Genomic DNA, 55390 nt, shown 5'->3' on the forward strand with positions numbered 1-55390 from the left:
TCTTCTTGTATGATCATCTCAGTCAACGTGAGCTTTTACCCGGTTCTCGTGGCCTGAATTTAAGGGCCAGCCCCTTCGGCGAACCACTACATGATCGTTTACAACAGGGCTTTGTGTACTCGGATGCATGGGTAGATGATGCTCGGCTTGTTGTTCTGAACGCGATGGATGCGCAAGAACGAGGTGCACGAATTTTAACGCGCACCAAACTTCATTCGGCACACCGAGAGGCAGGTGTCTGGCAAGCGACACTGATCAAAGATCAACAGACAGAGATTCAGGTCTCCGCGCGCGCTATCGTCAATGCCGCTGGTCCATGGGCGACCGACTTACTCCATCAGCAATTACATCAGACCGCAAGAAACGATGTGCGGCTGGTTAAGGGAAGTCACATTATTGTGAAGAAAATGTTTGCGCACGATCACGCCTACATTTTCCAGAACCCCGATAAGCGAATCATCTTCGCGATTCCTTACGAACAGGAATTCACCTTAATCGGCACGACGGATCTGGAGTATCGGGGTGATCCAGGCGCAGTGACGATTTCGTCGGACGAAGTTACTTATTTGTGTGAATCAGCTAATCGCTATTTCAAACAGCATATTGGAGCGGAGGACGTCGTTTGGACGTATTCTGGTGTGCGTCCTTTGCTGGAGCAAGAAGAGGCAGATAACCCGTCTGCCGTCACGCGGGACTATCACCTTGAGCTTGATACCCATGGCGATCAGGCAGCATTGCTATCTGTCTTTGGAGGGAAAATCACGACTTTCCGTTGTCTCGCGCAAGAAGCCGTCGACATGCTGGCACAGCCTTTAGGTATCATGAAAGGACCTTGGACAGCGACTGCGTCCTTACCAGGCGGAGACATTCCTCAAGCTGATTTCAATGGCTTTTTGCAACGCTTTCAAGCACAGTTTTCTTGGCTTCCTGCCCCACTGGCACGTCGATATGCGCGTAGTTACGGAACGCGCGTCACAACCTTGCTGGCAAATTGTCACAATATGGCAGATCTAGGGGAAGAACTGACGCCGGGTTTACATGAGGCGGAGGCGCGATATTTGGTCAAGCACGAATGGGCAATGACAACGGAAGATATCCTGTGGCGCAGAACGAAGTTAGGATTACATGCCACCCATGAGCAGAAAGCAGCACTGCAGTCAGCCATTGACCGTTTGCTCGCTCTGCATTCATGATTACCGTCTGTGTTTAAAAAGAGCGCTTCCATGCGTTGAACCGTGAACGCCGCCATATCGGCAATATGAACGACAACAACGACAACAACGACAACAACGACAACAACAACAACGACAACAATACAACCAATAAAAATAATAACGACGCACTTTGATGGAGAAGACAACGATGAGTGGGCAATATATTTTGGCGTTAGATCAAGGCACCACCAGTTCACGCGCGGTGCTGTTCGATCATGACGGTAACGTCGTATCGGTTGCGCAAAAAGAGTTTCAGCAAATCTATCCGCAACCTGGGTGGGTGGAACACGACCCGCAGGAAATCTGGTCAACACAGGCAGGTGTCGCTGCGGAGGCAGTGGCACATGCAGGCCTCACCGGTGGATCCATCGCCGCTATTGGTATCACTAATCAGCGAGAAACGACGATTGTGTGGGATCGCCATACTGGACGCCCACTCTACAATGCGATTGTCTGGCAAGACCGTCGTACCGCAGAATTTTGCGATGAATTGAAACAGCAGGGGAAAGAGGCGTCTGTCCGTGCGAAGACTGGCTTACCGATTGATGCTTATTTTTCAGCGACCAAAATCCGGTGGATTCTCGATCACGTTGAAGGTGCGCGCGAACTTGCATTGCAAGGACAACTCGCGTTCGGTACGGTTGATGCTTGGCTTGTCTGGAATTTTTCTCAGCGACAACTGCATGTCACTGATGTGACCAACGCATCCCGCACGATGCTATTCAATATTCATACCTTGCAATGGGATGAAGAGTTGCTGGCGCTGTTTGATATTCCGCGCAGTATGTTACCCGAGGTGCGTTCGTGTTCTGAAATCTATGGAAAAACAAACACCTCCTTATTCGCCTCTGAAATCCCGATTGCGGGAATCGCTGGCGATCAACATGCTGCGTTATTCGGACAAATGTGTACGCACCCTGGGATGGTCAAAAATACCTACGGCACGGGTTGTTTTCTGGTTATGCAAACGGGGAATACACCGATCGAATCAAAAAATAATCTTGTGACGACCATTGCTTGGAAAATCAGTCAAGAAGTGCACTATGCGCTTGAAGGCAGTATTTTTATTGGCGGTGCCGTTGTGCAATGGTTGCGTGATGGCCTCGGTATCATTCGTCAGGCATCCGATATTGAAGCACTAGCGCAGAGTGTTCCGCATAGCGATGGCGTCTACTTGGTTCCCGCTTTTGCTGGCTTGGGAGCGCCGCATTGGAATCCCCGAGCGCGTGGAAGCTTATTCGGTGTGACGAGAGGGACGACCTCAGCGCATATCGCCCGAGCCGCACTCGATAGTATTGCCTATCAGTCAGTGGACGTATTAAGGGCGATGGAGGCAGATCTGTCCGGGCCGATTACTGAACTGCGCGTTGATGGCGGAGCGGTTGCAAACAACCTCCTCATGCAATTTCAATCTGATCTTCTTGGCGTGGATGTCGTTCGTCCGCAAGTGACTGAGACCACGGCACTAGGGGCTGCGTATCTCGCCGGCCTCGCAGTGGGGTATTGGAAAGATCTTGAAGAATTGCAGCAACAATGGAAATTAAATCACCGTTTCACACCGCAGATGCCTCAAGAGGATGTGCACCATCGTATGCGCGGCTGGCAGCGTGCGATCAGAGCGAGTAAGGCTTGGGCTGATGATGTTTGATCGAAAGGCTGTCGTGGGTTCCGAGAGCAAAATGCGAGGAAACCCACAGCAGGCTTTGTTGAGTTTGTGACGTGGTTTTGTTACTGGGTGTTCGTTGCTTTAGGTTTGTTACCTGAGCTTGATCCCTGAACTTGATCCTTGAGTTTGATCTCTCAGTCTATGGCTTATAAAACAACTTTCACCATCGGATGTGCAGATAACTCACGATACAAGTTGTCGAGTTGTTCACGACTTGTTGCCCACACCGTGACAGTCAAGGCGAGATAAGTCCCTTTACTTGAAGGGCGCATTTCCAGCTTGCCTGCGTGAAATGTTGGATCATAAGTGGTTACCACTTCCACGATCGTTTGTGCAAACGCATCGTGCATCGCGCCCATGATTTTGATGGGAAATTCGCTGGGATAAACAATCAGACTTTCTTCTGGGGGAATGGGTTTCATTTCCATCGTGGTTCCTTTTCTATATGTCGTTGCACAGACTCGCTGTTGCTCACTGCTTGACGGACAGAGGCGCCTTGTTAGCGCCGCGTCCGTCATTGTGTCTGCGTTGGTTTGCGTCATTCCGCAGCACCAGTTCAAGAAATGAAACCGGATGGCAGGATGGCTTATGTCGCTTTGGCTTGCTGATAAGCTTGAAACAATTGTTGGTAAATGGGGCCAGGTTTGCCTTTTCCAATAGTCTGCTCGTCAATACGAACAACAGCAAGAATTTCTTTTGTTGCCGAAGAGAGCATGACTTCGTCTGCAGCAAACACTTCTTCTTTCGTGATGCGACGTGCCTCAAGGGGTATGTTCTGGGCGGCACATAATTCTTGAATGAGCCCGTAACGGATTCCCTCGAGAATCAGATTATCTTTTGGCGGACCGGCCATCACGCCATTTTTGACAATCCAAACATTCGACGACGAGGCCTCTGTCAGGTAGCCATCGCGAAACTGGATACTTTCAGTCACGCCATGCTCCGCAGCGTTTTCCGCCGCCAGCACGTTACCTAGCAGCGAGATCGATTTGATTTCACAACGCAACCAACGCTTGTCTTCCATTGACACACAAGCAACACCCTGTTCGCGTGCCGTCGCGGACGGTAAGACGATGGGGTTGGTCATGATGAACACAGTCGGTGTTGCCTCTTTCGGAAACGCGTGCGCCCGCTTCGCTACGCCGCGGGTTACTTGGATATAGACCATCTGATCATCCGCTTCATGGGCTGTCATCACTTGATCAATCAGCGAGAGCCATTCTTCTTTGCTATGCGGATTTGTTATACCTATCGCCGTCAGGCTGCGAAAAAGACGCGCGAGATGTTGGTCCGAGCGGAACATTTTTCGCTGATAGACAGGGATGACTTCATAAATACCGTCGCCAAAGATAAACCCACGATCAAGTACGGGGATTTTTGCTTCAGAGAGTGGCGTCAGGGAACCGTTAAGATAGACCAGAGGATCAGACATGATGATTTTTCCGTCAGTTGAAAGATGAAATCATTTTTGCACAGAATGCGCTGACGTATTATGCAAATAAAGCATGCAGATCGCACAGAAAGCTGCCATCAATATGCTTCAATATAGAACAACGCCCCGGCAGGACGATGCTTACCGGGGCGTAATGTGTTGTGTGCAGTCGCAATGCTGCACACGGTTCTGCTTGTTATTTAAGCATTAAACGGATCGAATCCCAAGCACGTCCAAAAATACTCGCTTGGTCGACTTGTTCCATTGCCGTTACTGGGAACTCGGCAACAGGCTTGCCGTCAAGCATCATTTTGACGGTACCCACTTTGCTGTTTAAAGCGATAGGGGCGATCAGAGGATCTTTGCGTTCCAAGGCTGGTTTGAGTCGCGCAGCAGAGCCTTTTGGTAATGTGACATACAGATCATGATCAAAACCAATTTTGACTTGTGCTTGCGAGCCTTTCCAGACTGGCGGGGTGTCGAGTGTCTGACCTTTGGCATACAGTTTGACCGTGTCAAAATTGAGGTAGCCCCAGTTCAATAATTTCAGGCTCTCTTGTGCGCGGATTTGGTCGCTGTCAGCACCGGTAATCACGGAGATCAGACGACGCTGTCCGCTGCCGTTTGGACGGTTAGCAGAAGAAATTAAGCAGTATTTTGCGGATTCGGTATGACCAGTTTTCATACCATCGACGGTTGGGTCCAGCCACAGCAGACGGTTGCGGTTAGGCTGTGTGATCTTGTTGTACGTATAGCTTTTGGTGCTGTAGTACGTTTTGTAAAAAGCCGGGAAATCGTTAATCAGGCGTGCTGCTAACACGGATAAATCACGGGCGGTGGAATAGTTCTCAGGGCTAGGCAAACCATGTGGGTTGGCATAGTGCGTTGACTTCATGCCAATTCGTTCCGCTTGACGGTTCATTTGGACGACAAAGGCTTCCTCGCTTCCTGCGACAGCCTCAGCCAGTGCGACGGCGGCATCGTTTCCGGAATCGACGATCAATCCATACAATAATTCATTGATTGTCACTGGTTTATTGGGCTCAATGAACATTTTTGAACTGCTGGAATCGACCTTCCAGGCGTGGGGTGAGACATTCACACTTTGGTTCAAGTCGAGTTTTTTCTCATTGAGCGCAGTAAATACCAAATACGCAGTCATGATTTTTGTCAGCGATGCTGGCTCGATGCGCATGTCAGGCTCTTGCGCAGCAATGACTTGGCTGCTGGTGACATCCAAAAGTAACCATGAACGTGCGGCAATCGTTGGTGTAGGGAGAGATTGGGCCATCGCAGCTGACATCGTCAGCAAGGAGGCGGCAACGGTAGCGAGAAATTTTTTCATTGATGCAACTTATAAAAATAAAAACGGAAATCGGTAGCGCCAGAGCGGATCTGATGGCGCAGGCGGTGACAGCGCCTTATGTTTTATCCCACAAACTAGTCACTAATTGCTTGATGTGATGGAGACGCCGATGGAAAAAATGATCCGCGCCAGGGATGACGGTGACGGGAATATCCTGTGGTCGTAGCCAGTCAAGCACAGCCGATAACGGAATCGTGTCATCGAGCTCACCATGGATCAAAATCGTATTAGCGGGAATATCAGGCATCGCCCATTTACCGGCTGCAGCACCGACCAGTACCAGACGGTCAGCCGCTTCATTATTGGCGATCAGACGCTGTTGCAGACAGGATTGCACAAACGTGCCGAAGGAAAAGCCTGCCAGAGCGACAGGCAGACCAGGAAACCGCTGACGCATGTGCGCTAAGAGCAACGCCATGTCATCCGTCTCACCGACGCCGGCATCGTGGACGCCAGCCGATTGACCCACACCGCGAAAATTCATCCTCACGGTGGCATAGCCGAGCCCAGTAAAAGTCCGCGCCAGTGTTTGGGCGACTTTGTTGTCCATCGTGCCACCATAGAGTGGGTGAGGGTGGGCAACGAGTGCCAAGCCAATCGGTGTTGCGAGGGTGTCAGGATCAGGCAAGTCAAGCGCGCATTGCAGAGGACCGACTGCACCGTCGATCAGGAAATGTTCAGTATGGGCATTCATGAATTGGGTAATTTCAAACGTTCAACGATACCGCCGCCAATCAGGTCAACATCAATAATTTCATCGATATCGGATTGATCCACGAAGGTGTACCACGTCCCTTGTGGATAGACGACTAATACCGGACCCTCTTCGCAACGGTCAAGGCAACCCGCTTTATTGATGCGAATTTTGCCATGTCCATTCATATCTAGTTGCTTCACCCGACGCTTGGCATGCTCTTGGGCTGCTTGCGCTCCCCGATCAGAGCAGCAAGGACGACCGTCCTCGCGTTGATTCATGCAAAAAAACACATGTTTTTGAAAATAGAGTGGTTCAGACATGATGATGTTTTCAGTAGTTGGGGCGATGGGGTATGCCAGCTCACGCTGACATACCGATTCAACCGCTATGATACTGCAAACTAGCGCCCTTCCGGACGTGGCTTGCGTAACAAAGCCCATATCGCAAGAAATGGCCAGAATAAGGCTAAGAACTGTGCGGCCCCATTAAAGTTCAAAAATTTTCCCTGCACCCAAGCCTGCATCGTCACTTCAAAATACGGGTTGTCTGGTAATAAATTAACGACAACAAGAGAAATCAACAGCAACATGATCGCGAGACGTTTCTGAACATGGACGGGGGCAAAAGAAAACCCGTACAACATAATCATGCTAATCATCAGACCACCACGTGCACCTGGCGTGAACCAAGCAAATGCATATTCTGGATTGAACAACAGGGCACTTGCCAGTGATTTACAAACGACCGCCAAAAGCAGTAATAAAAGCGACAACATCATTTTCGGTGCGTGGCGATTGAGAAGGCTTAGGCAAATTAAAATCGCTCCCGTACAGCCACATGCAGTGATGAATGCCTCTGCCAGCAGGTAGATATCCGCATTGGGCTCAATACCCTGTAAAAAAAAGGCGCTGAGATCAATGTCCATATCAAAAAAAAGGCTTAATTTTTGAGAAATCAGCGGAAGAATTTCGCCCATCCCAAACAGATACGCTTGCGGGTAAAGCTGCGCCATGGGCCACAACCCTAAGATCACAATCTCACGGCTTGATTCCTGATAGGTCCATTGCTTGCGTAATAATTGCAGACGTCCTTTTTGCATAATCAAAGGTGTCAGCAGCGCACCAGCAATAGCGCCGAGGGTGGCACCGCCAGCGTTGGTCAGAAAGTCTAATAAGGAGGTCACACGGCTGGGAATAAAATATTGCACCAGCTCCGCCGTCGCCGAGACCGTTGCGCCGAATACTACCGCAACGACCACCGCCCACCAGCGGTGAATGCGAGGATACAAGGCAAAAACAATGAGTGCGCCGAATGGGATGTAGCCAAGAATATTGGTCGTGACATCAAACATAGTCCAATATCGAGGCCATGCACGTATGACATCCGGTAGTGCTGACAGGTTGTTGGCGCGCCAGCCGGTGAAGGGATACCAACTGGCATACAAAATTAAAAATAGATACGCCGCCAGACTCACCCGCGCAAACGGGGAACTACGCATATGTCGCTCTGTTTCTATTGTCTGAGGGGGTGTCGTCATCAATGACAGCTCGTTATGTTCTATCGTTTCGTCGTTGAATTACTTTGTCGTGACTTGTGTCAGCCATTGTTGGATGTCGTTAATGACGAGATCACACGCTTCTTGCATCGCGTGTGCCCCGCCCGCGGCATCGGCTGTTTTTCCAGCCACCTGCCGTGTGAACTGACGTTGTCCAAGAAGGACATTCCCTTTTGTGAGCATCGCACGCAGACTGACGTGGGCATGGTTGTCAGACAGGGTGTTAAAGACATGAGAAAACTCATCGATCTCGATGCGTAAGACGGGTACGCCGTTGATACTATCGTTGGTCGTCATGAGTTGGAGACCACTCGAAACACTTTGTATTTTCAAACGCTGTGCAAACAACTGCGCTGGGGGCGTGCTCCATCGCGCATTGGCATAGGCTTTCAACTGTTGACTATTGTCGTAATTGAGTCGATACCACATCGCAGTGCTATCCAGTGGCGGTGCGACGGCAATCTCAGCGAGTGCGATAGTGAAAGGTTTTTTTCCACTCATGACACCTGCTTCGGCTTGGTGTCCTTGTACGTCTTTGGTATCAACGAGCCCAAAGTCGTATTGTTGCCGTTGTACGGCATTCGTGCTCGCACAGCCGCCGATGATGCTCGCGATGACCATCAGCATGGCCCCCTTGATATAAACGCGACGTAGCAGGGGCATAGAGTGACTTATCGAACTAAGACGAAACATAGATTCTCCTTTATTGTGGAGCAGACGCTGGCGCAACAAAACCGGCCTCGCCGGGTCCTGGTGCGGCAGGTGGATTGCCAAATAAGATACTTTGTGGACGCTCATTCAAATTCTCAGTCGTACGATTGAGAAGGCGCAACGATGTGCGTGCTTCGCCGGTCAGTGTCTGAATACGCGGTAAGGTTTCTGTCGTCACGCTATGCGTTAATTGGTCTAATGTATTGTTGAAATGCGCAATCGGACCATCGGATGCCTGTAACTGTCGACTCAATTGATTGATATTTTGTGTGAATTGACTCGCATCGGCAGAGAGGTTATTGATTGACTTGAGCGTTGATTGTGTCTGATCAATCAAACCGGGAAGCTTACTCAGACTCGGTGCAATTTGGGCAGGCACCGCACCCCATTGGTCGGCGGCTTTGCTAAAGTGATCAATTGTTGCCAGAAGCGATGCAGGGTTATCAGGATCGAGCAAGTGATTGATGCGTTGTGTGAGCTCTTGTGTTTGATTCAAGATCGCGATGCCACGTTGTTCTAAAGTTTGTAAAACGCTGGAACGTAAAGGAATCTGCGGCAAGGCGTCTTTATTCTGGCTGTTAGCGAGCAAGGTCGCACCCGGCTGCTTATCGTCATCTAGCTGAACGAAAGCGATGCCGGTTACCCCTTGGTATGCAAGCGTAGCAAAGGTGGCCGTCGTGACGGGCGTTGTTGGAATGACTTCAATGCGCAGCAAAATCTGCCCAGGTACTTGGGTACTAAAATTAATGTCTGTCACATTACCGACTTTGATACCTTTGTAGCGCACAGCAGCTTGCAGATTTAATCCTGAGACCGACGAGGAGGTCACGATTTCGTAAGGGACGCGTTGAATCTTATCGTGTCCTAACCAAAAAGCAAAAAAGCAAGTAATCGTGATCAGCGCGATGGTAAAAAAACCAGCAATAAGGGCGTGAGATCGGTTTTCCATACATTTCCTATTGCCCCGCTGGGGCCATGACTTCCATCGCGCGGACACCACGTCCGCCGAGGAAAAAACTGTCGATAAATGGGTGAGGGAAGGCGACCACCTCTTGCGGTGTGCCGACAACGATCACGCGCTTTTCTGCTAAAACAGCAATCCTGCTGGACAGCGCAAATAAGCTATCGAGATCATGGGTGACCATGACAACGGTCAACCCCAGCTGCCGGTGCAGCGACAGAATTAATTGTACAAAGCTATCTGAACGGTCGGGATCCAAACCGGCCGTAGGCTCATCAAGGAATAACAACTGCGGATCAAGTGCGAGTGCGCGTGCCAAGGCAATCCGTTTAACCATCCCACCCGATAAATCAGAGGGCATTTTTCGGGCGTGTTCAAACGCGATATCGACCATTTGTAGTTTCAGGTAGACAATATCGGTGATCAATTCTTCAGGCAAGGTGGTAAATTCACGCAGTGGTTGAGCGACGTTATCAAACACACTGAGTGCCGAATAGAGCGCACCATGTTGAAACAACATACCCGATCGCTTTCGCAGGTAATTCAAATGCCCTGCCTTGGGGGCATGAATATTCTCATGAAAAACGTTGATTTGACCGCGTTTGGGAAGTTCTAGCCCCAGCATCTGGCGCATCAATACGGTTTTCCCTGTGCCAGAGCCACCAACGATCGACAAGATCTCCCCGCGCCGCACTTGTAATGCCAGATTATCGTGCACGACAGTACGTCCGAATTGTGTTCGCAATCCTTGAATGTCGATAATGTTGTCTGGTTCCATGCGTCAGTACCCCGCTTTACTAAACATAATCGCAAAAAGCGCATCGGCAATAATCACGACAGTAATGGCGGTAACAACGGCGCTATTGGTGCCGCGCCCAAGACTTTCCGTATTAGGCTCAATGCGCAAGCCAAAGTGGCAGGCAATGAGGGCGATCAGCAAACCGAAGCTTGCCCCTTTTCCGAGACCGATCCAGAAGTTCAGTAACGGAACGGCTTCGGGCAATTTATAGATAAAAAATGCAGGCGACATGCCGAGTAAAGCCTCTGCAGAAATCATGCCACCGATGAGTGCCATGATGTCCGTCCAGATGATCAATAGCGGCATAGCAATAATGAGCGCGAGTACTTTAGGCATGATCAGGCGAAATCCGTGGGGTATGCCCATGACACGCATCGCATCGAGTTCTTCGGTGACCCGCATAACACCTAGTTGCGCTGTAATCGCCGAACCAGATCGTCCTGCCACCAGAATCGCAGCGAGCATTGGACCTAGTTCCCGGATAATGCTCATGCCCAGCAAATTGACAATGTACAAGTCTCCCCCAAACGCGCGTAGCTGTTGCGCTGAAAGGTAGGAGAGCACGATACCAATCAAAATACCAACAAGCGCCGTAATCCCTAATGCTTGTGCACCCATGCGGTAGATGTTGGCGGAGATCTCTTTCCAAGGTCCCTTCATGGGATGCCTGATAAAACGCCACACATCCAGCATCAATTGCCCAAGCAAAGCAATGAAACTGAATAAATGATGAAAAAATCCCAGAACGCGATTGCCAAGCAACATCGTCCGTGTCAGACGCGGCTTGGGTGTAATAGGAAGTGGCATGGCACTCACGATGGCGAGACGTTCAAAAATGCCCTCGTGACTGGGTTGCATTATGAGAGATGGCGGACGTCGCTTCCCCCAAGCGCGCCACAGCGTTTGCGCGCCGATATGATCAAGGTTACTTAACTGACGTAAATCCCATTGGGCATCAGACCCAGCGGAGAGTGTTGCCAATTGGGCCTGAAGGGTGGCGAGCCGATCACCATGGGCGAGGGCATTGACCACCCACGCACCAGTGAGCGTAATGACTGTTTCATCGGAAACGCTTACAGCAATTGTGGGAGGAAGATCTGTGGGCATGCGATAAGTGTAAGCCAGATAAGCTTGTTGCTGCAATGGAGCGTTTTATCCTGTGATGCTGAGTCGAACAATAGACGCCGAATCGTTACTGATGAAATTGCTAAAGAGTAATTCTTAGCGCGGCATCGGGCAAGGTCTGGCCGCCGTGCCCGATCCATGCGCACGTTCATTTACTTTTCTTTTTTCGTTTTTTTGTTACCGGTTTTTTTGTAATCACTTCATGGCAAGCGCCCGTGATATCGGCATTATCGTAGTCGGTCCATCCATTGCTATCGACATAGCGAATATGTTTTTTGAGCTTGCTATTCAGAATGCTCCATTCAGGTTGTTCGTCTGGGAGGTGAATATTTCCCATATCAACCAGCGTATGGAAAACATTTTCAGTCGACAATTTGAATTGCTGATGTTTGCGTAATTGTTCAATCTTGTCCGGGAACTGTGTTTGATAGGCATCCGAGAACCAGATAAAAGACGGAATGTGAAATTCAAACTGTGTGTTATGTCCATGAAATGCTAACTGACAGTCGCCGTCGTAGAGCGTTTGCCCGTGATCAGACACGTACATCATTGATGTGAGTTGTTGACTGGCTTTGAGTCGTTGAATGACTTCAGCAAGAATGTGATCGGTGTACAAGACCGAATTGTCATAGCTGTTGTTTAACGCATCTTTATTGCTCAGATCAGTATATTCTGGGTCCACGATACCGAAGAGCGATGGTTGCCAACGATCAAAGGTTTTTGGATAGCGGTGGCTGTAGTTCCAGTGGTTCCCCAGCGTATGCAGAACGATGAGCTTTTTAGGGCGTGGATCCTGCATGGCGCGCATCAGTGGTGCCAATAAAACGTCATCAAAATTAGAGGTATTGGTGAACCCACCCAAATTGAGAAATTCGGTCACGTCGGCTTCGTTGGCAAAGGCGGAAACCGGGGTGTCAAATTTGCCGAAGCTCATTTGATTTGAAATCCAAAAGGTTTTGAACCCGGCTTCTTTGTAGGCAGTGAGGAAGGATTTTTCCGAAAATCCTGCCTTGAGTCCCATGGTGGCAGGCTTGCGCGAGATGATGATGGGGACAGATAAGCGGGTTGCTGTCACTGGCGTGACCATGTCTTTAAAGCTGACGAGATTACTCTCCGAGGCGAGCTCAGGATTGGTTTCACGTCGATATCCATTGAGACTCCAGCGATCAAAGCGGGAGGATTCTCCAATCACAAGCAAAACAGTTTGAGGAAGGGTTGGGTCGCCCTCCAATGTGGCATGGAAGCGGAAATTTCTGCTTTTCTCCGCCAATTGCTTGAGGTAGCTACGCTCCATCCAAAAATCGATAGCGTACGACACGAGACCAAAGGGCCACGTTTGCGTCATCACCTCTTCACTGTAAGGAATGTGTGCCCACGCCGGTAATTTGCCGGGACTTTTGACTAAACGGAGACGTAGTTGCTCTAACTGGGGATTCACAAAGGGAATCCCCTTCGTTTCTGTATTCACGACGACGCTTTCTGGTTCGTCTTCATCGCTTGCGTCCGATTTCGTTTGTGGTGCAATAGGGGTGGCTGCAATGCCGACCGAGTTGCCGTATTGCCAAATACCCGTACCAACCAACGCCACGGCAATCACGATCCAGCGCGAATAATGGCGCCACTCTAGCTCCGGTGTTGCTTTTGCCGCTCTTAGTAGCGCCCACCACCAAGTGACCAACCCGATCACGAGTAGCAACAATAGCCAAATTTTATGCCCTAAAAACTCCATCGCCTCAGATGGGCTTGTTTCGACGATGATGCCTAAGTGATGTGTCGAAATCCCTTGGCCGAAGTACATCCGTAAATAAATCTCCACGGGCGCCGCCAACATGGCAGGTAGCAACAAATAATGAAACCAACGCGGACGCTGCATCACCGCCCAGAAAACGATCCAAGCGATCACTTCGGTGACGAGTAATTGCCAACCATGGTTCAGTGGCTTACCGATAACGAGAGAAAAAAAGGCGACCGCGGACAGCAAACCATAGCTGCCTAGCAAGAAACACGTATTGGGTCGTAGTAAAAATTGCATTATTTGGTAGTCCGCCTTTCGCAGGCGAACGAATCAAGGGAAGAAGAGAGACGAACGTTGATTTCAAGCCCCTAGCCAATCCATCTAACCCATGAGGTGCATATCAATGAGTTCATCAATGGCTAATGCGCGAGATCAAAGCAACGAGCGAAAGCGCGACAATATAATGGATTTGTGCCCCAAACGGTGTGACTTTTCGTATCGCCAACAAATCGGAGCGTTCTGAGCGAAAAAGGCGGTGTGATCGTTCTATGTACGCTAGCAAGCGTGTGCGTTTCTTGACCATTTCATTGCTATCGATGCAAGGTTTTGCGGAAATACTTGATTTTCCGCAAAAGTTTCCTACTCTGAGAGACCGTATTTCATCACTTTAGTCAAGGTCTCTCCAGATAAAAAGCGTTGACAGGCTTGATCAAAGGGGCATAAAATTGCGAGTTCTCGATTTTGGGTTTGCACTTTTTAAATTCAGGCTTGCATACAAAATGCAAATGTGATGCCTAAAAAGCAGGCAGGTTCAGGTAGGTCTATCGGGCTCGTCTGAATATTCGGACGTAAAAAATGATTCTTAGTTCCCGGGCAACCGTTTCCGGGTTTATGTTTAACGTTGTATTTTGTTGGATTAAAAACGATGCCAACCATCAATCAACTGATTCGCCAACCACGTGTTTCCGCACGTGTAAAGAGCAAATCGCCGGCGCTGGAAAACAGCCCGCAGAAACGTGGCGTTTGCACCCGCGTTTATACTACAACTCCAAAAAAGCCTAACTCGGCTTTGCGTAAAGTTGCCAAAGTTCGCCTGACCAACGGTTTCGAAGTTATTTCGTACATCGGCGGTGAAGGTCATAACCTGCAAGAACATAGCGTAGTGTTGCTGCGCGGTGGTCGTGTTAAGGATTTGCCAGGTGTTCGTTACCATATGGTTCGCGGCGCATTGGATACCCAAGGCGTTAAAGACCGTAAGCAAGCTCGTTCCAAATATGGTTCTAAGCGCGCTAAGGCAGTTAAGAAGTAATTATCTCGTAATTTAATCTCCGTAAAATTTACGGATCAGTGTCGGTTCGGAATGAGCCGAGTAAGTGACCGGTTATGATGGCCTGTCGCGAGTGCCAGTAAAGTGTTATTTGGTGCTCAACTGAAGATTGAAAGGAATTGAAATGCCACGTCGTCGTGAGGTCCCGAAACGGGACGTATTGCCGGATCCAAAATTCGGTAATGTAGAAGTAGCAAAATTTGTTAACGTATTGATGTTGTCCGGCAAGAAGTCTGTTGCTGAAGGCATCATCTACGGTGCATTCGACCACATCCAACAAAAATCTGGTAAAGATCCATTGGAAGTGTTCGCTCTGGCAATCAACAATGCTAAACCACTGGTTGAGGTTAAATCTCGCCGTGTTGGTGGTGCAAACTACCAGGTGCCTGTAGAAGTTCGTCCAGTTCGCCGCTTAGCTTTGTCTATGCGTTGGTTGCGTGAAGCCGCTAACAAGCGTAGCGAAAAATCCATGCCACAACGTTTGGGTGGAGAGTTGCTGGAAGCCGCTGAAGGTCGTGGCGGTGCAATGAAGAAACGTGATGAAGTCCATCGTATGGCTGAAGCCAACAAGGCCTTCTCTCACTTCCGCTTCTAAGAGTAAGAGTAGGGAGCCTTTGTATGATATTTATGCAACGGCTCTGGCAAGTATTTTGAATCAGGCCGGGCGCGATTTTTACAAAAAAATTGCGCTCGGTTTTGTCCATTAAAAGATTTAGGATTATCTATGGCCCGTAAGACCCCCATTGAGCGCTACCGCAATATCGGTATTTCCGCTCACATTGATGCAGGTAAAACGACGACAACTGAACGCGTTCTGTACTACACCGGTGTAAATCACAAAATCGGTGAAGTGCATGACGGCGCTGCTACCATGGATTGGATGGAGCAAGAGCAGGAACGTGGTATTACCATTACTTCAGCAGCGACAACATGCTACTGGAGCGGTATGGCGAACAACTTCGCTCCTCACCACATCAACATCATCGATACACCAGGCCACGTTGACTTCACGATCGAAGTTGAACGTTCTATGCGTGTTCTCGACGGTGCTTGCATGGTTTACTGTGCGGTGGGCGGTGTTCAGCCTCAGTCTGAAACTGTATGGCGTCAGGCTAACAAGTACAAAGTTCCACGTTTGGCATTCGTCAACAAAATGGACCGTACGGGCGCGAACTTCTTCAAAGTGTACGATCAAATGCGTGCACGTTTGAAAGCGAACCCAGTTCCTTTGCAAGTACCTATCGGCGCTGAAGACTTGTTCGAAGGCGTGATCGATCTGGTGAAGATGAAAGCGATTATCTGGGATACAGCATCCCAAGGTATGAAGTTCGAATACCGTGATATTCCTGAGAATCTGGTTGCTGAAGCGCAAAAATGGCGTGAAAACATGGTTGAAGCAGCTGCTGAAGCCAGTGAAGAGTTGATGAACAAATACCTTGAAGAAGGTGATTTGCCAGAAGCTGACATCAAGCAAGCGTTGCGTGCACGTACTATCTCCAACGAAATCGTTCCTATGATGTGCGGTACTGCATTTAAGAACAAAGGCGTTCAGGCGATGTTGGATGCGGTTATTGAGTACTTGCCATCTCCAGTTGACATTCCACCAGTTCCTGGCGTGAATGAAGATGAAGAGCCAGTTGTACGTAAAGCAGAAGACACAGAGAAATTCTCTGCGTTGGCGTTTAAAATCGCTACTGACCCATTCGTTGGTCAATTGTGCTTTATCCGTTGCTACTCTGGTACATTGAATTCTGGCGACAGCGTTTACAACTCTGTTAAAGGTAAAAAAGAGCGTATCGGCCGTCTGGTTCAAATGCACGCGAACCAACGTGAAGAGATCAAAGAAATGATGGCGGGTGATATCGCTGCGGTTGTTGGTCTGAAAGACACAACAACTGGTGATACGCTGTGCGATGAAAAATCCATCGTTGTTCTGGAACGTATGGTGTTCCCAGAGCCAGTTATTTCTCAAGCTGTTGAGCCAAAAACAAAGGCTGACCAAGAGAAAATGGGCTTGGCACTGAACCGTTTGGCTGCTGAAGATCCATCTTTCCGCGTACGTACAGACGAAGAATCTGGTCAGACAATTATCGCCGGTATGGGTGAATTGCATCTGGACATTATCGTTGACCGTATGAAGCGTGAATTCAACGTGGAAGCTACTGTTGGTAAGCCACAAGTTGCATACCGCGAAACAATTCGCAAAGTATGTGAAGAAATCGAAGGTAAGTTCGTTAAGCAATCTGGTGGTCGCGGTCAATACGGTCACGTTGTATTGAAGATCGAACCGCAAGAACCAGGTAAAGGTTTTGAATTCATTGACGCGATCAAAGGCGGTACAGTTCCACGTGAATACATCCCTGCGGTTGAAAAAGGTGTTCGTGAAACATTGACTTCCGGTGTATTGGCTGGTTACCCAGTTGTTGACGTTAAAGTTACACTGTTCTTCGGTTCTTACCATGACGTTGACTCCAACGAAAACGCGTTCCGTATGGCGGCTTCGATGGCGTTCAAAGATGGCTGCCGCAAAGCAAGCCCAGTTATTCTGGAACCAATGATGGCTGTTGAAGTCGAAACACCAGAAGACTACGCTGGTACTGTGATGGGTGACTTGTCTTCCCGTCGTGGTATGGTTCAAGGTATGGATGAAATTGCTGGCGGTGGCGGCAAAATCATTAAAGCTGAAGTACCTTTGTCTGAGATGTTTGGTTACTCCACATCGCTGCGTTCAGCAACACAAGGTCGTGCAACATATTCCATGGAATTCAAGCACTACTCTGAAGCGCCTAAGAACGTTATCGATGCAATCGTAACATCTAAAGCTAAGTAATTCGTATTAAAAACCTGCCCCATGCCGGGGTAGGTATTATGTTAATAAATCGTTCTTTTTGAAGGAAGAATAAAATGGCAAAAGGTAAGTTCGAACGCACCAAGCCGCACGTCAACGTCGGTACAATTGGTCACGTTGATCACGGTAAAACTACACTGACAGCAGCGATTGCGACAGTTTTGTCCGCTAAATTCGGCGGCGAAGCGAAAAAATACGACGAAATCGACGCAGCACCAGAAGAAAAAGCACGTGGTATTACAATTAACACAGCGCACGTAGAATACGAAACAGCAGCACGTCACTACGCTCACGTTGACTGCCCAGGCCATGCTGACTATGTTAAAAACATGATTACTGGTGCAGCGCAGATGGACGGCGCGATCCTGGTTTGCTCCGCAGCAGACGGCCCAATGCCACAAACACGTGAACACATCCTGTTGGCTCGCCAAGTTGGTGTTCCATACATCATCGTGTTCCTGAACAAGTGCGACATGGTTGATGACGCTGAATTGTTGGAATTGGTTGAAATGGAAGTACGTGAGTTACTGTCCAAATACGAATTCCCAGGCGACGATTTGCCAATCATCCAAGGTTCCGCGAAATTGGCGCTTGAAGGCGACAAAGGTCCATTGGGCGAAGAAGCGATCATGAAATTGGCTGATGCATTGGACAGCTATATCCCAACACCAGAACGTGCAGTTGACGGCGCATTCTTGTTGCCAGTAGAAGACGTGTTCTCTATCTCTGGTCGCGGTACAGTAGTTACTGGTCGTGTTGAGCGCGGTATCGTTAAAGTTGGTGAAGAGATCGAAATCGTTGGTATCAAAGACACAGTAAAAACAACATGTACTGGCGTTGAAATGTTCCGCAAATTGCTGGATCAAGGTCAAGCTGGTGATAACGTTGGTGTATTGTTGCGCGGTACTAAGCGTGAAGATATCCAGCGCGGTCAAGTGTTGGCAAAACCAGGTTCAATCAAGCCACATAGCCACTTCACTGGTGAGATCTATGTATTGTCTAAAGATGAAGGTGGTCGTCATACACCATTCTTTAACAACTACCGTCCACAGTTCTACTTCCGTACAACGGACGTAACTGGTTCGATCGAGTTGCCAAAAGACAAAGAAATGGTTATGCCAGGTGATAACGTATCGATCACAGTAAAACTGATCAACCCGATCGCGATGGAAGAAGGCTTGCGCTTCGCTATCCGTGAAGGCGGTCGTACAGTTGGTGCGGGCGTTGTTGCAAAAATCATCGAGTAATTCGTAATTTTGTAGTACACTAGTCGGCTGCCGTGTTTTTAAGCACGTCAGCCGCTTTTTTTTTAGTATTCGCTCTTTGTAAAAATTGCCACGCTCCTTGAGTTGTTGGCTCGTTCTTTATAGGAATTAGCATGTCCACACAAAATCAAAAGATTCGCATTCGTCTGAAAGCATTCGATTACAAATTGATCGATCAATCTGCTTTGGAAATCGTTGAAACAGCAAAACGTACTGGCGCAGTTGTTAAAGGCCCAGTTCCACTGCCAACACGTATTCAACGTTTCGACGTATTGCGTTCCCCACACGTGAACAAAACTTCCCGTGACCAATTTGAAATCCGTACACACCAGCGTCTGATGGACATCGTTGACCCAACAGACAAAACAGTTGACGCTTTGATGAAGCTCGACTTGCCAGCTGGCGTTGATGTAGAAATCAAACTGCAATAATCAATCCGTTTGAACATTCGCTGATTTATTGTGTAAACGTAAATTGGCGAATTTAAAAGGAATTGACATACCACATTTTTTTGAAATTTCAAATAATTTGCGTTGTAAATAAAAAATTTGTGGGCTATAATCAAAGGCTTAAATGTAGGTTAGCTTCCGCTAACCTTTTCGTTTAAGTTTTTTAAACATCAGCCTCACCCAATCGTAGGTGAGAATGGAGAAAATAATGAGCTTGGGCCTAGTTGGTCGCAAGGTTGGCATGATGCGCATCTTTACAGATGACGGGGATTCGATTCCAGTTACTGTTTTAGACGTGTCAAACAACCGCGTGACGCAAGTCAAAACTCCTGAAACAGACGGTTACTCCGCTGTTCAGGTAACCTTCGGTCAGCGCCGTGCATCCCGCGTAACTAAAGCGGCTGCCGGTCACCTCGCAAAAGCAGGTGTTGAAGCTGGTACTGTATTAAAAGAATTTCGTGTTGATGCTGCTAAAGCTTCCGAAATGAAAGCTGGCGATGTTGTGCCTGTTGGATTGTTCGAAGCTGGTCAAAAAGTTGACGTGCAAGGCGTAACAATTGGTAAAGGCTATGCCGGTACCATTAAACGTCACCACTTCGCTTCTGGTCGTGCTACTCACGGTAACTCCCGTTCCCATAACGTTCCAGGTTCTATCGGTATGGCGCAGGATCCAGGTCGTGTTTTCCCTGGTAAGCGCATGACTGGTCACTTGGGTGACGTTACTCGCACTGTGCAAAATCTGGAAATCGCTCGCGTAGATGCAGAGCGTCAGTTGTTGCTGGTGAAGGGTGCTGTACCGGGTGCAAAAAATGGTCAGGTAGTGGTATCTCCTGCTGTTAAAGTTAAAGCAAAGAAGGGAGCCTAATCCATGGAACTGAAGCTCCTAAACGAACAAGGTCAAGCTGCAGCGAACGTCGTTGCTCCTGATACTATCTTCGGTCGTGATTACAACGAAGCCTTGATTCATCAAGTCGTTGTTGCATTCCAAGCGAACGCACGTAGCGGCAATCGCAAGCAAAAAGATCGTGAAGAAGTCCACCACACAACTAAGAAGCCTTGGCGTCAAAAAGGTACTGGTCGTGCACGTGCTGGTATGTCTTCCTCTCCTTTGTGGCGTGGCGGTGGTCGTATTTTCCCAAATACACCAGATGAGAACTTCTCTCACAAAGTTAACAAAAAGATGTATCGCGCAGGTATCTGCTCGATTCTGTCTCAGTTGGCTCGTGAAGGTCGTCTGAACGTGGTTGATGATGTTGCTGTTGATGCTCCGAAAACAAAATTGTTGACGGAAAAATTGAAAGCATTGGGTTGCCTGGATTCCGTTTTGATCATCACTGATGAATTCAACGAAAATCTGATGTTGGCAGCACGTAACTTGGCAAACGTTTTGGTTGTTGAGCCACGTTATGCTGATCCAGTTTCTTTGGTGTTCTACAAGAAAGTGTTGATCACTAAGCCAGCACTGGCAAAGATTGAGGAGATGCTGGCATGAGCGCATTAATCAAACATAGCGAAGAACGCCTGATGAAGGTGTTGCTGGCTCCTGTTATTTCTGAAAAAGCAACTATGGTTGCTGAGAAGAACGAGCAAGTGGTTTTCCTGGTAATGCCAGATGCAACCAAGCCAGAAATCAAAGCTGCCGTCGAATTGCTGTTTAAGGTTCAAGTTGAATCTGTACAAGTGGCAAATCGTCAAGGTAAACAAAAACGTACCGGTAGATTTAATGGCCGTCGCAATCATACAAAACGCGCTTTTGTATGCTTGAAGCCAGGTCAAGAAATCAACTTCACTGAGGGGGCATAAGCATGGCACTCGTTAAGATGAAGCCAACCTCACCAGGTCGTCGTGGTATGGTGAAAGTGGTAACAGAAGGCCTGTACAAAGGTCGTCCGTTTGCTGCTTTGTTGGAAAAGAAATCCAAAACTGCTGGCCGTAATAACAACGGTCACATCACTACCCGTCATATCGGTGGTGGTCATAAGCAGCATTATCGTATTGTTGACTTCAAACGCAACACAAAAGACGGTATTCCTGCAAAAGTAGAACGTATTGAATACGATCCTAACCGTACAGCACACATCGCATTGTTGTGCTTCGCGGACGGCGAACGTGCATACATCATCGCTACTAAAGGTATGGCTGTTGGTGATCAGGTGATGAGCGGCTCTCAAGCGCCAATCAAATCTGGTAACTGCTTGCCAATCCGTAACATCCCTGTTGGTACAACTATGCACTGCGTAGAAATGTTGCCAGGCAAGGGTGCTCAGATGGCACGTACAGCGGGTGCTGGCGTTGTTCTGATGGCGCGTGAAGGTACATACGCTCAAGTTCGTTTGCGTTCCGGTGAAGTGCGTCGCGTTCATATCGAATGCCGCGCAACGATCGGTGAAGTTGGTAACGGCGAGCACAATCTGCGTAAGATTGGTAAAGCTGGTGCGATGCGTTGGCGCGGTGTTCGTCCTACCGTTCGCGGTGTGGTCATGAATCCGATCGATCACCCGCACGGTGGTGGTGAAGGTAGAACTGCAGCAGGTCGTCATCCAGTTTCTCCATGGGGTCAACAGACCAAGGGCAAGAAGACACGTCGCAACAAGCGTACTACTTCGATGATCGTCTCACGCCGTGGTAAGAAATAAGGGATAAAACATGACACGTTCATTGAAAAAAGGGCCGTTCTGCGACGCCCACCTGGTGAAGAAAGTCGAAGCTGCGCAAGCAAACAAAGACAAAAAGCCAATCAAGACTTGGTCCCGTCGTTCGACAATTATGCCGGACTTCATCGGTTTGACCATTGCGGTACATAACGGTAAGCAACACGTACCAGTTTATGTTTCCGAAAACATGGTTGGTCACAAGCTCGGCGAATTTGCGCTGACCCGTACGTTCAAGGGTCACGCTGCCGATAAAAAGGCTAAGAAATAAGGACCGATGATGGAAACTAAAGCTAATCTTCGCGGTGTGCGTCTGTCTGAGCAAAAAGGTCGCCTCGTGGCAGATCTGATCCGTGGTAAAAAAGTAGATCAGGCATTGAATATCCTGGCATTCAGCCCGAAAAAAGGTGCTGCAATCATTAAGAAAGTGTTGGAGTCTGCAATTGCAAACGCCGAGCACAACGATGGTGCAGATATCGACGAGCTGAAAGTGACAAGTATCTATGTCGAAAAAGGTGCGATTCTGAAGCGTTTCACAGCACGCGCTAAGGGTCGTGGTGATCGTATCTCTAAACAATCCTGTCACATTTATGTGACTGTCGGTAACTAAGGAGTCACGATGGGACAGAAGATACATCCAACCGGTTTCCGTCTTGCGGTAACACGTAACTGGTCTTCACGTTGGTATGCAGGCAACGGCAATTTCGCTGCTATGCTCGGTGAAGATCTGAAAGTACGTGAGTACCTGAAGAAAAAACTGAAAAACGCATCTGTAGGCCGCATCACTATTGAGCGTCCAGCGAAAAACGCACGTATTACAATTTACAGCTCCCGTCCAGGCGTTGTAATCGGTAAAAAAGGCGAAGACATCGAAGTATTGAAAGCTGAATTGTCTAAGATGATGGGCGTGCCAGTTCACGTGAACATCGAAGAAATTCGCAAGCCAGAAATCGATGCTCAATTGATCGCTGATTCGATCGCTCAACAGCTCGAAAAACGTATTATGTTCCGCCGCGCGATGAAACGTGCGATGCAAAACGCAATGCGTTTGGGTGCTCAAGGCATCAAGATCATGTCCGGTGGTCGTTTGAACGGTATTGAGATCGCACGTAAAGAATGGTATCGCGAAGGCCGTGTGCCTCTGCATACATTGCGCGCTGATATCGACTACGGTTTTGGCGAAGCATCCACAACATACGGCATTATTGGCGTAAAAGTGTGGGTCTACAAAGGTGATCGTTTAGCAAATGGCGATGCGCCTGTTATCGAAGCGACTCCAGAAGACGACAAAAAACGTCGTGGTCCACGTCGTGACGATGGCAAGCCAAACAGCCGTCCACGTGCTAAGCGTCCTGAAGGGCAAAATACAACTGGTGCAGCAGCTCCAGCAGCCAAGCGCGTACGCGCAAAAGCTGACGCTGCAGCTCCAGCTGAGAAAGCAGGAGAATAATCATGCTGCAACCAGCACGCAGAAAATATCGTAAGGAGCAAAAAGGCCGTAACAAGGGGATTTCTCATTCCCGTGGTACAGCTGTTTCCTTCGGTGAGTTTGGCTTGAAAGCGGTTGGCCGTGGTCGTATCACAGCGCGTCAGATCGAAGCTGCGCGTCGTGCGATGACACGTCATATTAAACGTGGTGGTCGTATTTGGATCCGCGTTTTCCCGGACAAGCCAATTTCCCAGAAACCTGCAGAGGTTCGTATGGGTAATGGTAAAGGTAATCCAGAGTACTACGTTGCCGAGATTCAACCAGGCAAGATGTTGTACGAAATGGATGGTGTCGATGAAGCGCTGGCACGCGAAGCGTTCCGCTTGGCTGCAGCTAAATTGCCGTTGATGACTACGTTCGTCGTCCGTCAAGTCGGCCAATAATAGGAGTTGTAAATGAAAGTATCTGAACTCCAAGGTAAAGATCAAGCGGCTTTGACCAAAGAACTGAATGATCTGTTGAAGGCACAATTCAGCCTGCGTATGCAAATCGCTACACAGCAACTGACTAACACTTCACAGTTGAAAAAAGTTCGTCGTGACATCGCACGTGTTAAAACCGTCATGAACCAGAAGGATGCCAAATAATGAACGATCAAGTTAAAGTGGCATTGAAGCGCACATTAATTGGCAAAGTTGTGTCAGACAAGATGGACAAAACCGTAACAGTGGTTGTTGAACGTCACGTCAAACATCCTTTGTATGGCAAGATCATCGTACGTACTGCAAAGTACCACGCACACGATGAAGCGAACCAGGCAAAAGCTGGCGACACAGTTGAGATCCAAGAAGGCCGTCCAATCTCCAAGACTAAAGCTTGGACAGTGACACGTGTGGTTCAAGTAGCACAAGTCGTATAAATTTATTGCACAAAAATTTTTTTGATGTAATAATGATGGGCTGTCATTTGCAATACATGTAAATGACAGCCTAAATGTCTTTCGCAACACCCTCTCGTTGTGAAAGTGGTTAAAAAATCGTCCACCTAATCAGTTGGCTCGTGCATTGTAGGTTATGTAGGGGTTGGCTGGCAGGACCAAGACTGACTACAAGCTTGCATTGTGCAAGTGATGTGGATTAAGTTGGGAAAGAGAACATTATGATTCAAACAGAAAGCCGGCTGGAAGTGGCTGACAATACTGGTGCGCGCGAAGTTTTGTGCATCAAAGTATTGGGCGGTTCCAAGCGTCGTTATGCGGGTATCGGTGATGTAATTAAAGTCACTGTGAAGTCTGCTGCTCCACGCGGTCGTGTAAAAAAAGGTGAAATTTACAACGCCGTGGTTGTGAGAACAGCTAAGGGTGTTCGTCGTCAAGATGGCTCGTTGGTCAAATTTGATGGCAACGCTGCAGTATTATTGAATGCAAAGCTTGAGCCAATCGGCACTCGTATTTTCGGCCCAGTAACACGCGAACTGCGTACTGAGCGCTTCATGAAAATCGTGTCTTTGGCTCCAGAAGTGCTGTAAGGAGTCGTGATGAATAAAATTCGTAAAAACGACGAAGTCATCGTCTTGACGGGTAAAGACAAAGGTAAACGTGGTCAGGTGCAAGCATGCATCGACAGCGATTACGTTGTTGTAGCAGGCATTAATGTCGCTAAAAAAGCAGTTAAGCCAAACCCAATGACTGGCGCAGTAGGTGGCATCGTTGATAAATTGATGCCGATTCATGTGTCAAATGTTGCGTTGTTCAACGCTGCATCTGGCAAAGCAGACCGTGTAGGCTTTAAGGTCGTGGATGGTAAGAAAGTCCGCGTCTACAAGTCGACTGGCGAAGTTGTGAAGGCATAACATCATGGCCCGTCTACAAGCATTATATAAAGAAAAAATCGTTGCGGCGCTGACTGAAAAGTACGCGTACAAGTCTTCGATGGAAGTTCCACGTATCTTGAAAATCACCCTGAACATGGGTTTGTCTGAAGCAATCGCTGACAAAAAGATTATCGAGCATGCTGTTGGTGACTTGACCAAAATCGCTGGCCAAAAGCCTGTCGTGACTAAAGCACGTAAAGCGATCGCTGGTTTTAAAATCCGTGAAGGCTATCCAATCGGTTGTATGGTTACTTTGCGTGGCGCTCAGATGTATGAATTCCTGGATCGTTTCATCACTGTGGCATTGCCACGTGTACGTGACTTCCGTGGTGTTTCTGGTCGTGCGTTTGATGGTCGTGGTAACTACAATATCGGTGTCAAGGAACAGATCATTTTCCCTGAAATCGAGTACGACAAGATCGACGCATTGCGTGGTATGAACATCAGTATCACGACAACAGCAAAGACCGACGAAGAAGCGAAAGCACTCCTCGCCGCATTTAAATTTCCGTTCAGAAACTGAGGTCGCCATGGCAAAATTGGCACTGATTAATCGTGAGCAAAAGCGTGCAGATTTGGTGAAGAAATTCGCTGGTAAGCGCGCCGAATTGAAGGCCATCATTGATGACCAATCAAAAACTGAAGAAGAGCGTTATATCGCTCGCCTGAAGTTGCAGGCTTTGCCACGTAATTCTAATCCGACCCGCCAGCGTAATCGTTGCGCTTTGACAGGTCGCCCACGTGGCACATTCCGTAAATTCGGTTTGGGCCGTATTAAACTCCGTGAAGTCGCCATGCGTGGTGAAATCCCGGGTATGACTAAAGCCAGCTGGTAATAGGAGAATAAGCAATGAGTATGAGCGATCCTATCGCCGATATGCTGACCCGCATTCGTAACGCACAAGTTGTTCAAAAAACTGTAGTTGCGATGCCGTCTTCCAAAGTAAAAGTTGCTATTGCAAACGTACTTAAAGACGAAGGTTACATTGAAGATTTCGCAGTTTTGGAAACTGCAGGTAAGTCCGAATTAAAAATCGGCTTGAAATATTATGCAGGACGTCCTGTTATTGAGCGTTTGGAACGTGTTTCACGTCCAGGTCTCCGTATTTACAAAGGTAAAGACGAGATTCCAAGCGTGATGAACGGTTTGGGCGTGGCCATTGTGTCCACACCAAAAGGCGTCATGACTGACCGCAAAGCGCGCGCAACCGGTGTCGGTGGCGAAGTTATTTGCTACGTCGCCTAAGGAGTGAAAGATGTCTCGAGTAGGTAAGATGCCAATCGCTTTGCCGGCCGGTGCAGAAGTTGCAATTTCAGCAGAGCAGATTACAGTAAAAGGTCCTATGGGCGTATTGACACAAAGCTTAAACGGCTTAGTGACAATTGCGAACGACAACGGCACTTTGAGTTTTTCACCAGCCAATGATGGCCGTGAAGCTAATGCTATGACAGGCACATTACGTGCTTTGGTCAATAACATGGTAAGCGGTGTTACTAAAGGCTTCGAAAGAAAACTCACATTGGTCGGCGTTGGTTACAAAGCGCAAGCTCAAGGTGACAAATTGAATTTGTCTTTAGGTTTTTCACACCCAGTTGTACATCAAATGCCAGCTGGCGTTTCTTGTGCTACGCCAACACCTACTGAAATCCTGATCAAAGGGGTTAACAAGCAGCAAGTAGGTCAAGTGGCAGCTGAAGTCCGTGCATACCGCAGCCCAGAGCCTTATAAAGGCAAGGGTGTCCGTTATGCGGACGAAGTGGTTGTGATTAAAGAAACCAAGAAGAAGTAATAGGGGTTGACGATGGACAAGAAACAATCACGTCTGCGCCGCGCACGTCAAACCCGTGCCAAGATCGCAGAACTCAAAGTGAACCGCCTGGCCGTGCATCGCACCAACATGCATATCTACGCAAACATTATTGGCCCAGACGCCAAAGTGTTGGCATCTGCTTCGACAGTCGAAGCAGAAGTACGTGCAGAGTTGGCTGGCAAATCCGGTGCGGGTGGCAACACCTCCGCCGCGACTTTGATCGGCAAGCGTGTAGCAGAGAAGGCAATCAAAGCAGGGGTTACCGAAGTTGCGTTTGACCGCTCCGGTTTCCGTTACCATGGCCGCATCAAGGCGCTTGCAGAAGCTGCCCGCGAAGCTGGCTTGAAGTTCTAAGGAAAATTTGTCATGGCAAAAATGCAAGCAAAAACAGCAGCCGACAAGCCGGATGATGGCATGCGCGAAAAAATGATCGCGATCAACCGTGTAACCAAAGTGGTTAAGGGTGGTCGTATCATGGGTTTCGCTGCGTTGACAGTCGTAGGTGACGGCGATGGCCGTATCGGTATGGGCAAAGGAAAATCGAAAGAAGTTCCAGTAGCCGTACAAAAAGCGATGGAAGAAGCACGTCGTAAGATGATTAAAGTGACTTTAAAGAACGGTACTTTGCAGCACACCGTTACTGGTAAGCACGGCGCATCTTCCGTCATGATTTCTCCTGCAAAAGAAGGTACTGGCGTTATCGCTGGTGGCCCAATGCGCGCGATTTTTGAAGTAATGGGTATTGTTAACGTCGTTGCTAAATCCAACGGCTCAACAAATCCTTACAACATGGTTCGTGCGACTTTGAATGGTCTGGCTAAGATGAGTACTCCATCTGAAATCGCTGCAAAGCGTGGCAAGACCGTTGAAGAAATCCTCGGTTAAGGAGAGCGCGATGACTAAGACAGTAAAAGTACAATTGGTCAAAGGTCTGATCGGCACACGCCAAGATCACCGTGCAACCGTACGTGGTCTGGGCCTGCGTCGTGTCAATTCAGTTTCTGAGTTGGAAGACACACCAGCAGTACGCGGCATGATCAACAAAGTCTCGTATCTTGTGAAGGTTGTAGCGTAAGTCGCAAGGCTTATGTTCGGAGCAAATTATGGAATTGAATAACATCCAACCTGCTGATGGCGCAAAACACTACAAACGTCGTGTTGGTCGTGGTATCGGTTCAGGTTTAGGTAAGACAGCGGGTCGCGGCCATAAAGGTCAAAAATCCCGTTCGGGCGGCTTCCACAAAGTCGGTTTCGAGGGCGGTCAGATGCCTCTGCAACGTCGTTTGCCAAAACGTGGTTTTAAATCACTGGCAACACCATACAAAGCAGAAGTTCGTTTGACAGACCTGGAAAATCTTCCAGTCACTGAAATTGACATCTTAGCTTTGAAACAAGCTGGTGTTGTTTCTGATCTCGCACGTGTAGTTCGCGTGATCTTGTCTGGCGAAATTTCCAAGAAAGTCACTTTGAACGGCTTGATCGTCACTAAAGGCGCTAAAGCTGCAATCGAAGCTGCTGGCGGTACAATCGCTTAATTCAGTGCAGACACCGGAGCAATAATTGGCAACATCTCCACAACAAGCTAAAAGTGCAGCAAGCGGATTTCCCTGGGGGCGACTCTGGTTTTTGCTTGCAGCACTGGTTGTCTACAGGATTGGTGCTCACGTGCCAGTGCCTGGTATAGATCCAACTGCATTGGCGGACCTGTTCAAGCAAAACCAAGGCGGTATTTTGGGTATGTTTAACATGTTCTCCGGTGGTGCATTATCACGGTTTACCGTGTTTGCACTCGGGATCATGCCGTATATTTCGGCATCGATTATCATGCAGTTGATGTCTATCGTTTCTCCACAACTGGAAGCGCTGAAGAAAGAAGGCGAATCCGGTCGTAGAAAAATTACTCAATATACTCGGTATGGCACTCTGCTGTTAGCGACGGTGCAGGCATATTTTATTGCGTTTGGGTTGGAAGCCCAGCCAGGGTTGGTTCTCGATCCCGGTATGGCATTCCGTCTCACTACTGTAGTAACGTTGGTAACTGGAACGATGTTTCTGATGTGGCTAGGCGAGCAGATTACGGAGCGTGGTTTGGGTAATGGTATCTCCATTATCATCTTCGCAGGTATCGCTGCTGGTTTGCCGAATGCCTTAGGTAACTTGTTTGAACTGGTTCGTACAGGTTCTATGCATCCGGCATCGGTCTTGTTGATCTGTGTGATTGCGGCTGCGGTAACGTATCTGGTGGTTTTTGTGGAACGTGGTCAGCGTAAAATCCTGGTCAACTACGCAAAACGTCAGGTTGGTAATAAAGTGTATGGCGGGCAAAGTAGTCATTTGCCGTTGAAGTTGAATATGGCAGGTGTTATTCCTCCGATCTTCGCTTCTTCCATTATTTTGTTCCCAGCGACGATTACTAGCTGGTTCACCAAAGGCGCAGGCGCTTCTACAAGCGGGTTTATCACCTTCTTGAAGGATCTCGCAGCGTCGATGGCACCAGGCGAGCCGATTCACGCTTTGTTGTATGCAGCTGCGATCATTTTCTTCTGCTTCTTTTATACCGCATTGGTATTTAACAGCAAAGAAACAGCTGACAACTTGAAGAAGAGTGGCGCGTTTGTTCCGGGAATTCGTCCAGGTGATCAAACAGCACGCTATATCGATAAGATCTTGATGCGTTTGACACTGGCCGGTGCGGTTTATATTACGCTGGTTTGTTTATTACCTGAATTCTTGATCGCCAAGTGGAAGGTACCATTTTATTTCGGCGGTACTTCGCTGCTGATTATCGTGGTCGTTACCATGGATTTCATGGCGCAAGTTCAGAATTATGTAATGTCCCAGCAGTATGAATCGCTTCTTCGTAAAGCAAATTTCAAGGGCGGGATTCCTTCTCGGTAATTGCCTGAAGGAACAGCAGATCGAATGGCAAAAGACGACGTTATACAGATGCAGGGCGAGATTCTTGAGAATCTTCCGAATGCAACATTTCGAGTTAAGTTGGAAAACGGGCATGTTGTACTAGGCCATATTTCCGGGAAGATGCGAATGAACTATATTCGTATTCTTCCAGGTGATAAGGTGACAGTGGAATTGACGCCTTATGATTTGAGCCGGGCGCGAATAGTGTTCCGTACCAAGTAAATTAAATTGTATTAAAAGGGAAGAGGGCAAAAATGAAAGTTCTCGCATCAGTTAAGCGGATTTGCCGCAACTGCAAAATCATCAAGCGCAAAGGTGTTGTTCGTGTTATTTGCACAGAACCACGCCATAAACAGCGCCAAGGTTAATTAACGTTATTGAACGAGGAATAACGAATGGCACGTATCGCAGGGGTTAATATCCCAAATCATCAGCATACCGTAATCGGCTTAACAGCTATCTATGGTATTGGCCGTCCACGCTCACAGAAAATCTGTGAAGCAACAGGTGTTTTGACCAATAAAAAGGTTAAAGATCTGGATGACAACGAACTCGAGAAGCTTCGCGACGAAATCGGTAAATTTATCGTCGAAGGCGACTTGCGTCGTGAATTGTCCATGAACATCAAACGCTTGATGGACTTGGGTTGCTATCGCGGCTTGCGCCATCGTAAAGGCTTGCCTTGCCGTGGTCAACGTACACGTACTAACGCACGTACACGTAAAGGCCCACGTAAAGCAGCTCAATCTCTGAAGAAATAATCCAGGCTAGCCCGGATCCAAGGAAATTATTATGGCAAAAGCACAAAATAACGCAGCAGCAGCACGTGCTCGTAAGAAAGTTAAAAAGAACGTTGCAGAAGGTATTGCTCACGTTCACGCTTCTTTCAATAACACCATCATCACGATCACTGATCGTCAAGGCAATGCGCTCTCTTGGGCAACTGCTGGCGGTGCTGGTTTTAAAGGCTCACGTAAATCTACTCCTTTCGCGGCGCAGGTTGCAGCGGAAGCAGCAGGTAAAGTTGCTGTTGAATGCGGTATCAAAAATCTGGAAGTTCGCATCAAAGGCCCAGGCCCAGGTCGTGAATCTTCAGTTCGCGCATTGAACAATCTCGGTATCAAGATTTCTTTGATCCAAGACGTAACTCCAGTTCCACATAACGGCTGCCGCCCTCCAAAGCGTCGTCGTATCTAAGCAGCATTATTTGTTGCTAGCGTTCTGACGGATTTTCCGTTAGAATGCAAGCCCGCCATTTTGTTGGCGGGTTTTGTGTTGGGAATTTTTATTTCAGGCATTTTTTACGTAGTAAAAGACGTAAGGGTGTCTTTAAGACCACTGTCTGATAGCAGGTAGATCAGACTAGCGCAGCTCTGCTCTGCGTCATTAATTAAAGGAAAATACTGTGGCACGTTATATCGGACCAAAAGCTAAGTTATCCCGTCGCGAAGGCACGGATCTGTTTCTGAAAAGCGCACGTCGCTCTTTAGATTCAAAATGCAAACTCGACGCTAAACCAGGTCAACATGGTCGCACTTCCGGTGCTCGTACCTCTGACTTCGGTAACCAATTGCGCGAAAAGCAAAAAGTTAAACGTATGTACGGTATCTTGGAACGCCAATTCCGCCGTTACTTCGCTGAAGCCGATCGTCAAAAAGGCAACACTGGCGAAACATTGTTGAAATTGTTGGAATCCCGTTTGGACAACGTTGCATACCGTATGGGCTTCGGTTCCACACGTGCAGAAGCGCGCCAATTGGTGAGCCACAAAGCATTCACAGTGAACGGTATTGTTGTTAACATCGCTTCTTACCAAGTGAAAGCTGGTGATGTTGTTGCTGTTCGCGAAAAAGCGAAAAAGCAAGTTCGTATCGCTGAAGCCCTGTCTTTGGCAGAACAAGGTGGTATGCCATCTTGGGTTGCTGTTGATGCGAAGAAAATGGAAGGTACTTTCAAGTCCATGCCAGATCGTAGCGACATCGCTCACGATGTCAACGAATCCCTGATCGTTGAATTGTATTCTCGTTAATATTAAGTTTCACGGCCTGCCTGTTTTCGACAGGCAGGCTTTTTCTTTAATGCCATCAGCCTTATCGGTGTAACGAACCGAGGGTATTGAAAAGGACATTTCATGCAAAACAATCTGTTGAAACCACGTATCATTGATGTGGAAATGCTCGGTGCCGGTCACGCTAAAGTGACGATGGAACCGTTTGAACGTGGCTATGGCCACACACTGGGTAACGCGTTGCGCCGCGTATTGCTGTCGACAATGACAGGTTACGCGCCAACCGAAGTAACTATCGGTGGTGTTGTTCATGAGTATTCTTCCCTCGATGGCGTGCAAGAAGACGTCGTTGATATTCTGTTGAACTTGAAAGGTGTTGTATTCAAGTTGCACAACCGTGATGAAGTTACTTTGACATTGAAGAAAGATGGCGAAGGCGCAGTATTGGCTTCCGATATCGATCTTCCACACGATGTTGAGTTGATTAACCCAGATCACGTGATCGCTAATTTGACTGCTGGCGGCAAGCTCGACATGCAAATCAAAGTAGAAAAAGGTCGCGGCTATGTACCAGGTAACGTTCGTCGCTTGTCTGAAGATGCGAACAAAACTATCGGTCGTATGATTCTGGATGCATCGTTCTCTCCAGTGCGTCGTGTTTCTTATGCCGTTGAGTCCGCTCGTGTTGAACAGCGTACTGATCTGGATAAGCTGGTGATCAACATCGAAACAAACGGTGTAATTTCCCCTGAAGAAGCGATCCGTCAATCTGCTCGCGTCTTGGTTGATCAATTGAACGTGTTTGCTGCTCTGGAAGGCACTGAAGCCGCTGCTGAAGCACCATCTCGTGCTCCTGCAGTTGATCCAGTTCTGTTGCGTCCAGTGGATGATCTGGAATTGACAGTACGTTCTGCGAACTGCTTGAAAGCAGAAAACATTTACTACATTGGTGACTTGATCCAACGTAGCGAAAATGAACTGTTGAAGACACCAAACTTGGGTCGCAAGTCTTTGAATGAGATCAAAGAAGTGTTGGCTTCCCGTGGTTTGTCTTTGGGCATGAAATTGGAAAACTGGCCACCTGCTGGCTTGGAAAAATAATTTGTATCCTCGGGCAGCGTTGCTGCCCGAATTTAACCGTAGTACCGACCGGCCCGCGCTAATTGAGTTCATTGGTGAGCAATGATTAGCGATAGAAGAGCTGGCTTTTTTAAAACTTGAAAGGAATTACCATGCGTCATCGTCACGGCTTACGTAAGCTGAATCGTACCTCTTCCCACCGTTTAGCAATGTTGCGCAACATGACAGTTTCCCTGTTGCGTCACGAAGCAATCAAAACAACTCTGCCAAAAGCAAAAGAACTGCGCCGCGTTATCGAGCCGATTCTGACTTTGGGTAAAACAGACACATTGGCAAACAAGCGTTTGGCTTTCTCCCGTCTGCGTGATCGCGAAATGGTTGTTAAGTTGTTTGCTGAATTGGGCCCACGTTACGCAAATCGTAACGGCGGTTACCTGCGTATCCTGAAAATGGGTTTCCGCGTTGGTGACAATGCTCCTATGGCTTACGTTGAACTGCTGGATCGTCCAGAAGTTTCCGACGCAGCTGAAACACCAGAAGTATAATTGTCCACGGAACGCGTTTTATCTGTTCCGTAGAATTGAAAAAAGCCGCCCAGCTAGTCTGTGCGGTTTTTTTTTGACCTCATAAATACCGACATTGAACGATATTGATCGTTTGATGTGTAATCGTACATTCGTACAATCGTGCAATCCGTTCAAGCTTTTGCTGCTCTTGATACAATAGAGGACAATGAAAGAAATCATGGACCAAGTACTGTTAGTAATCACGAGTTGTCCCGACAAAACGACAGCACTGTCACTTGCGCAGACGCTGCTTGAAAAAAAGTTAGCGGCGTGTGTGAACGTTATGCCTGAAGTTATGTCTTTATACACATGGAATGAAAAGCAAGAAGTGGCGACCGAGGTCTTGTTGCAAATAAAGACGACAAATCATCGTTATCCAGAACTCCAAGCTTGTATTGTCGAAAATCATTCCTATGAAGTACCAGAAATAATCGCAATGCCCATTGTCGAAGGCCTTCCTGCTTATCTGCAATGGGTTCATGAACAAACAGGACGTCAATGAAACTGCCTCGTAATTCCACCGTGATGCGCATCACTCATCCTTTTTACCTCATGCTGCAAGTGTTGCTCATCGCTGCTTGCTTATTTCTAACCACGCGCGCCGGCGCGGAGGATTTTCTTGATCCAGAAGTCGCATTTACGGCGGCAGCGAAAATGGTCGAGCCTGGGACGGCGGAAGTAACTTTGACCATTGCCGATGGCTATTACTTGTATAGGGAACGGCTGAAATTTACTTCGGAAGATGCGCAATTGGGAGAGCCAGTACTTCCAAAAGGAAAAGTCAAATTTGATGAGACCTTTCAAAAAGAAGTAGAAACCTATCGCCACTCGGTTGTGATCAGAATTCCAGTCAAAGCGGAACATGAATTTAGTCTCAAAGTTGTTCGCCAAGGATGTGCTGATCAAGGCTTATGTTATCCCCCACTGGAAAGTGTTTTTAAGTTGCCAGTATCTGGCGCTGCCTCAGGGAAGGTTGATAGCGCCGCACCAGCGCAAGGAGTTTTACCGGCGGATCAAGGAAGTGGTGTAACAACGTCGTCGACAGCACAGCCAGCGGATGCCGAAAGTAACAGTATCAGCGCCGCATTGAAGAGTGGGAAGTTATTGGTCATCTTGCCCTTATTCTTTGTATTGGGGCTTGGACTTTCGCTGACCCCATGCGTATTGCCAATGGTGCCAATTCTGTCTTTTATCATCGTTGGCGAGGGTGTTGGCGTGAGTCGCCTTCGTGCCTTTCTATTATCCGTCGCCTATGTGTTGGGCATGTCGTTGGTCTACACGGGCATGGGTATTGGCGCTGGCTTAGCGGGCGAAGGTTTAGCTGCCACATTGCAGAACCCTTGGGTATTGAGCGCATTCGCATTGCTGATGGTGGTGTTTGCACTGTCGATGTTTAATGTGTACCAATTGCAAATGCCGGCTGCGCTTCAGACCAAATTGACTGAGGTGTCAGAGGGGCAGCGAAACAGCAAGCTCGGAAAGCTTTTCGGCGTGTTTTTGATGGGCGCGGTCTCTGCCTTGATCGTTGGGCCTTGTGTGACGGGTCCTCTCCTTGGCGCGTTGGTCTACATCAGTCAGACCCGTGACATCCTTGTCGGTGGAGCCGCGATGTTTGCGATAGCGATTGGGATGGGTGTTCCCCTGTTGCTGTTAGGTTTATCCGCGGGTAGTTTGTTACCCCGCGCTGGTGTTTGGATGGAGAGTATCAAGCATTTCTTTGGTGTTCTGATGCTGGCGATGGCGTTGTGGATGGTTTCACCTGTTTTGCCAGTGTGGGCGCAAATGCTGGGATGGGCGGCTTTATTCATTGGTTATGGCGTTTACCAATTATTCTTCCAACGTTCTGGTCTCTTTGCAAAAACCGTCGGCGTTATTTTTGCGTTACTCGGTACCATCCAACTGGTGGGTGTCGCTAGCGGTGGACGCGATATCTATGCGCCACTCGCGCATTTGATGGGTACCGAAGCGCCTAAAGTTACCTTTACACGTGTCCGGACGATTGCCGAATTAGACGCAGCCATTGCCCAGAACAAAGGCAAGATGGCGATGCTCGATTTTTATGCGGATTGGTGCGTGTCTTGTAAAGAAATGGAAAAGCTGACCTTCCCTCAAGCGCAGGTCAAAGCACATCTCGATACCATGCTGTTGTTACAAGTCGATGTGACAGCCAATAACGCCGATGATAAGGCGTTGTTGAAACGATTTAACTTGTTTGGCCCACCAGGCATTATTTTCTTTAATAGTGCCGGCGCAGAAATCGCAGATGGACGTGTGGTTGGCTTCCAGGATGCAGATAAATTCTTGCAATCGTTGATTAAAAACGAAGCAAAGAAGTAATGTCGTAAACCAGCGAAGGTAACAGCGCGATCCTCTTCGTGCCTTGCCTGACGTTGGGTGGTAAAGAAGTTGTTGGTGCATCGGCACAGTGCATTGTAATTTTCTGTATAAACTTCGCTTCTTATACACAAGCCGATATAAGCTAGCAACTTCTCTGTTCTTGAATCATGACTATTCAAGTTCTATAGTCAAACCCTACGCTTTTTTGGAGAGAAACATGACTTTACGTTTAGGTGACACCGCACCAGATTTTGAGCAAGATTCGTCGATTGGCAACCTGAAATTTCATGAGTGGGCGGGTGACTCATGGGTTGTATTGTTTTCCCATCCAGCGGATTTCACTCCAGTCTGCACGACAGAGTTAGGCCTGACCGCCAAACTGAAGCCAGAATTTGATAAGCGCAATGTGAAAGCGATTGCCTTGTCCGTCGATGGCGCGGACTCGCATGTGCAGTGGATCAAAGATATCGAAGAAACACAGCAGACCGTTGTTGGCTTCCCGATCATTGCTGACGCTGATCGTAAAGTGGCAACGCTGTTCGATATGATTCATCCAAATCAATCCGAGACAGTAACAGTGCGCTCTTTGTTCGTGATTGATCCAAAGAAAAAAGTGCGTCTGATCATTACCTACCCACTCAGCACAGGTCGTAATTTCGACGAAGTTTTACGCGTTATCGATGCGTTACAGTTGACGGATGGTTACACCGTTGCAACACCAGGTAACTGGCGCGATGGTGATGACGTGATTATTCCGTTGTCGATCAAAGACGAAGAAGTGATTAAGCAAAAGTATCCAAAAGGATATAAAGCACCGAAGCCTTATTTGCGTATTACACCGCAACCCAATAAATAATGTTGGTGCGGTAAAAAAAGCCCGTCAGTTGAACGACTGTCGGGCTTTTTTATTGGCAGAGTTAGCGCATTGGCGTGACATGCTCTGCGTAGTCGTATAAGGCACCTAAGATTTCCTCAGCACGCTCATCCGCCTCCTCGGAGAGTTGATCGATTTTTTCGAAGAATTGTTCCACGGTCAGCGCATGACCTGCCCCCTCATGCAAACGATGGGCGCGATGTTCTTCCCATTGATGCGCTTCTTCGTCATTAAGTGTTTCGGGGAAATTTCGCGCGCGATAGCGGAACACTAATTCATCAAGGCGTCGGTCTTGGAAGGATGGCCGCGCCTGCGCTAGTTGCTCTGGTGTCATCTGACGTAGGTCATTCAATAACCGACGATCGCCATTGCCGATAAAACCGTTGTACAAGTCCTCGTCCACATCATTTGCAGGTGCCTGTGGCCGATTAAAAACCGCTTCCCACACGTGATGCATATCAGGCGCTTGTGCGGCCGTTTCTGCATGTGCCATGATGCGGTTCATGTCAATTCCCCAATGCGCTGCTCGCTCCGCACTCAGCGTTTTCAGGTTGCTGATCACGATGGGTGATTTATTGATATGAATGGTTTTGATTGGTAAGCGAGTAAGCCCTTCTGGGAGATCGCTCGCTTTGCTAAACATGCGTACTTGGATTTCTTCTGGTGTCAGTGAAAACAGCTCGCGAGGATCTGCTTGAAGATCCCAGACGATCATTTCATTTTTATTGGTTGGGTGCTGCGCTAATGGCCAGACAACGGTGATACAACCTTGCTCCACGGGGATCATTCCAGTGACATGCAATAATGGTCGCTTCACTGGCCACCCGATTTCTTCCATTACGCGGTCTTTTTTTCTCAAACCCAGGCAGAAATCAAACAAGCGCGTATTTTTTTCGCGTAGCAGGCGTGCAAATGCAATCGTCGCGCGAACGTCTGATAAAGCATCGTGAGCGGCATCATGTGCCAATCCGTTTGCTGCACTTAAATGCTCTAACCGGAAACTGGTTCTTCCTTCGCTATTTGTCGGCCATGTAATGCCATCTGGTCGAAGCGCGTATGCCGTCCTCACCACATCCAGAATATCCCAGCGACCACAATTGTTTTGCCATTCACGCGCATAAGGATCGATTAAATTGCGCCAAAACAAAAAGCGAGTGACTTCGTCGTCAAAGCGAATCGTGTTGTAGCCGACACCGATGGTACCTGGTTGCGCGAACGCGGCTTCGATTGTTTGAGCGAATTGATATTCAGGGACGCCTAATTCAAGACAGGTCTGTGGTGTGATGCCAGTGATTAAACAGGCTTGGGGCTCTGGCAAGAAATCAGGTGCTGGCTGGCAATACAGCATGATTTCATCGCCGATTTCATTGAGTTCGGCATCTGTGCGTATGGCGGCAAACTGCGCCGGACGGTCTCGGCGCGGAACGGCACCAAAGGTTTCATAATCGTGCCACAGAAAAGTGTAGTCGTGCATGCGTGAGATCGAGGTATAAAGGATTCAACCTTCTATTTTAAAGCGTCTGCACAACAACGTCCTCTCCGTTGATAGGGAATACGGCGCTCTATCCCCTATTCGTGTTGTTAAACACACTGTCCTCACGATTTTTTACAAGTATGCCAAGAACAAACAAAGAGACCAAACATGCGCCGATAATGCCCACTTGCCCCCAAAGCGGTAATCGTACTGTACCAAACCATACTGGATTAACGACGACAGCACATGCCGTGACTAATAGCCGCAGTGATTCGAGAAAGATAAACTTTTTGTTTTGCTCCAATAGTCCGCCGACAATCCAGAACCCAGCGACGAGCCATAACGCATAGGCGATGATCGCCGTGCTGCTGGCTGTGGGCTCGACGAACAAAAAATGGGTCGAGATGTTTAACGTGACTATGAACTGCGCAAGGCAATACCACAACAAGCCAGTGCTGAGCGCTGGGTTGTAGAGTGGGTGATGCAACTGAAACGGTGATGCTGGGCGTTTGCTGGCAAGATCTTCCGGCAACCAACCTGGCGGCATGAACCAGATTTTCAACTTATCACGCCAACGACGGGTCCGTAATGCGTCCATGGCGACTGCATGATAGACCTCTACATTTGCCCAGAATGGATTCCAACTTTGTAGCGGCTTCCGCGTTCCGTACACAACAGGATGTTCATCTAGCTCATCGGCATAGGTGCCGAAGAGCCGATCCCAGAGAATAAGAATGCCACCAAAATTTTTATCCAAATATAAGTCATTCACCGCATGATGTACTCGGTGATTCGATGGAGATACAAACACCCGATCAAACCATCCAAGTTTGCCGATTTGCTGCGTATGAATCCAGAATTGGTAAAGTAAATCAATGAGAGCAATGGCGACAAAGACTTCCACTGGTAGCCCGAGAATTGCCAATGGAGTGTAGAAAATCCACCCTAATAACGAACCTGTACTGGTTTGGCGCAGCGCGGTTGTTAAGTTGTAGTCTTCACTTTGATGGTGGACGACGTGTGCTGCCCACAATACATTGACATGGTGTCCCATGCGATGTAACCAGTAATAGAGAAAATCGTAGGCGAAGAGGCCTGCTATCCAGACCCACCATGCATCAGAGGGTAACGTCAACAGGGCAAAATGCTTCAATACCCAAGCGTAGATGCCGATCGATAATACCTTGAAGAAGACTGCAGAAATCTGGCTTATCACGCCAAGGCTGAGGCTGTTGATCGCATCATTGAGTCGGTAGGTATGACGTTGACGGCGCCAAGCGACAATCATCTCCACCGCAATAAGGGCGAAGAATACCGGACTCGCGAATAAAATAATGGTCGCTTGCATGAGCTGTCCCAGAAAGATGTTGAGTCAACATATGCTATCGGTCTTTATGTTACAGGGCAATACTAATATATTTATATCATTTAGCGGGATGATAAAAAATACGATCACTGTGGACGGCGCGCATCAATGGCATAGAAAAATGATTTTATTGATATCTTTTTCGCGCCATAAATGAAAAAAGGCAGAACGTCATGGTCTCATCCTGTGAGTCATGGTTTCTGCCTTTGATGTTCTGAAGCACCCTTCAGAGCGGGTGCTTAGGGAGGGGCTTTAATCTGGATGTTTGAGTAAGCGTGCGATATCGCGTGCGAAATACGTTAAAACGCCGTCCGCACCAGCACGTTTAAATGCGAGCATGGATTCCATCATTGTTTTATTGTGATCCAGCCAGCCGTTCTGTGCCGCGGCTTTGATCATGGCATATTCACCACTGACCTGATAAGCAAACGTTGGTACGCGGAATTCATCTTTTACACGACGCACGATGTCCAAATAAGGCATGCCAGGTTTGACCATGACCATATCCGCCCCTTCCTCCAGATCCAGTGCCACTTCCCTTAACGCTTCGTCGCTGTTGGCTGGATCCATTTGATAACTGGCTTTATCGCTTTTCCCTAAGTTGGCTGCTGAGCCAACAGCGTCGCGGAATGGACCATAAAACGCAGAGGCATATTTAGCGGAGTAAGCCATGATGCGGGTATGAATGAAATTGTTTGCTTCGAGTGCATGGCGGATTGCGCCGACGCGACCATCCATCATGTCACTCGGTGCAACGATGTCTGCACCGGCACGAGCATGAGTGAGGGCTTGATTCACCAACATTTTGGTCGTCTCGTCATTGAGCACATAACCATTTGCATCTAACAAACCATCTTGCCCGTGGCTGGTATATGGGTCGAGCGCGACGTCGCTCAAGATGCCTAATTCTGGGAAGCGACTTTTCAGTTCACGGATAGCGCGTGGAATTAACCCATCCGGATTGGTCGCTTCGATTCCATCCGGCGTTTTCAGGCTCGGATGAATGGCAGGAAATAGTGCCATCACAGGAATGCCTAATGCGACACAATCTTCAGCCACACCCAAGAGTAAATCGATAGAAACACGCTCAACGCCGGGCATAGAGGCTACTTTTTCACATTGATTGACGCCGTCCACGACAAACACGGGATAAATCAAGTCAGCAGCGGTGATGATGTTCTCGCGCATCATTGCACGAGAAAACACATCCTTGCGCATACGACGCATACGGATACCTGGGAATTGAGTGGTTTTATGATGGGACATGATGAATAAAGAATGATGATAAGTAATCAGAAGAGAACAAGTTCAGAGTAGTACTGATACTGTTCGTTCCAGTGCACAAATAGGTGTTGAGCGAATCAAACCGACGAAGTGATCTCCTTTATCGGACCGGATAACAGCTGACGTAGCAGCCTTATATTAAAAGATTCTGCGCTTTTCTGCTTTTTTCTTCAGCAAGGATGAAACTTTTTGCGCATCCCACTCTCTTACGCATAGGTTGAGAACGTCTCCGACTTACCGCTTCCCTTCCCTAGGCGGGCACCGTTGGTCCCTATGCTTAACGGTGTGATTGCCCCGATTCGTTTTTTTAAACCAGTCGGGGCTTTTTTACATCATTCTGCTACGTCGTCACTTGCCTGATCTTCGTCAGCGACCTCGATGATTTCCGGCGGCCGGTCAAGACCGACCAGACGTTGTATGGTCGCATCAGCTTCTTCAATACCAATTCGCTTTAACGCAGAAAACAGTTGTATGCTGTATGGGAACAACGGACCTTCATTATCTACGTACTGAGATAACACTTCTTTGGCTTGGCGCAAAGCATTGGTGCATTCAGTGCGGTTTAATTTGTCTGCTTTAGTCAGAATGCAGTGAATCGGACGACCTGTCGGGGCGAACCATTCCAACATTTGAATATCGAGGTCGGTAAAAGGGCGTCTCGCATCCATAATCAATACCAAGGCAGCGAGCTGCGGGCGTCGTTGGACATAAGCACCAAGCAGTTGATTCCAGTGTTGTTTAGCAGCACCCGGTACTTCCGCGTAACCATAACCAGGCAAATCGACGATCAGGGCGCGGATCTCGTCGACGCGCGTTTCATCCTTTCGATGCTGACCAACATGCGCACCGCCGATGGAAAAATAGTTAATGTGCTGTGTTCGACCGGGAGTCTTTGATGCAAAACAAAGTTTCTTTTGATTACATAGTGTATTAATGGCAGTCGATTTGCCAGCGTTAGATCGGCCGGCGAATGCGATTTCCGGTACGTGGGTACGAGGTAGATCACGTAAATGATTTACCGTCGTAAAAAAGCGGGCTTGCCAAAGGATAGACATAGAGGAAAGGAAAGATTGAAAAATGCAACAGTCAGCGGTAAAAACGCTTAAAAGCTATTGTACAATAAGGGGTTAGATATGGGCATAAGTAAACAAGTCCAGTTCTACTCTGGATATCAATACCGGTTTGAGTTACATCAAGCCACATTAGTAGCTACGTGTCGCCGTCAGGGCCGATTTCTATTATCTAGTCTCAGGGTGTATGAATGAACCGTGCTTTCTTACCAGTTTTGAAATCCATTAGCATTGCCGTTTTGGCCATGTCTTCTATTGCTTCCGTCGCCTATGCTAGCGAAGGCGCCAAAACAGCAAAAGCTGATCCAGCCAAAGGCGAAGCCTTGTTCACAAACGGTGATGCTGCGCGCGGAATCGTCGCTTGCGTCTCTTGCCACGGTGAGCACGGCAACTCAACAATTACGGTCAATCCGAAATTGTCTGCCCAGCACGCAGCCTACATCAATAAACAGCTCCACGACTTTACTGGTCCTGATCGCAATAACCCCGTCATGACAACGTTCGCGAAAGCCATGACACCTGAGGATATGAGCAACCTGGCGGCCTACTTGTCATTGCAAAAACCGGCACCAGGTGCAGCGAAAAACAAAGACATCGTCGAGCTCGGTAAGCAAATCTACCGCGGTGGTATCGCTGAGAAAAACGTACCTGCTTGCGCAGGCTGCCATGGTCCAAGCGGTGCTGGTATCCCAGCGCAATTCCCACGCATTGCAGGACAACATCAAGATTATACCATTGCTCAGTTGACCAACTTCCGTACGGGCGCACGTAAGAACAGTGCCCAGATGGTTTCTATCGGCAAAAAGATGTCTGACGACGAAATGAAAGCCGTCGCAGACTACGTTGCTGGCTTAAAATAAAGTTTTATCGATCTGGACAGCGCTTCGACATCAGCCCGAAACCAACAGCTGCCACAGCTGTGACGATTGGCGAAGTAGAAGCGTTCCACGATGTCTTGACACGTAATACGGAGGGGGTGGCGACAAGCCATCCCCTTTTTTTCAGGTAATTCTCGGAGCAGTATGGAAAACAAGATCGATGCCGAGCTGGCGACTTCTACCGGCGGCATACACATCAACACCCGCAACGCCTGGCTGGCAGATGCGATCGAATTACTCTCATCGATGCGTTTTGCGATCAGCTTACTTTCCTTGATTGCGATCGCCTCTGTGATTGGCACGGTCATGAAACAAAATGAGCCGATGCCTAATTACATCAATCAGTTTGGCCCATTTTGGTTTGAGGTATTCAAAGCCTTTAGTTTGTATTCCGTGTATTCGGCGTGGTGGTTTTTGACAATCATGGGGTTTTTGGTTCTCTCGACCAGCCTTTGTTTGATTAGAAACGCCCCGAAAATGCTCAAGGATATGCGTAGTTGGCGTGAAAATGTTCGCGAGCAATCGCTGCGTAATTTCCACCATAAAGCAGAATGGCAAGCAGCAGGAGGACGCATTCACCTGATGCAAGGATTGACCTCCCATCTTGCCCGTGTCGGTTATCGTTTTAAAGTAATTGATAAAGAGGGCGCTACGCTGGTGACTGCGAAGCAAGGTGCGGCGAATAAATGGGGCTATATCTTTGCTCACAGTGCCATTGTGATTATTTGTATTGGTGGCATGCTCGATTCCGAAATGCCCATTCACTTTCAACAATGGTTCATGGGTAAAGTACCGTTTGATGGTAATGGCATTATTGCGAAAATCCCAGAAAAACACCGACTGTCACTCGCTAATCCGACGTTTCGTGGCAATACAATGATTCCCGAAGGTGCGAGTAGTGATACCGCGATTATTCCGCAGCAAACAGGCGTATTTATTCAGGATCTGCCGTTTACAATTCGTCTTAAAAAATTCACCATTGATTTTTACACAACGGGAATGCCAAAGTTGTTTGCCAGTGATGTTGAAATTATTGATCACGACACGGGGAAGTCGTTTTCCTCGACCATCAAAGTCAATGAACCCCTGATTTATAAAGGCGTTGCCGTCTACCAATCGAGCTTTGAGGATGGTGGAAGTCGCTTGAAACTCGCTGCCTTTCCGATGACTGGCGAGCAAGAGAAGCCGTTTGAACTCGCGGGTGAGGTCGGCAGCTCAACACCCTTAAAAGGAAGTTTATCTGGTCAGCCCGGGAATGATATGACGATTGAGTGGTCAGGATTTCGACCATTTAACGTTGAAAATATGTCTCGTAATGGCGCGGATGTGCGTGCTGCCGACGCGAAGAAAACCTTTAACGAGCAATTCACCACTGACCTCAATAAACATCTAGGATCTGCTGGTAAAAACGCGAATAACAAAGATCTCAAAAACGTCGGGCCGAGCGTCCAATACAAACTGCGCGACAAGACTGGTCAGGCACGGGAATTCAACAACTACATGCAATCGGTGTTGATTGATGGGGATTACATGTTTTTGGCGGGAACACGCGATTCGCCGGCAGAAGCCTTCCGGTATTTGCGCATTCCGGCAGATGATCATGACAGCATCAACGAGTGGATGCGCTTGCGCGCCGCGATGAACAATCCGACGCTCAGAGAGCAAGCGGCACAGCGGTATGCCGCCCGCGCCATGTCTGCGACAGTACCGAACGCTAAGCAGTTGCAGGCGCAATTAACTGAGTCTGCCAAGAAGAGTCTTGCAATCTTTGCTGGGGACAGTAAGCAAGCGGGATTTGTGGCCATTTCCCATTTTCTGGAGCAAATTCCGCCAGCTGATCAGGGCAAGGCAGCCGATGTCTTCATGAAAATATTAAACGGCAGTATGTGGGATTTGTGGCAGTTGGCACGCGTTCAAGATGGGTTGCCGGAATTGCAGTTGGACGAAAAACATGCGCGTTTCTTGCAACTGGCCACAGGTGCGATGTCGGATGCCTACTTTTACGGTGCGCCGGTGTATTTGCAACTGAAAGGCTTTGAAGAGATCAAAGCGTCAGTCTTGCAGGTGACCCGATCACCAGGCAAAAAAGTCGTGTATTTTGGTTGTTTGTTGCTGGTGTTGGGTGTTTTCTCGATGTTTTACATCCGCGAGCGTCGCTTATGGATCTGGCTCAAGGACGATGGTGATAAAACGACTATACTCATGGCATTGAGCTCGCAACGCAAAACATTGGATTTTGAGAAAGAGTTCGAGCAATTAAGATTGCAATTAGGGCAAATTATTCATCACGGGAAAGCCTGAGATGATGTGCCGACAAATCGCTTACACTGACAATCGGCAGCGATTGTTTGAGGAAATAAAATGGAAATGACACAGAACTACACACCGTATCAGGGCTTCTTTAAGCGGCTGACGGTACTCGACTGGCTCTATGCAGTAGTGCTCTGCATGGCCTCCTTGTTTGCGTTAAGCCGTTTTGGTCACTTCATGGATCCCTATGAAAAGGGCGTATTACTGATGGCGGCCCCGACTTTTGCATGGTTGGGGTGGCATTGGAAACCAGTCCGTCTGTTGATTCCAGTGTTGGCGGTCCTTAGTTTATTTGCGATCCATCTGTATGGTGGGTCCCTCGAGATGGCAAATCAGAAATTTTTTCTGAAATATTTGCTCTCCAGCCAATCCGCCATTTTGTGGATGGGAACGTTATTCTTTTTGTCGACACTTTTTTACTGGGGTGGTCTGATCGCTCGCTCCAACTTTGGCTCCTCAGTCGGCTCAATTCTTTGCTGGGCGGCGGTCGTGTTGGGATTGACTGGCATGCTTGTCCGCTGGTACGAGTCTTATCTCGTCGGTATCGACGTCGGACATATTCCGGTCTCTAATTTGTACGAAGTCTTCATCCTGTTCTCGATGATCACGGCGTTGTTTTATTTGTATTACGAACAACAATACGCGACCCTGCAATTGGGTCCGTTCGTACTACTTGTGATCTCTGCTGCTGTCGGATTTTTGCTCTGGTACACCGTGAGCCGGGATGCCGCTGATATCCAACCATTGGTTCCCGCATTACAGAGCTGGTGGATGAAAATTCACGTCCCCGCGAACTTTATTGGGTATGGGACATTTTCTTTGGCATCAATGGTGGCTTGGGCGTATTTGCTCAAATACGAAAAAGTGAGAGTGTTGTGGATTGTGTTGGTCATCGTGCCTCTCGCTTTGGTTGCGCTCGGATGGTTCCTGGCATTCATACTTAACGTATCACCGGCGGTTAACGCAGCACTTCTTTCTGCGACAAAGTTTGTTATTCCCTTGGTTGCGATGTTTGGTGGGGCAACGCTCATTCGGAATCGAATCATTGACAGGCTTCCGGACTCGGAATTGTTGGAAGATGTGATGTACAAAGCCATCGCTGTCGGTTTTGCTTTCTTCACCATCGCAACGATTCTTGGCGCGCTGTGGGCCGCGGAAGCATGGGGTGGGTACTGGTCCTGGGATCCGAAAGAAACGTGGGCGCTGATTGTCTGGTTAAACTATGCGGCGTGGTTACATATGCGTTTGATGAAAGGTCTGCGTGGTCAAGCCGCGGCTTGGTGGGCCTTGGTCGGCTTGTTAGTAACGACTTTTGCCTTTTTGGGCGTCAATATGTTCTTGTCTGGTTTGCATTCTTACGGCACCCTCTAATCATCGCAACAACGATGCGATCATCAAGCCACTGAGAAATAGCCTTTCTCGGTGGCTTTTGTTTTTGTCTGCTTGACCCGATAAGAGACGGGGCATGCCATCTTGAATTTTTCGAAACAATGTAAGGTTCAGCAGAATTCTGCGACTCATGAGAAACTAAGCGACGAAACGGCGGTCTGATCGACCAATGTTTTGCCAAGTATCTCAACTTCGGAGTCCACCATGCTGATTAAAATTCGTCCTGACGGCATTGATCTGCCGCTTTCTTCAGAAATTACACCACGGGCTGTTTTTGAGTCGCGTCGTGACTTCATCCGACAATTGGCCGTGGGCTCCATCGCTGGCACCGCTTTGTACGAAATGGCTAACCGCGAGGCCTTTGCGCAAACCCCTGGCGCGCAAAAACTGGCCGCGGCTGCCAATCCAGCCTATGCATTGCTGACAGAGAAAAGAACACCCTACAAAGATGCCACGACGTATAACAACTTTTATGAATTCGGTACCGATAAGTCTGAGCCTGCCCAGACATCCGGTAGTCTGAGAACGCGTCCATGGACGGTGTCTATCGAAGGAGAAGTCAAAAAGCCAATGACGATTGATATTGATAGCCTGATCAAATTAGCACCGTTAGAAGAACGTATCTATCGTATGCGATGTGTTGAAGGCTGGTCGATGGTCATTCCATGGATTGGTTATTCTTTATCGAACCTCATCAAAAAAGTCGAGCCGACCAGCAATGCACGCTACGTTGAGTTCATTACCCTTGACGATAAGAAGCAAATGCCTGGTTTGCGTAGCCCTGTCTTAGAGTGGCCGTATGTTGAGGGATTGCGTCTCGATGAAGCTAATCATCCTTTGGCCTTGCTGACGTTTGGTATGTATGGCGAGGTATTGCCGAACCAGAATGGCGCGCCTGTGCGTATCGCTTTGCCTTGGAAATACGGGTTCAAATCAGCGAAGTCGATCGTCAAGATCCGTTTTGTGAAAGACCAGCCGCGCACAGCGTGGAATTCCATCGCACCGCACGAATATGGTTTTTATTCGAATGTGAACCCTGATGTTGATCATCCACGTTGGTCGCAGGCAACAGAGCGTCGTATTGGCGAAGATGGTTTGTTTGCGCGCAAACGCAAGACGTTGATGTTTAACGGTTACAACGAAGTTGCTTCCTTGTACACCGGCATGGATTTGAAGAAGTTTTATTAATATGGCACTGACACAAAAACAAGTTTCGTGGCTCAAGGGTGTCATCTTTGTGCTGGCGCTGCTGCCCTTTATTCGCCTCATTGCTTTCACGTTTCTCGATAAGCTGGGCGCTAATCCAGTCGAGTTTATTACTCGTAATACCGGGGACTGGACGTTGTACTTTTTGTGTATCGCGTTGGCTGTGACGCCGGTTCGTCGGCTGTTGAGTGCGCCGTGGTTACTCAAGATGCGGCGCATGCTGGGTCTGTACGGTTTTTTTTACGCGACACTGCATTTCCTGACCTTCTTGTGGTTTGACCATTTCTTTGACGTGCAGGAAATGTGGAAAGACGTGCTTAAGCGTCCATTTATTACCGTTGGCTTTATTGCGTTCGTGGCACTGGTGCCGTTGGCACTGACGAGTACGAATGGCATGATCAAGCGTCTCGGCGGAAAACGTTGGCAGTTGCTTCACAAACTGGTGTATGTCATCGCCCCGATTGGGGTATTGCATTATTACTGGATGAAATCAGGAAAGCACGACTTGACTCAGCCATTAGTGTTTGCCGCACTCGTCACAACACTGTTGCTGGCGCGGGTGTGGTGGCATTGGTCGGCGACGTCTCGTCATCAAGTGAGCGCCTAAACCTCGGCAAACAGGGGGCAGTGCACAGAAATGCTGCACTGCTTTTGCCTGTAACAATGTAACGCGGCATAATGTTCAGCTCTCATTTTATTCAGCACACGCTGCTGTTCATCTATGACGACTGACCAATTACAACAAAATCAAATGGAGACTCTCACCCAGCGCTGTGCGCTATGGGTGTTGAAGATGATTGGATGGAAAGTGAATTTTCGTCCGTTACCTGGACCTTTAGGTGTCATCATCGTTTATCCCCATACCTCCAACTGGGATTTTATGATCGGTGTCCTCGCAAAACTCGCGATAGGGGCGCCGTTTCACTTTATTGCCAAATCGAGCTTATTTGAAGGCATTACGGGCGCAACGATCGGGCGTGTCGTGCGGGCACTGGGTGGTGAACCTGTTGAACGCGGCGTATCGACAGGTGCTATTTCCCGGTTGGCAGAAAAAATCAACCAATCCACTTGGTACTGGATGGCGATCGCTCCCGAAGGAACTCGTAGTCTGCGACCTTATTGGCGCAGTGGTTTTTATCATATCGCACTGGCATCGAAGGTGCCGCTGGGTTGTGCATATTTTGATTTTGCACGCAAAGAAGTGAGTCTGGTCGACTATCTGACGCTGTCCGGTGACGTCAACGCCGATTTACAACAAATCCGGAAAGTGTATGCGGGCGTTCAGGGATGCCGTCCCGAACTAGCGGGACCTATACAATTCCGAGACGAGTAATTCTGGCACTTATTGCGCTTCGCCCTTTGGTGGCGTATTCGTTGGTGTAGGCGTTCCTGTCGGTGTTATCGGTTTGGCGACGGGCAACTCATTGGTCATTGACTTGGCAGGCATGTACAGCGGGCCGCGTGCACCACACGCGCTCAGCGTGGCGACGAAGAATAAGCTGAATACCAGAGAAGAAATAGGGGTTCGCATCGTGAATTGTCTAACACCGTATAGAATGGCGTTTTAAGTGTGAATCAATGCAAGGGAGTGTAACATGACTGAATCCGAATTCCTGATCCTCGCAGAAACTTGCCTGACTCAGGTAGAAGAAATGTTTGAAAAAGCGTTCGACAATGACGAGCTCGATGTCGAATGCAGTAGGAGCGGTAATGTCCTGACCATTGAATTCGTCAACAATGGTTCAAAAATGATCGTGAATAGCCAAGCGCCGATGCAAGAGATGTGGCTTGCAGCGCGCAGTGGTGGGTTTCATTACAAATATGATGGCCAACACTGGCTTAATACCCGAGATGGCTCGGAACTGTTTGCGACGTTAGACAAGCTGAGTAAAGAACAGGGGCAATAAGCGTTTACGCCGCTACATGCGATGTAGCGGATGACCAAAAAAAGGCAATCAATGGACGTTGATTGCCTTTTTTGTTTAATTGGTTTCTTCGGTCGCCGCAGGCGTGTTCAGATCTTGAATTGCGCTACCCGGCGGATTTTCTGCGTAGTAGAAATCACCATTCGCCGAGATAATGCCGTTGGGAACGGGGCGTTCTTCCATCGGTAAATCTTTGAGTGCTTTTTGCATATAACCGATCCAGATGGGCAATGCCAGACCACCCCCCGTTTCACGGTTACCCAAATTGCGTGGTTGGTCAAACCCGATCCATGCAATGCCGACCAATTTGGATTGGTAGCCAGCAAACCATGCGTCAAACGAATCGTTTGTGGTACCCGTTTTACCCGCAAGGTCGGTCCGTTTTAATACCATCGCTTTTGCTGCCGTACCATAGCGAACCACGTCCTTAAGCATACTATCGATAAGGAAAGCATTGCGTTCGTCAATGACACGGTTTGCCTCGTCGCCTGCCAGATCTGGTTTTGCCTGCACCAACACTTGACCGTTGTTGTCGGTGATTTTTTTAATCAGGTAAGGATTGATTTTGTAACCGCCATTGGCAAAAACCGAATAGGCACCCGCCATCTGCAATGGAGTGACTGCACCCGCACCCAGTGCAAGGGTCAGATAAGGCGGATTTTTTTCTGGACTGAAACCAAAGCGAGTCGTGTATTCCTGCCCATATTTAGCGCCAATTCTGTGCAAAATCCGGATCGAAATCATGTTTTTTGATTTCGTTAGACCTTTACGCATGGTCATCGGACCTTCGTATTTACCATCATAGTTCTTTGGCTCCCACGCTTGACCACCTGTCTGCCCAGCATCAAAACTAATGGGAGCATCGTCAATGATCGTTGCTGGCGATAAGCCTTTTTCAAGCGAGGCAGAATAAATGAATGGCTTAAAGCTTGATCCTGGCTGCCGCCATGCTTGCGTGACGTGGTTAAACTTATTGAGGTTGTAATCAAATCCACCAACCAATGCTTTAATCGCGCCATCATTCGTATCCGTCGCGATAAAAGCAGACTGAACCTCGGGCATTTGCGTGATCACCCAATTTTTACCTTCTTGCATTACGCGAATCACGGCACCACGTTGGATACGTTTGTTCGCCGGTACTTTTGTTGTCAAGCCACTCGCCGCAAAACTCAGGCCTGCTTCGTCGATGGAGATGTCTTCGCCATCTGCCAGCACGGCCTTCACCAATTTGGGTGACGCTTCCAAGACCATCGCCACTTGCAGATCATCGCTGTTACTATGCTCAGCGAGTGCTTTCTCAATGGCGTCGTCCGCCGCTTCTTTCCCATCTGGGATGGTGATGATCGCTTCAGGTCCACGATAACCGTGGCGCTTTTCGTAATCCATCACCCCTCTACGTAGCGACAGGTATGCCGCATCTTGGTCTGCCTTTGTTATGGTGGTGTAGACATTCAGACCACGTGTATAGGTGTCTTCTTTAAACTGCTCATAGGCCAACTGACGCGCCATTTCAGCAACATATTCAGCATGAATGCCAAACTCACTACTATCCGTTTTGGTGGTGATGACTTCTGCCTTTGCTTGCGCGTATTGGGCATCACTGATGTATTTCAGGTCATGCATACGTAACAAGATGTATTGTTGACGTACGGCAGCACGTTGAGGATTGGCGACGGGATTGTAAGCAGAAGGGGCTTTGGGTAAGCCCGCCAGCATGGCTGCCTCAGCAATCGTGAGATCTTTGATGTCTTTGCCAAAATAAATTTGCGCAGCAGAGGCAAAACCATAGGCACGCTGGCCAAGATAAATTTGGTTCATGTATACCTCCAAAATCTGATCTTTGGTCAGATTTTGTTCGATTTTCCATGCCAGAAGAATTTCATAAATCTTGCGTTTGAACGTTTGTTCGCTCGAAAGAAAGAAGTTACGTGCGACCTGCTGGGTAATCGTCGATGCGCCTTGTTTGGCGCCACCAGACAGATTATGGAGTGCCGCACGAGTGATCCCAAGATAGTCAACGCCACCATGCTCGTAAAAACGATCATCTTCGATCGCCAATACCGCCTTTTTCATGATGTCCGGAATTTGGTCAAAACGCACGACGTTACGTCGTTCTTCGCCAAACTCGCCAATCAGAACGTTGTCTGCCGAAAAAATCCGTAATGGCATTTTGGGTTTGTAGCTCGTAATGGAATCGAGCTCAGGCAAATTGGGATAGGCCAATGTCAAGGCAAAGACAATGATGAGAGCGACTGCTATACCGCAGCCGACGACGATACTAAGGGTGCCAATGAGGATGCGCTTCCCAATACTGCGCGGTGTGCTGGACTTTTGCGGACTATCTTGCGTAGCGGAAATTTCTTTATCTGACATGAGTTCATATGGTGACATTCGCAGCCTGCATTATAGCGTTTGTCTCACTGCATACTTCTCAAAGTGCGTTTGGCAAGTACTATTCGCAACTAATTTATGTTCTAAGTGGAAATTTGGCAACGCATAACTAAGCTGCTCCTAGGAAAGTCCTTTACCATTGGGTGCTATATTGCTACGATTTAACGTAACCATGGATTATTGTCTTCTAAATAGCGGTTTTTAAAGAGTTTTTCGATATTTATTGTACAAATCCGGTTTGCCGGCTTGCTTTGTTTCAATTTGTAAAATTTGCATACGATTGTGATTATCAGGGGATATTCTTGGCTTTAGATCTTGCTTCGCTACTTGGCAGAAAAAATCCGCCTCTCATTGGGCTGGATATCAGTTCGTTCGATATTAAGCTTGTCGAATTGTCTGAGGGCAGCAATAAGACATATCGTCTTGAGCGATATGCGTCTGAGCCATTGCCAAAAGGGGCAATTCAGGACGGTAACATCGAAAATATTGAACAAGTTTCTGATGCGATCCGTAAATTGTTAAAGAAAAGTAATGCCGGTTCTAAAAACGTCGCTTTGGCAATGCCAGCGGCGGCAGTCATTACAAAGAAGATTTTATTGTCGTCTGCCTTAAGTGATCAGGCGCTGGAAGTACAGGTTGAATCGGAAGCGAGTCAATATATTCCGTTTTCGATGGATGAGGTAAGTCTGGATTTTTGTGTAATCGGGCCTGCATCCAATCCTGAAGATGTGGAAGTCATGCTGGCTGCTTCGCGTAAAGAAAAAATTGAAGACAGAGTCGCGGTTGCACAGGCGGCAGGTTTGCAGGCAAAAGTCATGGACGTTGAGTCTTATGCCGCGCGCGCCGCAATGTTGCGCCTGATTGAGAAGCAACCGAACGAAGGGCGCGACCAGATTTTCGCTGTGTTCCAAATTGGAACCAAACGTACTTACATTTATATTTTGCTCAATGGCGAAGTTGTTTATGAACGTGAGCAGCAATTTGGCGGCAGTCAATTGACGCAGGATATTGTGCGTAATTATGGACTGTCTCAGGAAGAGGCTGAAATTAAAAAGAAATCCGGTGATTTACCGGATAGCTATGAAATGGAGCTGTTGGAGCCATTTCTGGAAAATGCTGCGCTGGAAGTCACGCGCGCTATCCAGTTCTTTTTTACGTCGACACCGTACACACGTGTCGATCAGATATTTTTAACAGGGGGTTGCGCTGTTGTGACTGGATTAGTGGATATTGTCGCAGAGCGAACGAAGATTTCTACAGCGGTTGTTAGCCCATTTAAGGGTATGGAACTTGCAACAGGTGTCAATGAGAGAGCTTTACGCAATGATGCGCCAGCCTATGCCATTGCCTGCGGTCTGGCCTTGCGGAGATTTGACGAATGATAAAAATCAATCTTCTTCCTCACCGCGAAGAAAAGCGTAAGCAGCAAATCAAAGACTTTTACTCGTTATTGTTACTCTCCGCCATTATCGGAGCGTTGATTGCGATTGTTGTCGGTGCATATAACTCAAATCAGATATCTATTCAGTCTGATCGCGTTAATTTCATCAAAAAAGAAAACGCAAAATTGGACGATAAAATCAAAGAAATTGTTGATTTGCGGCAAGAAATTGATGCGCTGAAAGCGCGTCAGCAAGCGGTAGAGGATTTGCAGGGTGACCGTAATCAACCTGTCTTTTTGTTGAGTGAACTCGTGAAATTCACACCTGAGGGCGTTTATCTTCAGTCATTGAAACAAGAAGTCCAGAAAGTCACCGTGGTTGGCTATGCACAATCGCAAGAGCGCGTTGCTGACTACATACGTAATTTAAGTGGTAAATCTGAGTGGATGTATAAGCCAGAATTGGTTGATATTCATTCGGCAGGGATTGGCCAGGGTCGTGACGCTAAAAAAGTCTACGAATTCACCATCAATGTCGCAATTAAGCGCCCTCGTGAAAAAGACGAGGCGGCATCAGGCGCTGCAGCGACTGGCGACGCCGAAAAAAATCGGCCCGCCCCAGGTCAATAAGTTCAATGAATTGGAAGGTCAGGAATGGCGATTAATGTGAAAGAGCTTATTGAAGACGTAAGCTCGCAGTTTCGTGACTTAAATGGTCTGCATCCCGGACTCTGGCCGATAGTTCCTCGCCTGAGTGTTGGGTTTGGTGTCTTAGTTGTTGTATTAATACTGAGTTGGTTTTTTTATTGGGACGGACAAAATGAAGAAATCAATCAAAAGCAACAAGAAGAAGTCAAACTAAAGCAGGAATATAAAGAGAAGCTGCATCAGGCGATTAATCTCGATGCGCTCAAGGATCAGCGCGTGTTAGTGCAGCAGTATGTTGCTGCAATGGAGCGCCAATTGCCAAGCAAAGCGGAAATGGGCGCGCTCTTGTCTGACATTAACCAAGCTGGCGCTGGACGTGGGTTGGTGTTTAATTCTTTCAAACCAGGCGTGGTCACAGTAAAAGACTACTACGCTGAACTACCTATTGACATCAAACTGAGCGGTAATTACCACGACCTTGGTGAGTTTGTCGCTGATATCGCGATGTTGCCGAGGATTGTGACGTTGAACAACTTATCAATTACAAACAACCCTAAAGATAGCACCTTGACGCTCGATGTCGTTGCGAAAACCTTCCGTTACCTCGATAAGGACGAAGTTCTCGCGCAGGAAAATTTGAAAAAGGCCGCGAAAAAATGATGTTCAATAAGTGGAAATTTTTATTGATCCTGACGGCCGCCTTAGCGTTAAGTGCATGCGGTGATAACGGTACCAGTGAATTAACGGAATGGATGGCAACGGTCAAAAAAGAGACTAAATTGTCGATTCCAAAACTAACACCGCCGAAGGTATTTGTGCCCGTCGCCTATACCGTTAAAGATGAACTTGACCCGTTTAATTCAGCGAAACTGCTTGCGGTCCTGGCAAGAATGAAAGCAGATTCTGCACACGGGCCAGATATGGACAGAAGAAAAGAGGCCTTAGAAGCGTTCCCTTTGGACTCGCTTAAAATGGTCGGAACAATTGAAAAAGCAGGGTTGAAGCAGGCGTTGGTACAGGCAGATAAAACAGTCTATCAAGCAAAGGTAGGAGGTTATATCGGGCAAAATTTTGGGCTAATAACAGGTATCTCTGATGATGGAATCGATATTAAAGAAACTGTCCAGGATGCTGCAGGAGAGTGGGTTGAACGTAAGGTCAAGCTTGAGTTGCAGGAGAGTCAGAAATGAATGCGTTGATAAATAAAAGTAAAAGGGGCGCTATGTTTGTCCGAGCTTGTCTGTTGTTGTTATTGGGTATTTCACAATTTGCAGCTGCGCAGTCCAATAGTATTGAATCCGTTGAGGCAAATCAGCAGGGTGCCAATATTATCGTTCGCGTCGCAATGAAAAAGCCGTTGACGAAACTTCC

Annotated in this window: 67 protein-coding genes (2 of these 67 running past the window's edge); 50 read left to right on the forward strand and 17 right to left on the reverse strand. The window is 48.0% G+C overall.

Going from position 1 to position 55390, the window contains the following annotated elements:
- Positions 1–1193, forward strand: the 3' portion of a protein-coding gene (gene glpD, locus ACO0K2_RS06820) for a glycerol-3-phosphate dehydrogenase (RefSeq protein ID WP_423017079.1). It extends 322 nt beyond the left edge of the window; the window shows 1193 of its 1515 coding nt (coding positions 323–1515); the start codon falls outside the window, past its left edge; its stop codon occupies positions 1191–1193.
- A gap of 169 nt (positions 1194–1362) precedes the next feature.
- Positions 1363–2862 (forward strand): glycerol kinase GlpK, encoded by a 1500-nt coding sequence (gene glpK / locus ACO0K2_RS06825; RefSeq protein ID WP_423017081.1) that lies wholly within the window; start codon positions 1363–1365, stop codon positions 2860–2862.
- 164 nt (positions 2863–3026) lie between these two features.
- Here the strand turns inward: glpK and ACO0K2_RS06830 are convergent, their stop codons facing one another.
- From ACO0K2_RS06830 to ACO0K2_RS06880, 11 genes are all read right to left on the reverse strand, one after another.
- Positions 3027–3308 carry a DUF493 family protein gene (locus tag ACO0K2_RS06830; RefSeq protein ID WP_423017083.1) on the reverse strand — a complete coding sequence of 94 codons (282 nt, stop codon included), beginning with the start codon at positions 3306–3308 and terminating at the stop codon, positions 3027–3029.
- 158 nt (positions 3309–3466) lie between these two features.
- Entirely contained in the window at positions 3467–4312 is an 846-nt protein-coding gene (locus ACO0K2_RS06835; RefSeq protein WP_423017085.1) for a D-amino acid aminotransferase, read from the reverse strand.
- Positions 4313–4508: 196 nt separating this feature from the next.
- Positions 4509–5657, reverse strand: coding sequence for a D-alanyl-D-alanine carboxypeptidase family protein (locus tag ACO0K2_RS06840; RefSeq protein WP_423017087.1), 1149 nt, complete (start codon positions 5655–5657; stop codon positions 4509–4511).
- 76 nt (positions 5658–5733) lie between these two features.
- A complete protein-coding gene (locus ACO0K2_RS06845; RefSeq protein WP_423017089.1) occupies positions 5734–6372 on the reverse strand; it encodes an alpha/beta hydrolase in 639 nt (212 codons plus the stop codon).
- On the reverse strand, positions 6369–6695 hold the full coding sequence (locus ACO0K2_RS06850; protein ID WP_423017091.1) for a (2Fe-2S) ferredoxin domain-containing protein: 327 nt from the start codon (positions 6693–6695) through the stop codon (positions 6369–6371). Before ACO0K2_RS06850 ends, ACO0K2_RS06845 begins: the two co-directional genes overlap by 4 nt.
- A gap of 80 nt (positions 6696–6775) precedes the next feature.
- A complete protein-coding gene (locus tag ACO0K2_RS06855; protein ID WP_423017093.1) occupies positions 6776–7912 on the reverse strand; it encodes a VanZ family protein in 1137 nt (378 codons plus the stop codon).
- 39 nt (positions 7913–7951) lie between these two features.
- Positions 7952–8623, reverse strand: a complete 672-nt coding sequence (locus ACO0K2_RS06860; protein WP_423017095.1) for an ABC-type transport auxiliary lipoprotein family protein — start codon at positions 8621–8623, stop codon at positions 7952–7954.
- A 10-nt stretch (positions 8624–8633) separates the two neighbouring features.
- Positions 8634–9590: an MlaD family protein gene (locus ACO0K2_RS06865; protein ID WP_423017097.1), complete on the reverse strand. Its 957-nt coding sequence runs from the start codon at positions 9588–9590 to the stop codon at positions 8634–8636.
- A gap of 7 nt (positions 9591–9597) precedes the next feature.
- Positions 9598–10380, reverse strand: a complete 783-nt coding sequence (locus ACO0K2_RS06870; RefSeq protein ID WP_423017099.1) for an ABC transporter ATP-binding protein — start codon at positions 10378–10380, stop codon at positions 9598–9600.
- A gap of 3 nt (positions 10381–10383) precedes the next feature.
- Complete coding sequence (locus tag ACO0K2_RS06875) at positions 10384–11508, reverse strand: MlaE family ABC transporter permease (RefSeq protein WP_423017478.1); 1125 nt, start codon at positions 11506–11508, stop codon at positions 10384–10386.
- Between the two features lie 166 nt (positions 11509–11674).
- A complete protein-coding gene (locus ACO0K2_RS06880; protein WP_423017101.1) occupies positions 11675–13558 on the reverse strand; it encodes a phosphoethanolamine transferase in 1884 nt (627 codons plus the stop codon).
- Between the two features lie 628 nt (positions 13559–14186).
- On the opposite strand from ACO0K2_RS06880, the gene rpsL reads away from it, so the two are divergent.
- From rpsL to ACO0K2_RS07060, 36 genes are all read left to right on the forward strand, one after another.
- Entirely contained in the window at positions 14187–14570 is a 384-nt protein-coding gene (gene rpsL, locus ACO0K2_RS06885; RefSeq protein WP_186913921.1) for a 30S ribosomal protein S12, read from the forward strand.
- A 142-nt stretch (positions 14571–14712) separates the two neighbouring features.
- Entirely contained in the window at positions 14713–15183 is a 471-nt protein-coding gene (gene rpsG / locus ACO0K2_RS06890) for a 30S ribosomal protein S7 (protein ID WP_162039546.1), read from the forward strand.
- 129 nt (positions 15184–15312) lie between these two features.
- Positions 15313–17418, forward strand: a complete 2106-nt coding sequence (gene fusA / locus ACO0K2_RS06895; protein WP_423017103.1) for an elongation factor G — start codon at positions 15313–15315, stop codon at positions 17416–17418.
- Between the two features lie 74 nt (positions 17419–17492).
- Complete coding sequence (gene tuf, locus ACO0K2_RS06900; RefSeq protein WP_423016974.1) at positions 17493–18683, forward strand: elongation factor Tu; 1191 nt, start codon at positions 17493–17495, stop codon at positions 18681–18683.
- A 131-nt stretch (positions 18684–18814) separates the two neighbouring features.
- Positions 18815–19132 (forward strand): 30S ribosomal protein S10, encoded by a 318-nt coding sequence (rpsJ, locus tag ACO0K2_RS06905; RefSeq protein WP_110255911.1) that lies wholly within the window; start codon positions 18815–18817, stop codon positions 19130–19132.
- A gap of 226 nt (positions 19133–19358) precedes the next feature.
- Positions 19359–20015: a 50S ribosomal protein L3 gene (gene rplC, locus ACO0K2_RS06910; protein ID WP_186911229.1), complete on the forward strand. Its 657-nt coding sequence runs from the start codon at positions 19359–19361 to the stop codon at positions 20013–20015.
- 3 nt (positions 20016–20018) lie between these two features.
- Positions 20019–20642, forward strand: coding sequence for a 50S ribosomal protein L4 (gene rplD, locus ACO0K2_RS06915; RefSeq protein ID WP_423001154.1), 624 nt, complete (start codon positions 20019–20021; stop codon positions 20640–20642).
- Positions 20639–20953 carry a 50S ribosomal protein L23 gene (gene rplW / locus ACO0K2_RS06920; RefSeq protein WP_186911227.1) on the forward strand — a complete coding sequence of 105 codons (315 nt, stop codon included), beginning with the start codon at positions 20639–20641 and terminating at the stop codon, positions 20951–20953. The genes rplD and rplW overlap by 4 nt, the downstream gene beginning before the upstream one ends.
- Before the next feature lie 2 nt (positions 20954–20955).
- Entirely contained in the window at positions 20956–21786 is an 831-nt protein-coding gene (gene rplB, locus ACO0K2_RS06925) for a 50S ribosomal protein L2 (RefSeq protein ID WP_423017105.1), read from the forward strand.
- Between the two features lie 10 nt (positions 21787–21796).
- Positions 21797–22072, forward strand: coding sequence for a 30S ribosomal protein S19 (gene rpsS, locus ACO0K2_RS06930; RefSeq protein WP_124574225.1), 276 nt, complete (start codon positions 21797–21799; stop codon positions 22070–22072).
- A 6-nt stretch (positions 22073–22078) separates the two neighbouring features.
- Positions 22079–22411: a 50S ribosomal protein L22 gene (gene rplV, locus ACO0K2_RS06935; protein ID WP_423017107.1), complete on the forward strand. Its 333-nt coding sequence runs from the start codon at positions 22079–22081 to the stop codon at positions 22409–22411.
- A gap of 9 nt (positions 22412–22420) precedes the next feature.
- Entirely contained in the window at positions 22421–23251 is an 831-nt protein-coding gene (gene rpsC / locus ACO0K2_RS06940; protein ID WP_423017109.1) for a 30S ribosomal protein S3, read from the forward strand.
- A 2-nt stretch (positions 23252–23253) separates the two neighbouring features.
- Positions 23254–23673, forward strand: a complete 420-nt coding sequence (gene rplP, locus ACO0K2_RS06945; RefSeq protein ID WP_186911223.1) for a 50S ribosomal protein L16 — start codon at positions 23254–23256, stop codon at positions 23671–23673.
- Positions 23674–23685: 12 nt separating this feature from the next.
- Positions 23686–23877, forward strand: a complete 192-nt coding sequence (gene rpmC / locus ACO0K2_RS06950) for a 50S ribosomal protein L29 (protein WP_162021780.1) — start codon at positions 23686–23688, stop codon at positions 23875–23877.
- A complete protein-coding gene (gene rpsQ / locus ACO0K2_RS06955) occupies positions 23877–24149 on the forward strand; it encodes a 30S ribosomal protein S17 (protein WP_162039553.1) in 273 nt (90 codons plus the stop codon). Before rpmC ends, rpsQ begins: the two co-directional genes overlap by 1 nt.
- Positions 24150–24388: 239 nt before the next feature.
- Complete coding sequence (rplN, locus tag ACO0K2_RS06960; RefSeq protein WP_006464924.1) at positions 24389–24757, forward strand: 50S ribosomal protein L14; 369 nt, start codon at positions 24389–24391, stop codon at positions 24755–24757.
- Between the two features lie 9 nt (positions 24758–24766).
- Positions 24767–25081, forward strand: coding sequence for a 50S ribosomal protein L24 (gene rplX, locus ACO0K2_RS06965; RefSeq protein ID WP_423017111.1), 315 nt, complete (start codon positions 24767–24769; stop codon positions 25079–25081).
- Between the two features lie 4 nt (positions 25082–25085).
- Entirely contained in the window at positions 25086–25625 is a 540-nt protein-coding gene (rplE, locus tag ACO0K2_RS06970) for a 50S ribosomal protein L5 (RefSeq protein ID WP_186911221.1), read from the forward strand.
- 7 nt (positions 25626–25632) lie between these two features.
- Positions 25633–25938: a 30S ribosomal protein S14 gene (gene rpsN / locus ACO0K2_RS06975; protein WP_186911220.1), complete on the forward strand. Its 306-nt coding sequence runs from the start codon at positions 25633–25635 to the stop codon at positions 25936–25938.
- A 14-nt stretch (positions 25939–25952) separates the two neighbouring features.
- Positions 25953–26348 carry a 30S ribosomal protein S8 gene (gene rpsH, locus ACO0K2_RS06980; RefSeq protein WP_176804273.1) on the forward strand — a complete coding sequence of 132 codons (396 nt, stop codon included), beginning with the start codon at positions 25953–25955 and terminating at the stop codon, positions 26346–26348.
- Positions 26349–26358: 10 nt separating this feature from the next.
- A complete protein-coding gene (gene rplF, locus ACO0K2_RS06985) occupies positions 26359–26892 on the forward strand; it encodes a 50S ribosomal protein L6 (RefSeq protein ID WP_423017113.1) in 534 nt (177 codons plus the stop codon).
- Between the two features lie 12 nt (positions 26893–26904).
- Positions 26905–27267 (forward strand): 50S ribosomal protein L18, encoded by a 363-nt coding sequence (rplR, locus tag ACO0K2_RS06990; protein ID WP_423017115.1) that lies wholly within the window; start codon positions 26905–26907, stop codon positions 27265–27267.
- 12 nt (positions 27268–27279) lie between these two features.
- A complete protein-coding gene (gene rpsE / locus ACO0K2_RS06995; RefSeq protein WP_110255927.1) occupies positions 27280–27798 on the forward strand; it encodes a 30S ribosomal protein S5 in 519 nt (172 codons plus the stop codon).
- 10 nt (positions 27799–27808) lie between these two features.
- Complete coding sequence (gene rpmD / locus ACO0K2_RS07000) at positions 27809–27988, forward strand: 50S ribosomal protein L30 (protein ID WP_186911217.1); 180 nt, start codon at positions 27809–27811, stop codon at positions 27986–27988.
- 28 nt (positions 27989–28016) lie between these two features.
- Positions 28017–28448, forward strand: a complete 432-nt coding sequence (gene rplO, locus ACO0K2_RS07005; RefSeq protein ID WP_423017117.1) for a 50S ribosomal protein L15 — start codon at positions 28017–28019, stop codon at positions 28446–28448.
- 25 nt (positions 28449–28473) lie between these two features.
- Complete coding sequence (secY, locus tag ACO0K2_RS07010) at positions 28474–29811, forward strand: preprotein translocase subunit SecY (RefSeq protein WP_423017119.1); 1338 nt, start codon at positions 28474–28476, stop codon at positions 29809–29811.
- A 24-nt stretch (positions 29812–29835) separates the two neighbouring features.
- Positions 29836–30054 carry a translation initiation factor IF-1 gene (gene infA / locus ACO0K2_RS07015; RefSeq protein ID WP_005663428.1) on the forward strand — a complete coding sequence of 73 codons (219 nt, stop codon included), beginning with the start codon at positions 29836–29838 and terminating at the stop codon, positions 30052–30054.
- Between the two features lie 32 nt (positions 30055–30086).
- Complete coding sequence (gene rpmJ, locus ACO0K2_RS07020; protein WP_014004415.1) at positions 30087–30200, forward strand: 50S ribosomal protein L36; 114 nt, start codon at positions 30087–30089, stop codon at positions 30198–30200.
- Positions 30201–30227: 27 nt separating this feature from the next.
- Positions 30228–30593: a 30S ribosomal protein S13 gene (gene rpsM, locus ACO0K2_RS07025; RefSeq protein WP_186884641.1), complete on the forward strand. Its 366-nt coding sequence runs from the start codon at positions 30228–30230 to the stop codon at positions 30591–30593.
- Between the two features lie 31 nt (positions 30594–30624).
- On the forward strand, positions 30625–31029 hold the full coding sequence (gene rpsK / locus ACO0K2_RS07030; RefSeq protein ID WP_110255932.1) for a 30S ribosomal protein S11: 405 nt from the start codon (positions 30625–30627) through the stop codon (positions 31027–31029).
- A 208-nt stretch (positions 31030–31237) separates the two neighbouring features.
- Complete coding sequence (gene rpsD, locus ACO0K2_RS07035) at positions 31238–31861, forward strand: 30S ribosomal protein S4 (protein WP_423017121.1); 624 nt, start codon at positions 31238–31240, stop codon at positions 31859–31861.
- A gap of 102 nt (positions 31862–31963) precedes the next feature.
- Positions 31964–32941, forward strand: coding sequence for a DNA-directed RNA polymerase subunit alpha (locus ACO0K2_RS07040; RefSeq protein ID WP_423017123.1), 978 nt, complete (start codon positions 31964–31966; stop codon positions 32939–32941).
- A 131-nt stretch (positions 32942–33072) separates the two neighbouring features.
- Entirely contained in the window at positions 33073–33465 is a 393-nt protein-coding gene (rplQ, locus tag ACO0K2_RS07045; protein WP_423017125.1) for a 50S ribosomal protein L17, read from the forward strand.
- 199 nt (positions 33466–33664) lie between these two features.
- Positions 33665–33988, forward strand: coding sequence for a divalent-cation tolerance protein CutA (gene cutA, locus ACO0K2_RS07050; RefSeq protein ID WP_423017127.1), 324 nt, complete (start codon positions 33665–33667; stop codon positions 33986–33988).
- Positions 33985–35823 (forward strand): protein-disulfide reductase DsbD, encoded by a 1839-nt coding sequence (dsbD, locus tag ACO0K2_RS07055; protein ID WP_423017129.1) that lies wholly within the window; start codon positions 33985–33987, stop codon positions 35821–35823. The genes cutA and dsbD overlap by 4 nt, the downstream gene beginning before the upstream one ends.
- A 217-nt stretch (positions 35824–36040) precedes the next feature.
- The gene (locus ACO0K2_RS07060; RefSeq protein ID WP_423017131.1) at positions 36041–36679 is read left to right on the forward strand and encodes a peroxiredoxin; all 639 of its coding nucleotides are present in this window, start codon (positions 36041–36043) and stop codon (positions 36677–36679) included.
- Between the two features lie 61 nt (positions 36680–36740).
- Here the strand turns inward: ACO0K2_RS07060 and sbcB are convergent, their stop codons facing one another.
- The 4 genes from sbcB to yihA form a co-directional block, all read right to left on the reverse strand.
- Entirely contained in the window at positions 36741–38171 is a 1431-nt protein-coding gene (gene sbcB / locus ACO0K2_RS07065; protein WP_423017133.1) for an exodeoxyribonuclease I, read from the reverse strand.
- 88 nt (positions 38172–38259) lie between these two features.
- Complete coding sequence (locus ACO0K2_RS07070) at positions 38260–39519, reverse strand: sterol desaturase family protein (RefSeq protein ID WP_423017135.1); 1260 nt, start codon at positions 39517–39519, stop codon at positions 38260–38262.
- Positions 39520–39789: 270 nt separating this feature from the next.
- Positions 39790–40803, reverse strand: coding sequence for a porphobilinogen synthase (gene hemB / locus ACO0K2_RS07075; protein ID WP_423017137.1), 1014 nt, complete (start codon positions 40801–40803; stop codon positions 39790–39792).
- Positions 40804–41153: 350 nt separating this feature from the next.
- On the reverse strand, positions 41154–41876 hold the full coding sequence (gene yihA, locus ACO0K2_RS07080) for a ribosome biogenesis GTP-binding protein YihA/YsxC (RefSeq protein ID WP_423017139.1): 723 nt from the start codon (positions 41874–41876) through the stop codon (positions 41154–41156).
- Between the two features lie 206 nt (positions 41877–42082).
- Here yihA and ACO0K2_RS07085 point away from each other — a divergent pair, with 206 nt between their 5' ends.
- The 6 genes from ACO0K2_RS07085 (at position 42083) to ACO0K2_RS07110 (ending at position 49007) form a co-directional block, all read left to right on the forward strand.
- Entirely contained in the window at positions 42083–42751 is a 669-nt protein-coding gene (locus tag ACO0K2_RS07085) for a c-type cytochrome (protein WP_423017141.1), read from the forward strand.
- A 162-nt stretch (positions 42752–42913) separates the two neighbouring features.
- On the forward strand, positions 42914–45070 hold the full coding sequence (locus tag ACO0K2_RS07090) for a cytochrome c biogenesis protein ResB (protein ID WP_423017143.1): 2157 nt from the start codon (positions 42914–42916) through the stop codon (positions 45068–45070).
- Between the two features lie 60 nt (positions 45071–45130).
- On the forward strand, positions 45131–46450 hold the full coding sequence (ccsB, locus tag ACO0K2_RS07095; RefSeq protein WP_423017145.1) for a c-type cytochrome biogenesis protein CcsB: 1320 nt from the start codon (positions 45131–45133) through the stop codon (positions 46448–46450).
- A 222-nt stretch (positions 46451–46672) separates the two neighbouring features.
- Positions 46673–47656 (forward strand): protein-methionine-sulfoxide reductase catalytic subunit MsrP, encoded by a 984-nt coding sequence (gene msrP / locus ACO0K2_RS07100; RefSeq protein ID WP_423017147.1) that lies wholly within the window; start codon positions 46673–46675, stop codon positions 47654–47656.
- Position 47657: 1 nt separating this feature from the next.
- The gene (locus ACO0K2_RS07105) at positions 47658–48281 is read left to right on the forward strand and encodes a sulfite oxidase heme-binding subunit YedZ (RefSeq protein WP_423017149.1); all 624 of its coding nucleotides are present in this window, start codon (positions 47658–47660) and stop codon (positions 48279–48281) included.
- A gap of 144 nt (positions 48282–48425) precedes the next feature.
- A complete protein-coding gene (locus ACO0K2_RS07110) occupies positions 48426–49007 on the forward strand; it encodes a 1-acyl-sn-glycerol-3-phosphate acyltransferase (RefSeq protein WP_423017151.1) in 582 nt (193 codons plus the stop codon).
- 9 nt (positions 49008–49016) lie between these two features.
- Here ACO0K2_RS07110 and lptM read toward each other — a convergent pair whose 3' ends face one another.
- Entirely contained in the window at positions 49017–49205 is a 189-nt protein-coding gene (lptM, locus tag ACO0K2_RS07115; RefSeq protein ID WP_423017153.1) for an LPS translocon maturation chaperone LptM, read from the reverse strand.
- A gap of 64 nt (positions 49206–49269) precedes the next feature.
- Between lptM and cyaY the strand changes: the two genes are divergently transcribed.
- Positions 49270–49581, forward strand: a complete 312-nt coding sequence (cyaY, locus tag ACO0K2_RS07120; protein WP_423017155.1) for an iron donor protein CyaY — start codon at positions 49270–49272, stop codon at positions 49579–49581.
- A gap of 75 nt (positions 49582–49656) precedes the next feature.
- On the opposite strand, the gene ACO0K2_RS07125 is transcribed toward cyaY, so the two are convergent.
- Complete coding sequence (locus ACO0K2_RS07125; RefSeq protein ID WP_423017157.1) at positions 49657–51990, reverse strand: penicillin-binding protein 1A; 2334 nt, start codon at positions 51988–51990, stop codon at positions 49657–49659.
- A 302-nt stretch (positions 51991–52292) separates the two neighbouring features.
- Between ACO0K2_RS07125 and ACO0K2_RS07130 the strand changes: the two genes are divergently transcribed.
- The 5 genes in view from ACO0K2_RS07130 to pilQ are tightly spaced (at most 24 nt apart) and all read left to right on the forward strand, a layout consistent with a single transcriptional unit that may run on beyond the window.
- A complete protein-coding gene (locus ACO0K2_RS07130; RefSeq protein ID WP_423017159.1) occupies positions 52293–53372 on the forward strand; it encodes a pilus assembly protein PilM in 1080 nt (359 codons plus the stop codon).
- Positions 53369–54001: a PilN domain-containing protein gene (locus ACO0K2_RS07135; protein WP_423017161.1), complete on the forward strand. Its 633-nt coding sequence runs from the start codon at positions 53369–53371 to the stop codon at positions 53999–54001. The genes ACO0K2_RS07130 and ACO0K2_RS07135 overlap by 4 nt, the downstream gene beginning before the upstream one ends.
- A 24-nt stretch (positions 54002–54025) precedes the next feature.
- On the forward strand, positions 54026–54679 hold the full coding sequence (locus tag ACO0K2_RS07140) for a type 4a pilus biogenesis protein PilO (RefSeq protein ID WP_423017163.1): 654 nt from the start codon (positions 54026–54028) through the stop codon (positions 54677–54679).
- Positions 54676–55209, forward strand: coding sequence for a pilus assembly protein PilP (locus ACO0K2_RS07145; RefSeq protein ID WP_423017165.1), 534 nt, complete (start codon positions 54676–54678; stop codon positions 55207–55209). Before ACO0K2_RS07140 ends, ACO0K2_RS07145 begins: the two co-directional genes overlap by 4 nt.
- Positions 55206–55390, forward strand: partial view of a type IV pilus secretin PilQ gene (pilQ, locus tag ACO0K2_RS07150; protein WP_423017167.1) — the 5' portion only. The gene runs 1963 nt beyond the window's last position; the window shows 185 of its 2148 coding nt (coding positions 1–185); the start codon lies at positions 55206–55208; the stop codon falls past the right edge of the window. The genes ACO0K2_RS07145 and pilQ overlap by 4 nt, the downstream gene beginning before the upstream one ends.

The organism is Undibacterium sp. MH2W, assembly GCF_049340215.1.
GTDB lineage: Bacteria > Pseudomonadota > Gammaproteobacteria > Burkholderiales > Burkholderiaceae_D > Undibacterium.

What these genes read in the sequence shown, in the direction of transcription:
- glpK (WP_423017081.1), top strand. Translation starts at nt 1,363, where the DNA reads ATGAGTGGGCAATATATTTTGGCGTTAGATCAAGGCACCACCAGTTCA.
- ACO0K2_RS06830 (WP_423017083.1), bottom strand. Translation starts at nt 3,308, where the DNA reads ATGGAAATGAAACCCATTCCCCCAGAAGAAAGTCTGATTGTTTATCCC.
- ACO0K2_RS06835 (WP_423017085.1), bottom strand. Translation starts at nt 4,312, where the DNA reads ATGTCTGATCCTCTGGTCTATCTTAACGGTTCCCTGACGCCACTCTCT.
- ACO0K2_RS06840 (WP_423017087.1), bottom strand. Translation starts at nt 5,657, where the DNA reads ATGAAAAAATTTCTCGCTACCGTTGCCGCCTCCTTGCTGACGATGTCA.
- ACO0K2_RS06845 (WP_423017089.1), bottom strand. Translation starts at nt 6,372, where the DNA reads ATGAATGCCCATACTGAACATTTCCTGATCGACGGTGCAGTCGGTCCT.
- ACO0K2_RS06850 (WP_423017091.1), bottom strand. Translation starts at nt 6,695, where the DNA reads ATGTCTGAACCACTCTATTTTCAAAAACATGTGTTTTTTTGCATGAAT.
- ACO0K2_RS06855 (WP_423017093.1), bottom strand. Translation starts at nt 7,912, where the DNA reads ATGACGACACCCCCTCAGACAATAGAAACAGAGCGACATATGCGTAGT.
- ACO0K2_RS06860 (WP_423017095.1), bottom strand. Translation starts at nt 8,623, where the DNA reads ATGTTTCGTCTTAGTTCGATAAGTCACTCTATGCCCCTGCTACGTCGC.
- ACO0K2_RS06865 (WP_423017097.1), bottom strand. Translation starts at nt 9,590, where the DNA reads ATGGAAAACCGATCTCACGCCCTTATTGCTGGTTTTTTTACCATCGCG.
- ACO0K2_RS06870 (WP_423017099.1), bottom strand. Translation starts at nt 10,380, where the DNA reads ATGGAACCAGACAACATTATCGACATTCAAGGATTGCGAACACAATTC.
- ACO0K2_RS06875 (WP_423017478.1), bottom strand. Translation starts at nt 11,508, where the DNA reads ATGCCCACAGATCTTCCTCCCACAATTGCTGTAAGCGTTTCCGATGAA.
- ACO0K2_RS06880 (WP_423017101.1), bottom strand. Translation starts at nt 13,558, where the DNA reads ATGCAATTTTTACTACGACCCAATACGTGTTTCTTGCTAGGCAGCTAT.
- rpsL (WP_186913921.1), top strand. Translation starts at nt 14,187, where the DNA reads ATGCCAACCATCAATCAACTGATTCGCCAACCACGTGTTTCCGCACGT.
- rpsG (WP_162039546.1), top strand. Translation starts at nt 14,713, where the DNA reads ATGCCACGTCGTCGTGAGGTCCCGAAACGGGACGTATTGCCGGATCCA.
- fusA (WP_423017103.1), top strand. Translation starts at nt 15,313, where the DNA reads ATGGCCCGTAAGACCCCCATTGAGCGCTACCGCAATATCGGTATTTCC.
- tuf (WP_423016974.1), top strand. Translation starts at nt 17,493, where the DNA reads ATGGCAAAAGGTAAGTTCGAACGCACCAAGCCGCACGTCAACGTCGGT.
- rpsJ (WP_110255911.1), top strand. Translation starts at nt 18,815, where the DNA reads ATGTCCACACAAAATCAAAAGATTCGCATTCGTCTGAAAGCATTCGAT.
- rplC (WP_186911229.1), top strand. Translation starts at nt 19,359, where the DNA reads ATGAGCTTGGGCCTAGTTGGTCGCAAGGTTGGCATGATGCGCATCTTT.
- rplD (WP_423001154.1), top strand. Translation starts at nt 20,019, where the DNA reads ATGGAACTGAAGCTCCTAAACGAACAAGGTCAAGCTGCAGCGAACGTC.
- rplW (WP_186911227.1), top strand. Translation starts at nt 20,639, where the DNA reads ATGAGCGCATTAATCAAACATAGCGAAGAACGCCTGATGAAGGTGTTG.
- rplB (WP_423017105.1), top strand. Translation starts at nt 20,956, where the DNA reads ATGGCACTCGTTAAGATGAAGCCAACCTCACCAGGTCGTCGTGGTATG.
- rpsS (WP_124574225.1), top strand. Translation starts at nt 21,797, where the DNA reads ATGACACGTTCATTGAAAAAAGGGCCGTTCTGCGACGCCCACCTGGTG.
- rplV (WP_423017107.1), top strand. Translation starts at nt 22,079, where the DNA reads ATGATGGAAACTAAAGCTAATCTTCGCGGTGTGCGTCTGTCTGAGCAA.
- rpsC (WP_423017109.1), top strand. Translation starts at nt 22,421, where the DNA reads ATGGGACAGAAGATACATCCAACCGGTTTCCGTCTTGCGGTAACACGT.
- rplP (WP_186911223.1), top strand. Translation starts at nt 23,254, where the DNA reads ATGCTGCAACCAGCACGCAGAAAATATCGTAAGGAGCAAAAAGGCCGT.
- rpmC (WP_162021780.1), top strand. Translation starts at nt 23,686, where the DNA reads ATGAAAGTATCTGAACTCCAAGGTAAAGATCAAGCGGCTTTGACCAAA.
- rpsQ (WP_162039553.1), top strand. Translation starts at nt 23,877, where the DNA reads ATGAACGATCAAGTTAAAGTGGCATTGAAGCGCACATTAATTGGCAAA.
- rplN (WP_006464924.1), top strand. Translation starts at nt 24,389, where the DNA reads ATGATTCAAACAGAAAGCCGGCTGGAAGTGGCTGACAATACTGGTGCG.
- rplX (WP_423017111.1), top strand. Translation starts at nt 24,767, where the DNA reads ATGAATAAAATTCGTAAAAACGACGAAGTCATCGTCTTGACGGGTAAA.
- rplE (WP_186911221.1), top strand. Translation starts at nt 25,086, where the DNA reads ATGGCCCGTCTACAAGCATTATATAAAGAAAAAATCGTTGCGGCGCTG.
- rpsN (WP_186911220.1), top strand. Translation starts at nt 25,633, where the DNA reads ATGGCAAAATTGGCACTGATTAATCGTGAGCAAAAGCGTGCAGATTTG.
- rpsH (WP_176804273.1), top strand. Translation starts at nt 25,953, where the DNA reads ATGAGTATGAGCGATCCTATCGCCGATATGCTGACCCGCATTCGTAAC.
- rplF (WP_423017113.1), top strand. Translation starts at nt 26,359, where the DNA reads ATGTCTCGAGTAGGTAAGATGCCAATCGCTTTGCCGGCCGGTGCAGAA.
- rplR (WP_423017115.1), top strand. Translation starts at nt 26,905, where the DNA reads ATGGACAAGAAACAATCACGTCTGCGCCGCGCACGTCAAACCCGTGCC.
- rpsE (WP_110255927.1), top strand. Translation starts at nt 27,280, where the DNA reads ATGGCAAAAATGCAAGCAAAAACAGCAGCCGACAAGCCGGATGATGGC.
- rpmD (WP_186911217.1), top strand. Translation starts at nt 27,809, where the DNA reads ATGACTAAGACAGTAAAAGTACAATTGGTCAAAGGTCTGATCGGCACA.
- rplO (WP_423017117.1), top strand. Translation starts at nt 28,017, where the DNA reads ATGGAATTGAATAACATCCAACCTGCTGATGGCGCAAAACACTACAAA.
- infA (WP_005663428.1), top strand. Translation starts at nt 29,836, where the DNA reads ATGGCAAAAGACGACGTTATACAGATGCAGGGCGAGATTCTTGAGAAT.
- rpmJ (WP_014004415.1), top strand. Translation starts at nt 30,087, where the DNA reads ATGAAAGTTCTCGCATCAGTTAAGCGGATTTGCCGCAACTGCAAAATC.
- rpsM (WP_186884641.1), top strand. Translation starts at nt 30,228, where the DNA reads ATGGCACGTATCGCAGGGGTTAATATCCCAAATCATCAGCATACCGTA.
- rpsK (WP_110255932.1), top strand. Translation starts at nt 30,625, where the DNA reads ATGGCAAAAGCACAAAATAACGCAGCAGCAGCACGTGCTCGTAAGAAA.
- ACO0K2_RS07040 (WP_423017123.1), top strand. Translation starts at nt 31,964, where the DNA reads ATGCAAAACAATCTGTTGAAACCACGTATCATTGATGTGGAAATGCTC.
- rplQ (WP_423017125.1), top strand. Translation starts at nt 33,073, where the DNA reads ATGCGTCATCGTCACGGCTTACGTAAGCTGAATCGTACCTCTTCCCAC.
- cutA (WP_423017127.1), top strand. Translation starts at nt 33,665, where the DNA reads ATGGACCAAGTACTGTTAGTAATCACGAGTTGTCCCGACAAAACGACA.
- dsbD (WP_423017129.1), top strand. Translation starts at nt 33,985, where the DNA reads ATGAAACTGCCTCGTAATTCCACCGTGATGCGCATCACTCATCCTTTT.
- ACO0K2_RS07060 (WP_423017131.1), top strand. Translation starts at nt 36,041, where the DNA reads ATGACTTTACGTTTAGGTGACACCGCACCAGATTTTGAGCAAGATTCG.
- sbcB (WP_423017133.1), bottom strand. Translation starts at nt 38,171, where the DNA reads ATGCACGACTACACTTTTCTGTGGCACGATTATGAAACCTTTGGTGCC.
- ACO0K2_RS07070 (WP_423017135.1), bottom strand. Translation starts at nt 39,519, where the DNA reads ATGCAAGCGACCATTATTTTATTCGCGAGTCCGGTATTCTTCGCCCTT.
- hemB (WP_423017137.1), bottom strand. Translation starts at nt 40,803, where the DNA reads ATGTCCCATCATAAAACCACTCAATTCCCAGGTATCCGTATGCGTCGT.
- yihA (WP_423017139.1), bottom strand. Translation starts at nt 41,876, where the DNA reads ATGTCTATCCTTTGGCAAGCCCGCTTTTTTACGACGGTAAATCATTTA.
- ACO0K2_RS07085 (WP_423017141.1), top strand. Translation starts at nt 42,083, where the DNA reads ATGAACCGTGCTTTCTTACCAGTTTTGAAATCCATTAGCATTGCCGTT.
- ACO0K2_RS07090 (WP_423017143.1), top strand. Translation starts at nt 42,914, where the DNA reads ATGGAAAACAAGATCGATGCCGAGCTGGCGACTTCTACCGGCGGCATA.
- ccsB (WP_423017145.1), top strand. Translation starts at nt 45,131, where the DNA reads ATGGAAATGACACAGAACTACACACCGTATCAGGGCTTCTTTAAGCGG.
- msrP (WP_423017147.1), top strand. Translation starts at nt 46,673, where the DNA reads ATGCTGATTAAAATTCGTCCTGACGGCATTGATCTGCCGCTTTCTTCA.
- ACO0K2_RS07105 (WP_423017149.1), top strand. Translation starts at nt 47,658, where the DNA reads ATGGCACTGACACAAAAACAAGTTTCGTGGCTCAAGGGTGTCATCTTT.
- ACO0K2_RS07110 (WP_423017151.1), top strand. Translation starts at nt 48,426, where the DNA reads ATGGAGACTCTCACCCAGCGCTGTGCGCTATGGGTGTTGAAGATGATT.
- lptM (WP_423017153.1), bottom strand. Translation starts at nt 49,205, where the DNA reads ATGCGAACCCCTATTTCTTCTCTGGTATTCAGCTTATTCTTCGTCGCC.
- cyaY (WP_423017155.1), top strand. Translation starts at nt 49,270, where the DNA reads ATGACTGAATCCGAATTCCTGATCCTCGCAGAAACTTGCCTGACTCAG.
- ACO0K2_RS07125 (WP_423017157.1), bottom strand. Translation starts at nt 51,990, where the DNA reads ATGTCACCATATGAACTCATGTCAGATAAAGAAATTTCCGCTACGCAA.
- ACO0K2_RS07135 (WP_423017161.1), top strand. Translation starts at nt 53,369, where the DNA reads ATGATAAAAATCAATCTTCTTCCTCACCGCGAAGAAAAGCGTAAGCAG.
- ACO0K2_RS07140 (WP_423017163.1), top strand. Translation starts at nt 54,026, where the DNA reads ATGGCGATTAATGTGAAAGAGCTTATTGAAGACGTAAGCTCGCAGTTT.
- ACO0K2_RS07145 (WP_423017165.1), top strand. Translation starts at nt 54,676, where the DNA reads ATGATGTTCAATAAGTGGAAATTTTTATTGATCCTGACGGCCGCCTTA.